The 56,387-nt window shown below is 61.7% G+C and carries 55 protein-coding genes (2 of these 55 running past the window's edge); 34 read left to right on the top strand and 21 right to left on the bottom strand.

Going from position 1 to position 56,387, the window contains the following annotated elements:
* On the top strand, positions 1-680 hold the 3' portion of the coding sequence (rpe, locus tag ACFOGH_RS04205) for a ribulose-phosphate 3-epimerase (RefSeq protein WP_380071816.1). Its footprint begins 10 nt before the window's first position; the window shows 680 of its 690 coding nt (coding positions 11-690); its start codon lies off the left edge, out of view; it ends in the stop codon at positions 678-680.
* Between the two features lie 87 nt (positions 681-767).
* A complete protein-coding gene (locus ACFOGH_RS04200) occupies positions 768-1,559 on the top strand; it encodes a helix-turn-helix transcriptional regulator (RefSeq protein ID WP_380071815.1) in 792 nt (263 codons plus the stop codon).
* Positions 1,560-1,977: 418 nt separating this feature from the next.
* On the opposite strand, the gene tsf is transcribed toward ACFOGH_RS04200, so the two are convergent.
* Together tsf and rpsB are read right to left on the bottom strand one after the other, a co-directional pair.
* Positions 1,978-2,874, bottom strand: coding sequence for a translation elongation factor Ts (gene tsf / locus ACFOGH_RS04195; protein ID WP_380071814.1), 897 nt, complete (start codon positions 2,872-2,874; stop codon positions 1,978-1,980).
* 89 nt (positions 2,875-2,963) lie between these two features.
* Positions 2,964-3,722, bottom strand: coding sequence for a 30S ribosomal protein S2 (gene rpsB, locus ACFOGH_RS04190; RefSeq protein WP_380071813.1), 759 nt, complete (start codon positions 3,720-3,722; stop codon positions 2,964-2,966).
* A gap of 259 nt (positions 3,723-3,981) precedes the next feature.
* Between rpsB and sthA the strand changes: the two genes are divergently transcribed.
* The 4 genes from sthA to ACFOGH_RS04170 all read left to right on the top strand — a co-directional run bounded on the left by sthA (position 3,982) and on the right by ACFOGH_RS04170 (position 8,395).
* Entirely contained in the window at positions 3,982-5,373 is a 1,392-nt protein-coding gene (gene sthA / locus ACFOGH_RS04185; RefSeq protein ID WP_380071812.1) for a Si-specific NAD(P)(+) transhydrogenase, read from the top strand.
* Between the two features lie 469 nt (positions 5,374-5,842).
* Positions 5,843-6,733 (top strand): PfkB family carbohydrate kinase, encoded by an 891-nt coding sequence (locus ACFOGH_RS04180; protein WP_380071811.1) that lies wholly within the window; start codon positions 5,843-5,845, stop codon positions 6,731-6,733.
* Positions 6,730-7,650, top strand: a complete 921-nt coding sequence (locus tag ACFOGH_RS04175) for a pseudouridine-5'-phosphate glycosidase (protein ID WP_380071810.1) — start codon at positions 6,730-6,732, stop codon at positions 7,648-7,650. The genes ACFOGH_RS04180 and ACFOGH_RS04175 overlap by 4 nt, the downstream gene beginning before the upstream one ends.
* Before the next feature lie 55 nt (positions 7,651-7,705).
* Positions 7,706-8,395, top strand: a complete 690-nt coding sequence (locus ACFOGH_RS04170) for a DUF502 domain-containing protein (protein ID WP_380071809.1) — start codon at positions 7,706-7,708, stop codon at positions 8,393-8,395.
* 206 nt (positions 8,396-8,601) lie between these two features.
* Here ACFOGH_RS04170 and ACFOGH_RS04165 read toward each other — a convergent pair whose 3' ends face one another.
* Positions 8,602-9,372 carry a 3-hydroxybutyrate dehydrogenase gene (locus ACFOGH_RS04165; protein WP_380071808.1) on the bottom strand — a complete coding sequence of 257 codons (771 nt, stop codon included), beginning with the start codon at positions 9,370-9,372 and terminating at the stop codon, positions 8,602-8,604.
* A gap of 249 nt (positions 9,373-9,621) precedes the next feature.
* Here ACFOGH_RS04165 and ACFOGH_RS04160 point away from each other — a divergent pair, with 249 nt between their 5' ends.
* On the top strand, positions 9,622-11,448 hold the full coding sequence (locus ACFOGH_RS04160) for an extracellular solute-binding protein (protein ID WP_380071807.1): 1,827 nt from the start codon (positions 9,622-9,624) through the stop codon (positions 11,446-11,448).
* Between the two features lie 4 nt (positions 11,449-11,452).
* Positions 11,453-11,569, top strand: coding sequence for an entericidin EcnA/B family protein (locus ACFOGH_RS04155; protein WP_380071806.1), 117 nt, complete (start codon positions 11,453-11,455; stop codon positions 11,567-11,569).
* Between the two features lie 44 nt (positions 11,570-11,613).
* Here ACFOGH_RS04155 and ACFOGH_RS04150 read toward each other — a convergent pair whose 3' ends face one another.
* From ACFOGH_RS04150 to ACFOGH_RS04140, 3 genes are all read right to left on the bottom strand, one after another.
* Complete coding sequence (locus ACFOGH_RS04150) at positions 11,614-13,026, bottom strand: serine/threonine protein kinase (RefSeq protein ID WP_380071805.1); 1,413 nt, start codon at positions 13,024-13,026, stop codon at positions 11,614-11,616.
* Positions 13,027-13,767: a metallophosphoesterase family protein gene (locus ACFOGH_RS04145; RefSeq protein ID WP_380071804.1), complete on the bottom strand. Its 741-nt coding sequence runs from the start codon at positions 13,765-13,767 to the stop codon at positions 13,027-13,029.
* Positions 13,768-14,089: 322 nt separating this feature from the next.
* Positions 14,090-14,719 (bottom strand): helix-turn-helix domain-containing protein, encoded by a 630-nt coding sequence (locus ACFOGH_RS04140; RefSeq protein ID WP_380071803.1) that lies wholly within the window; start codon positions 14,717-14,719, stop codon positions 14,090-14,092.
* A 154-nt stretch (positions 14,720-14,873) separates the two neighbouring features.
* Here ACFOGH_RS04140 and ACFOGH_RS04135 point away from each other — a divergent pair, with 154 nt between their 5' ends.
* From ACFOGH_RS04135 to ACFOGH_RS04125, 3 genes are read left to right on the top strand one after another with little or no spacing between them, the layout of a single operon-like run.
* Positions 14,874-15,521: a DsbA family oxidoreductase gene (locus ACFOGH_RS04135; RefSeq protein ID WP_380071802.1), complete on the top strand. Its 648-nt coding sequence runs from the start codon at positions 14,874-14,876 to the stop codon at positions 15,519-15,521.
* A complete protein-coding gene (locus tag ACFOGH_RS04130; protein ID WP_380071801.1) occupies positions 15,518-15,988 on the top strand; it encodes a metal-dependent hydrolase in 471 nt (156 codons plus the stop codon). Before ACFOGH_RS04135 ends, ACFOGH_RS04130 begins: the two co-directional genes overlap by 4 nt.
* Position 15,989: 1 nt before the next feature.
* Positions 15,990-17,186, top strand: coding sequence for an MFS transporter (locus tag ACFOGH_RS04125; protein WP_380071800.1), 1,197 nt, complete (start codon positions 15,990-15,992; stop codon positions 17,184-17,186).
* 45 nt (positions 17,187-17,231) lie between these two features.
* Here ACFOGH_RS04125 and mfd read toward each other — a convergent pair whose 3' ends face one another.
* Complete coding sequence (gene mfd / locus ACFOGH_RS04120; RefSeq protein WP_380071799.1) at positions 17,232-20,669, bottom strand: transcription-repair coupling factor; 3,438 nt, start codon at positions 20,667-20,669, stop codon at positions 17,232-17,234.
* A gap of 3 nt (positions 20,670-20,672) precedes the next feature.
* Positions 20,673-21,197: a component of SufBCD complex gene (locus tag ACFOGH_RS04115; RefSeq protein ID WP_380071798.1), complete on the bottom strand. Its 525-nt coding sequence runs from the start codon at positions 21,195-21,197 to the stop codon at positions 20,673-20,675.
* A 127-nt stretch (positions 21,198-21,324) separates the two neighbouring features.
* On the opposite strand from ACFOGH_RS04115, the gene hemB reads away from it, so the two are divergent.
* Positions 21,325-22,335, top strand: a complete 1,011-nt coding sequence (hemB, locus tag ACFOGH_RS04110) for a porphobilinogen synthase (protein ID WP_380071797.1) — start codon at positions 21,325-21,327, stop codon at positions 22,333-22,335.
* An 86-nt stretch (positions 22,336-22,421) separates the two neighbouring features.
* Positions 22,422-22,988, top strand: coding sequence for a lipid-binding SYLF domain-containing protein (locus ACFOGH_RS04105; RefSeq protein ID WP_380071796.1), 567 nt, complete (start codon positions 22,422-22,424; stop codon positions 22,986-22,988).
* 25 nt (positions 22,989-23,013) lie between these two features.
* Here the strand turns inward: ACFOGH_RS04105 and ACFOGH_RS04100 are convergent, their stop codons facing one another.
* Positions 23,014-23,874, bottom strand: a complete 861-nt coding sequence (locus ACFOGH_RS04100; protein WP_380071795.1) for an NAD(P)-dependent oxidoreductase — start codon at positions 23,872-23,874, stop codon at positions 23,014-23,016.
* A gap of 81 nt (positions 23,875-23,955) precedes the next feature.
* On the opposite strand from ACFOGH_RS04100, the gene ACFOGH_RS04095 reads away from it, so the two are divergent.
* Positions 23,956-26,427, top strand: a complete 2,472-nt coding sequence (locus ACFOGH_RS04095; protein ID WP_380071794.1) for a penicillin acylase family protein — start codon at positions 23,956-23,958, stop codon at positions 26,425-26,427.
* Between the two features lie 28 nt (positions 26,428-26,455).
* Here ACFOGH_RS04095 and hflX read toward each other — a convergent pair whose 3' ends face one another.
* The 7 genes from hflX to dusB all read right to left on the bottom strand — a co-directional run bounded on the left by hflX (position 26,456) and on the right by dusB (position 35,361).
* Positions 26,456-27,787, bottom strand: a complete 1,332-nt coding sequence (hflX, locus tag ACFOGH_RS04090; protein ID WP_380073964.1) for a GTPase HflX — start codon at positions 27,785-27,787, stop codon at positions 26,456-26,458.
* Entirely contained in the window at positions 27,787-28,020 is a 234-nt protein-coding gene (gene hfq, locus ACFOGH_RS04085) for an RNA chaperone Hfq (RefSeq protein ID WP_054006118.1), read from the bottom strand. The genes hflX and hfq overlap by 1 nt, the downstream gene beginning before the upstream one ends.
* A 151-nt stretch (positions 28,021-28,171) precedes the next feature.
* Positions 28,172-29,569 (bottom strand): nitrogen assimilation response regulator NtrX, encoded by a 1,398-nt coding sequence (gene ntrX / locus ACFOGH_RS04080; RefSeq protein WP_380071793.1) that lies wholly within the window; start codon positions 29,567-29,569, stop codon positions 28,172-28,174.
* A complete protein-coding gene (locus tag ACFOGH_RS04075) occupies positions 29,566-31,776 on the bottom strand; it encodes a sensor histidine kinase NtrY-like (RefSeq protein WP_380073963.1) in 2,211 nt (736 codons plus the stop codon). The genes ntrX and ACFOGH_RS04075 overlap by 4 nt, the downstream gene beginning before the upstream one ends.
* 146 nt (positions 31,777-31,922) lie before the next feature.
* Positions 31,923-33,290 (bottom strand): response regulator, encoded by a 1,368-nt coding sequence (locus ACFOGH_RS04070; protein ID WP_380071792.1) that lies wholly within the window; start codon positions 33,288-33,290, stop codon positions 31,923-31,925.
* The gene (locus ACFOGH_RS04065) at positions 33,290-34,375 is read right to left on the bottom strand and encodes a two-component system sensor histidine kinase NtrB (RefSeq protein ID WP_380071791.1); all 1,086 of its coding nucleotides are present in this window, start codon (positions 34,373-34,375) and stop codon (positions 33,290-33,292) included. Before ACFOGH_RS04065 ends, ACFOGH_RS04070 begins: the two co-directional genes overlap by 1 nt.
* Positions 34,372-35,361, bottom strand: coding sequence for a tRNA dihydrouridine synthase DusB (gene dusB / locus ACFOGH_RS04060; protein ID WP_380071790.1), 990 nt, complete (start codon positions 35,359-35,361; stop codon positions 34,372-34,374). The genes ACFOGH_RS04065 and dusB overlap by 4 nt, the downstream gene beginning before the upstream one ends.
* Positions 35,362-35,553: 192 nt before the next feature.
* Between dusB and ACFOGH_RS04055 the strand changes: the two genes are divergently transcribed.
* From ACFOGH_RS04055 to ACFOGH_RS04045, 3 genes are read left to right on the top strand one after another with little or no spacing between them, the layout of a single operon-like run.
* Positions 35,554-36,678: a bifunctional 2-C-methyl-D-erythritol 4-phosphate cytidylyltransferase/2-C-methyl-D-erythritol 2,4-cyclodiphosphate synthase gene (locus tag ACFOGH_RS04055; RefSeq protein ID WP_380071789.1), complete on the top strand. Its 1,125-nt coding sequence runs from the start codon at positions 35,554-35,556 to the stop codon at positions 36,676-36,678.
* Complete coding sequence (locus tag ACFOGH_RS04050; RefSeq protein WP_380071788.1) at positions 36,675-37,172, top strand: phosphatidylglycerophosphatase A family protein; 498 nt, start codon at positions 36,675-36,677, stop codon at positions 37,170-37,172. The genes ACFOGH_RS04055 and ACFOGH_RS04050 overlap by 4 nt, the downstream gene beginning before the upstream one ends.
* Before the next feature lie 3 nt (positions 37,173-37,175).
* Positions 37,176-37,637: a CinA family protein gene (locus ACFOGH_RS04045; protein ID WP_380071787.1), complete on the top strand. Its 462-nt coding sequence runs from the start codon at positions 37,176-37,178 to the stop codon at positions 37,635-37,637.
* 76 nt (positions 37,638-37,713) lie between these two features.
* Here the strand turns inward: ACFOGH_RS04045 and ACFOGH_RS04040 are convergent, their stop codons facing one another.
* Positions 37,714-38,172, bottom strand: a complete 459-nt coding sequence (locus ACFOGH_RS04040) for a type II toxin-antitoxin system RatA family toxin (protein ID WP_380071786.1) — start codon at positions 38,170-38,172, stop codon at positions 37,714-37,716.
* 67 nt (positions 38,173-38,239) lie between these two features.
* Here ACFOGH_RS04040 and hpt point away from each other — a divergent pair, with 67 nt between their 5' ends.
* From hpt to ACFOGH_RS04015, 5 genes are all read left to right on the top strand, one after another.
* Positions 38,240-38,779, top strand: coding sequence for a hypoxanthine phosphoribosyltransferase (gene hpt, locus ACFOGH_RS04035; RefSeq protein ID WP_380071785.1), 540 nt, complete (start codon positions 38,240-38,242; stop codon positions 38,777-38,779).
* The gene (locus tag ACFOGH_RS04030; protein ID WP_380071784.1) at positions 38,779-38,952 is read left to right on the top strand and encodes a hypothetical protein; all 174 of its coding nucleotides are present in this window, start codon (positions 38,779-38,781) and stop codon (positions 38,950-38,952) included. The genes hpt and ACFOGH_RS04030 overlap by 1 nt, the downstream gene beginning before the upstream one ends.
* A gap of 115 nt (positions 38,953-39,067) precedes the next feature.
* Entirely contained in the window at positions 39,068-39,958 is an 891-nt protein-coding gene (locus ACFOGH_RS04025) for a c-type cytochrome (protein WP_380073962.1), read from the top strand.
* Positions 39,959-40,576 (top strand): glutathione S-transferase family protein, encoded by a 618-nt coding sequence (locus ACFOGH_RS04020; protein ID WP_380071783.1) that lies wholly within the window; start codon positions 39,959-39,961, stop codon positions 40,574-40,576.
* Positions 40,577-40,756: 180 nt separating this feature from the next.
* Positions 40,757-41,227, top strand: coding sequence for a c-type cytochrome (locus ACFOGH_RS04015; RefSeq protein WP_380071782.1), 471 nt, complete (start codon positions 40,757-40,759; stop codon positions 41,225-41,227).
* Between the two features lie 69 nt (positions 41,228-41,296).
* Here the strand turns inward: ACFOGH_RS04015 and lipA are convergent, their stop codons facing one another.
* Entirely contained in the window at positions 41,297-42,247 is a 951-nt protein-coding gene (lipA, locus tag ACFOGH_RS04010; protein ID WP_380071781.1) for a lipoyl synthase, read from the bottom strand.
* A 112-nt stretch (positions 42,248-42,359) separates the two neighbouring features.
* On the opposite strand from lipA, the gene ACFOGH_RS04005 reads away from it, so the two are divergent.
* The gene (locus tag ACFOGH_RS04005; protein ID WP_380071780.1) at positions 42,360-43,040 is read left to right on the top strand and encodes an aquaporin; all 681 of its coding nucleotides are present in this window, start codon (positions 42,360-42,362) and stop codon (positions 43,038-43,040) included.
* Between the two features lie 130 nt (positions 43,041-43,170).
* A complete protein-coding gene (locus ACFOGH_RS04000) occupies positions 43,171-43,728 on the top strand; it encodes a LysE family transporter (RefSeq protein WP_380071779.1) in 558 nt (185 codons plus the stop codon).
* An 8-nt stretch (positions 43,729-43,736) separates the two neighbouring features.
* On the opposite strand, the gene ACFOGH_RS03995 is transcribed toward ACFOGH_RS04000, so the two are convergent.
* Positions 43,737-44,849 carry a DUF6456 domain-containing protein gene (locus ACFOGH_RS03995; RefSeq protein WP_380071778.1) on the bottom strand — a complete coding sequence of 371 codons (1,113 nt, stop codon included), beginning with the start codon at positions 44,847-44,849 and terminating at the stop codon, positions 43,737-43,739.
* A gap of 221 nt (positions 44,850-45,070) precedes the next feature.
* Between ACFOGH_RS03995 and ACFOGH_RS03990 the strand changes: the two genes are divergently transcribed.
* The gene (locus ACFOGH_RS03990) at positions 45,071-45,358 is read left to right on the top strand and encodes a DUF6477 family protein (protein ID WP_380071777.1); all 288 of its coding nucleotides are present in this window, start codon (positions 45,071-45,073) and stop codon (positions 45,356-45,358) included.
* A gap of 71 nt (positions 45,359-45,429) precedes the next feature.
* Here the strand turns inward: ACFOGH_RS03990 and ACFOGH_RS03985 are convergent, their stop codons facing one another.
* Complete coding sequence (locus tag ACFOGH_RS03985) at positions 45,430-46,980, bottom strand: trimethylamine methyltransferase family protein (protein ID WP_380071776.1); 1,551 nt, start codon at positions 46,978-46,980, stop codon at positions 45,430-45,432.
* A 274-nt stretch (positions 46,981-47,254) separates the two neighbouring features.
* Between ACFOGH_RS03985 and guaA the strand changes: the two genes are divergently transcribed.
* Together guaA and ACFOGH_RS03975 are read left to right on the top strand one after the other, a co-directional pair.
* Complete coding sequence (gene guaA / locus ACFOGH_RS03980; RefSeq protein ID WP_380071775.1) at positions 47,255-48,811, top strand: glutamine-hydrolyzing GMP synthase; 1,557 nt, start codon at positions 47,255-47,257, stop codon at positions 48,809-48,811.
* A gap of 12 nt (positions 48,812-48,823) precedes the next feature.
* On the top strand, positions 48,824-49,102 hold the full coding sequence (locus tag ACFOGH_RS03975; protein WP_380071774.1) for a putative quinol monooxygenase: 279 nt from the start codon (positions 48,824-48,826) through the stop codon (positions 49,100-49,102).
* Between the two features lie 163 nt (positions 49,103-49,265).
* Here ACFOGH_RS03975 and ACFOGH_RS03970 read toward each other — a convergent pair whose 3' ends face one another.
* Entirely contained in the window at positions 49,266-49,865 is a 600-nt protein-coding gene (locus ACFOGH_RS03970; RefSeq protein WP_380071773.1) for a nitroreductase family protein, read from the bottom strand.
* 144 nt (positions 49,866-50,009) lie between these two features.
* Between ACFOGH_RS03970 and ACFOGH_RS03965 the strand changes: the two genes are divergently transcribed.
* The 7 genes from ACFOGH_RS03965 to ppk2 all read left to right on the top strand — a co-directional run.
* Positions 50,010-51,305, top strand: a complete 1,296-nt coding sequence (locus ACFOGH_RS03965; protein WP_380071772.1) for an MFS transporter — start codon at positions 50,010-50,012, stop codon at positions 51,303-51,305.
* Positions 51,302-52,201 carry a DMT family transporter gene (locus tag ACFOGH_RS03960; RefSeq protein ID WP_380071771.1) on the top strand — a complete coding sequence of 300 codons (900 nt, stop codon included), beginning with the start codon at positions 51,302-51,304 and terminating at the stop codon, positions 52,199-52,201. Before ACFOGH_RS03965 ends, ACFOGH_RS03960 begins: the two co-directional genes overlap by 4 nt.
* A 126-nt stretch (positions 52,202-52,327) precedes the next feature.
* Positions 52,328-53,428, top strand: a complete 1,101-nt coding sequence (locus ACFOGH_RS03955; protein ID WP_380071770.1) for an OmpP1/FadL family transporter — start codon at positions 52,328-52,330, stop codon at positions 53,426-53,428.
* 110 nt (positions 53,429-53,538) lie between these two features.
* On the top strand, positions 53,539-54,429 hold the full coding sequence (locus tag ACFOGH_RS03950; protein ID WP_380071768.1) for an ATPase: 891 nt from the start codon (positions 53,539-53,541) through the stop codon (positions 54,427-54,429).
* 25 nt (positions 54,430-54,454) lie between these two features.
* Complete coding sequence (gene metA, locus ACFOGH_RS03945; RefSeq protein ID WP_380071767.1) at positions 54,455-55,372, top strand: homoserine O-acetyltransferase MetA; 918 nt, start codon at positions 54,455-54,457, stop codon at positions 55,370-55,372.
* Complete coding sequence (locus ACFOGH_RS03940) at positions 55,347-56,312, top strand: alpha/beta fold hydrolase (RefSeq protein WP_380071766.1); 966 nt, start codon at positions 55,347-55,349, stop codon at positions 56,310-56,312. Before metA ends, ACFOGH_RS03940 begins: the two co-directional genes overlap by 26 nt.
* Before the next feature lie 29 nt (positions 56,313-56,341).
* A protein-coding gene (ppk2, locus tag ACFOGH_RS03935; RefSeq protein ID WP_380071765.1) for a polyphosphate kinase 2 crosses the window boundary here: on the top strand, positions 56,342-56,387 show its 5' portion. Its footprint extends 827 nt past the window's final position; the window shows 46 of its 873 coding nt (coding positions 1-46); its start codon is at positions 56,342-56,344; the stop codon falls past the right edge of the window.

The following is a 56,387-nucleotide window of genomic DNA, read 5'->3' as shown; positions in this document are numbered from 1 at the left end:
GCCGTCAGATCAAGATTGCGCCGTCTATCCTTGCGGCGGACTTTGCCAACTTTGGTGCGGAATGTCGGGCGATTGAGGCTCAGGGTGCGGATTGGGTGCATGTCGACGTGATGGATGGGCATTTCGTGCCCAACATCACCTTCGGGCCTGCGACCTGTGCGGCAATCCGGCCGCACATCAAGGGCTTTATGGATGTGCATCTGATGATCGCCCCGGTGGACAGCTACATCGAGGCGTTTGCCGAGGCTGGTGCTGATTTGATTTCGGCTCATCTGGAGGCTGGGCCGCATATTCACCGCACCTTGCAAGCCATTCGCGCGACGGGGAAAAAAGCTGGGCTTGCGATCAATCCAGGCACCGGGATCGAGGCTGTGGCGCATTTGCTGGATCTGGTTGATATGGTTTGTGTGATGACTGTTAATCCGGGCTTTGGCGGGCAGAAGTTCATCCATTCACAACTGGATAAGGTGCGGGCGTTGCGCAAGATGATTGGCGATCGGCCGATCCATATCGAGATTGATGGCGGTGTGACGGTGGAAACAGCACCCTTGGTGGTGGCGGCGGGTGCGGATGTGTTGGTGGCGGGGTCGGCGGTGTTCAAGGGTGGCTCGGTGGATAATCCGGGGCCTTATGGCGCGAATATCGCGGCGATCCGGGCTGCGGCAGAGGCTGCGCAGTAGGGCTGCCCTGCCCTGCATTGCGTCTCGACTTCAATCCTTGCGCTGCCTATGATCACATTGGGGATTTTGGACAGGCTAGGATAGATCGTGACAGCAGGTTACACGCTGTTGGTGGATATCGCGCAGGCTGGCAATGCTGATGATGTCTGGCGGCTGGCGACGCGATATTTTGCCTCGCTTGGGTTTGGGCTGGTGAACTATGGCTTCACGCGCTTTCGTTCGACCCGCACGATTGGCGATCCTGATGACGCGCTGTTTCTGACAACCGGCTCGGATGCCTATGCCAAAGGCTATTTCCGCAACGGATTTTACGCCAAAACGCCGGCGTTTCGCTGGGCGCAGAACAATGTCGGGGCTTGCACCTGGACGTGGGTGCGTGAGGCGATGCTCGCGAGCAAGCTGAGTGCCGAGGAGATGGAGACGGTCAAGCACAACGTCGCGGCTGGGATCATCGCGGGGATTTCGATCAGCTTTCCCGAAACCTCGGCACGGGCCAAGGGGGCTTTGGGGTTGATTGCTGATCCGGGCCTGAGCGCCGAGGCGGTGGATCAGATCTTTGCCGACAAGCGGGACGAAATTCTGGCAGTGGCGAATATGCTGCATCTGCGGTTGATCCAGATGCCGTTTTCCAACCGGCGCCGCCCACTGACGACCCGGCAGCGCGAGGCGTTGGAATGGGTGGCCGATGGCAAGACCACGCAGGATGTGGCGCTGTTGATGGGTGTCTCGGCGGCGATGGTGGAAAAGCATCTGCGGCTGGCGCGGGTGACTTTGTCGGTGGACACCACCGCGCAGGCTGTGGCGAAAGCCGCGCTGATGAATCTGATCTTTCAACGCAATCCGATGGATGCAAGTCCGGTTCCTGTCGCCGCAAGGTAAGGATTCCCCGACTAGGCTGACGCTGCGTAAACGGGCAATCTGAAGTTGTTCCGTGAGTGGAGGCCTTGGCCTTTGGGACAGCAGGCGATGTCGGTTTGCATTTTCAGACAGGACATCCCTGCGCAATTTGGGGGGCCGCCCCCTGCCCTAGTCCGGTGTTGCGGCTTATTGCGCCCGCGTCACCCTGAAATGCGCTGATCCTCATCCCCGTGGTGCGGCGCAGGACGGCACAGCCCCCGGAGCTGTGCCGTCTTTTTGTTTTACCAGCAGCTTCCGCGTTTGTGTGGTGCGGTTTTCTTCCCATCTGGGATGCACTTGTGCTTTTCGGCAGATTTCAGGGCATTTTCCACAATATGTAGTGGTGAAATGCAAAAGGGCTGGTGTTGCCACCAGCCCCCTGCCCTGAATTTCAGAAAGATCAGGCCGAAACCATTTTCGCAACTTCGGCTGCGAAATCTTCTTCTTTCTTCTCGATGCCTTCGCCAACGCCCATGCGGACGAAGCCGGTGATGGTGACGCCGGCTTGTTTCGCGGCTTCGGCCACGGTGATATCGGGGTTCATCACGAACATCTGGCCCAACAGGGTGTTCTCGGCGAGGAACTTCTTCATCCGGCCGGGAATGATGTTGTTCTGGATCACCGCATCGGGCTTCGGCTTGGCCGAGGCTGCGTTTTCTTCCAGTGCCTTGCTGGTCTGCACAGCCAATTCACGCTCGACCACAACCGGGTCGAGATCGGCTTCGGACAAAGCCAGCGGGTTGGTGGCGGCGACGTGCATCGCGACTTGCTTGGCGAAGGTGTGATCGCTGCCCGAGATGGCAACCAGCACGCCGATGCGGCCCAGGCCGTCAGCCACAGCGTTGTGGGTGTAGGCGGCGACATGCTCGCCTTCGATCGACGCCATGCGACGCAGGTTCATGTTTTCGCCGATGGTGGCGACAGCTTCGGAGATCACCACATGCACCGGCTGACCAGCGAGATCGGCATTCTTCAGCTCTTCCACGTCTTTGGCGCGGAAAGCGGTTTTGGTGACGTTATGCACCATCGCCTGGAAATCTGCGTTCTTGCCAACGAAGTCGGTTTCCGAGTTGATCTCGACAGCCACGCCATGACCACCCGAGACAGCCACGCCCACGAGGCCTTCGGCGGCCACACGGTCAGCTTTCTTGGCGGCTTTCGCCAGACCCTTGGTGCGCAGCCAATCGACGGCGGCTTCCATGTTGCCATCGGTTTCCACCAAGGCTTTCTTGGCGTCCATCATGCCTGCGCCGGTGCTGTCGCGCAGTTCTTTCACCATTTGTGCGGTGACGGTCATGTCGTCTCTCCTGAAATTCAAGAAATGAGTGCGGCGGGAAACTGGCTTAACCCCATATTCCCGCCGTGTATCAGTCGCGTAACTGCCGATCAGGCGTCAGCGATAGCTTCTTCTTCCGGTGCGGTTTCCAAAGCGCCGAGGTCGATGCCAGCAGCGCCCATCTGGGCCGACATACCGTCCAAAGCGGCCTTTGCGATCAGTTCGCAATAGAGTTGGATCGCACGTGCGGCGTCGTCGTTGCCGGGGATCACGTAATCCACGCCTTTGGGCGAGTTGTTGGTGTCGACGATGCCGACAACCGGGATGCCCAGCTTCTGTGCTTCGAGGATCGCGAGGTCTTCTTTGCCCACGTCCACAACGAAGATCAGATCCGGGGTGCCGCCCATTTCACGGATGCCGCCCAGCGAAGCTTGCAGCTTGGCCTGGTCGCGTTCCATCATCAGACGCTCTTTCTTGGTCAGGCCTTCGCCGCCTGCGCCCAAGAGTTCGTCGATGGTTTTCAGGCGTGCGATCGACTGGGAAACGGTTTTCCAGTTGGTCAGCGTGCCGCCCAGCCAGCGGTGGTTCATGTAGAATTGTGCGCAACGCTCGGCAGCTTCCGCCACCGGCTTTTGAGCCTGGCGCTTGGTGCCGACGAACAGGATGCGGCCGCCCTTGGCGACGGTGTCGCGCACGACTTTCAGCGCCTGATCCAGCAAGGGAACGGTCTGCGTCAGGTCGAGGATGTGGATGCCGTTGCGGTCGCCGTAGATATACGGGCCCATTTTGGGGTTCCAGCGTGCGGTCTGGTGGCCGTAGTGAACGCCTGCTTCCAGCAGCTGGCGCATGGAGAACTCGGGAAGAGCCATGTCTTTTCCTTTTCCGGTTTAATCCTCGGCGAAGCTGTCTTAGACCTGATGGTCCAACCGGCGGAGTTTACGGGATTTCTCCCCGCAAAGCCCAAGCCTCACCTGTGAAGTGAGGCGGCTTTAGCCGAAGCTGTCGGGCGATGCAAGAGAGTTGGGCAGAAATTACGCCTTCATCGCATTTGCACGTTTGGGCGCTAACGGGAAGCTTGCTTATCATGGGAAAGCTGTTTTCCTGACTGGGTTGCCCGAAGGAGTGCGCATGGATTTCGTGGATATGTTGGTGATCGGCTCGGGCCCTGCGGGGCGCAGGGCGGCGGTGCAGTCGGCCAAGCTGGGCAAATCGGTGTTGGTGGTCGACAAGGGGCGGCGGTTGGGCGGGGTTTCGGTGCATACCGGCACGATCCCGTCAAAGACGCTGCGCGAGACGGTGCTGAACCTGTCGGGCTGGCGCGAGCGCGGGTTTTATGGCCGGGGCTACCGGGTCAAGCAGGACATTCAGGCCAGCGATCTGGTGACGCGGCTGCACAAGACGCTGGATCACGAGGTTGAGGTGTTGCAGCACCAGTTCATGCGCAACACGGTGCAAAGCATGTTTGCCACCGCGCGCTTTGTCGGCCCGCATGAGGTGGAATTGACCACCGAGGCCGGTGAGGTCAGCCATATCGGCTTCAAGCACGCGCTGATCGCGGTGGGCACGCGGCCGCATCGGCCTGACAACGTGCCGTTTGACAAGACGCGGGTGTTTGACAGCGATGAGTTTCTGGAGTTGCAAAAGCTGCCGCGCACGCTGACGGTGATTGGGGGCGGCGTGATCGGGGTGGAATATGCCACGATCTTTTCGGCGCTGGATGTGCCGGTGACGCTGATCGAGTCGCGTGACAGCATTCTGGATTTCATCGACCGCGAGATTTGCGACGATTTCATCCATCAGATGCGCGAGCGTGGCATGAACATCCGGCTTGGATCGGCTGTGAAAGATATCGCGGTGGATGACATTGGCGTCACGGTCAGTCTGGCGGATGGGCGGCGGGTGAAGTCGGATGTGCTGCTTTATGCCGCTGGGCGGACGGGGAATGTTGCCAGCCTGAACCTTGAGGCTGTCGGGATTGAGGTCGATGCGCGTGGGCGGTTGCGGGTGGATCCGAAAACCTTCCAAACCTCGAACCCGCATATCTATGCGGCGGGCGATGTGATCGGGTTTCCCTCGCTGGCCTCAACCTCGATGGAGCAAGGCCGGGTTGCGGCCTGTCATGCCTTTGGCATCACCCTGCCGCCTGCGCCCGAGACCTTTCCCTATGGCATCTATGCGGTGCCCGAGATTTCCACGGTGGGCATGTCAGAAGAACAGGTGCGCGCCGAGGGCATTGCCTATGAATGCGGCATCGCGCGGTTTCGCGAAACCTCGCGCGGGCATATCATGGGGGTGGCGGCAGGCTTCCTGAAGCTGATTTTCGACGTGAACACCCGGCGGTTGCTGGGCGCGCATATCGTCGGCGAAGGCGCAACCGAGTTGATCCATATCGGCCAGGCGGTGATCAATCTGAAGGGCACAGTGGATTTCTTTGTCGAGAACACCTTCAACTATCCGACCCTGGCCGAGGCTTATAAAGTGGCAGGATTGGATGCGTGGAACCGGATGGGGCAAGCGTAACGGCCGATCGACATGCAGGCGCTTGCTTGCAACAAGGTCGGGGTGGAGACAGGAAACACATCGCGTTTCCCCGCCCGCGTGGGCGGATTGCCTCTGAAGTCACGTCAGCGAGAAAACAACTGAGGCCAGCGCCCGACCCGGCGGGCGAGAAGCGCCCGCCATCGGCGGGTCGGGCGCTGGCCGGGCCTTTGAGGCCCGGCGGCTTCAGCCGCAGACGCACCGCATGGCGAAGGCGCTGGCCTTCGCCAGATTGTCCCAGGTGAATGTCGCACAGCCCGAAGGCGGGGTGATGCCCTGACCGATTACGTTTGCTCAGCGCAAATTAGCGGCTTTACCTGCGCCGCCCCGGACTTGATCCGGGGCCTCTCCGCTACCCCCGAGGCCCCGGATCAAGTCCGGGGCGGCAAAGGGAATGGATGGCAAGACGACAAGCCTTGAAACTCAGCACTATCCTTGCGATGACACCGACATGACACCAGACATCCTTTGCATCGGTTCCGTGCTGTGGGACATCATCGGCCGCTCGTCCATCGCGATGCGGCTTGGCTCTGACGTGCCGGGGCGGATCACGCGGCTGCCGGGGGGCGTGGCGATGAATATCGCGATGACGCTCGCCCGCTTTGGCCTGACCCCTGCCCTGCTCTCTGCCGTGGGGCAGGATGAGGAAGGCCATGAGTTGGTGGCCGCCTGTCAGCGCATGGGCATGATCACCGATCAGCTTTACCGATCAGAGGATCTGCCGACCGACATCTATATGGCGATCGAGGGCGCAAACGGGTTGATTGCGGCCATTGCCGATGCACATTCGCTGGAAGCCGCAGGCGACAAGATTTTGCGCCCCTTGGCCGATGGCCGGTTGGGCACGGCAGAGCATCCGTGGGCGGGGATGGTGGCGCTGGACGGCAATCTGACAGTTGCACTGTTGTCCGAGATCGCGCATTCGCCGCTGTTCGCGCGCGCCGATCTGCGCGTGGCGCCAGCAAGCCCTGGAAAAGCCGAGCGTTTGTTGCCGCTGCTGCATCACCCGAGTGCAACGCTTTACGTCAATCTGGAAGAAGCCCGCCTGATCGGAAAAGCCAATTACGCCGATGCGCCCGAGGCAGCGGCAGGCTTGCTGGCGCATGGGGCAGCTCGGGTTCTCGTCACCAACGGCGGCCAGCTTTGCGCCGAAGGCACGCAAGGCATGGGCGTGATTTCGGCAGCGCCGCCGCCGGTGATGGTCACGCGGATCACCGGCGCGGGCGATACTTTCATGGCCGCGCATATCGTGGCCGACCGTCGCGGCGATGCGCGCGAAGCTGCCCTTGCGGCGGCTCTTGCCGCGGCCGCAGCTTATGTTTCAGGAGAACAACCGTCATGACACTCGACCTTTTGCAATTCTCGCCCGAGGTTGCGGCCGCCCGCGCCGCAGGCACGGCCATTGTGGCGCTGGAATCGACGATCATCACGCATGGGATGCCGTTTCCGCAAAACGTCGAAGCCGCCCGCGCCGTTGAAGCCGAGATTCGCGCCCAAGGGGCGACACCTGCGACGATTGCGGTGATGGGCGGGCGTATCCTGATCGGCTTGACGGATCAGCAACTGGACGATCTGGGTCAGGCGAAAGCGGTGATGAAGATTTCGCGCGCTGACATTGCCGCCTGTATCGCGCGGGGCGCGGTTGGGGCGACCACGGTGGCGGCGACGATGATCTGTGCGCGGCTGGCGGGGATTGATGTGTTTGCCACCGGCGGCATTGGTGGGGTGCATCGCGGGGCCGAGACCTCGTTTGACATCTCGGCAGACCTGCCGGAATTGGGCGAGACCGCGGTGACGGTGATCGCGGCGGGGGCGAAGGCCATTCTCGATCTGCCGAAAACGCTGGAATATCTGGAAACCAAGGGCGTGCCGGTGATCGCCTATGGTCAGGATGCTTTCCCGGCGTTCTGGTCGCGGGATTCCGGGCTGAAGGCGCCGCTGCGGATGGATACAGCGGCAGAAATTGCGGCGGCGCAACTGATGCGGACGCGGCTCGGGCTGCCGGGTGGGCAGTTGGTGGCCAATCCGATCCCGGTGGAATCGGAAATTCCGCGCGCCGAGATCAATCCGGCCATCGAGCAGGCTTTGGCCGAGGCCGAGGCGCAGGGCATTGCCGCCAAAGAGGTGACGCCCTTCCTGTTGCAGCGGATTTTTGAGCTGACCGAGGGGCGGTCGCTGGTGTCGAACATCGCCCTTGTTTTGAACAACGCCCGACTTGGTGCGGCGATTGCGCGCGAAATTGTCAAGCAACGCGGCTGAGGCCATTGTGATGCCGCGCGGGGCTGCTTAGGTTCCTCGCAACCAAGGAGAGTTCATGGCTGACCCGACCCCGCGCCGATCTTTGTTTGCCGGCTTTCGTGCGTCTTTTCTGACCGGTCTGGTGGTTGTGCTGCCGGTGGGCCTGACGATCTATGTCGTCTGGGGGGTGATCGGCTACATCGACGGTTGGATCCTCCCGCTGATCCCCAGCTATTACCAACCCGAGGCGATCTTGCACCGCACCTTTGGCCCCGAGGTGGATTTTCCGGTGCGCGGCGTGGGCGTGCTGGTGTTTCTGGTGTTCACCGCGTTGGTGGGCTGGCTTGCGCGCGGGTTCATCGGGCGGTCGGTGATGCGGAAAGCCGAGACGGTGGTGGACAGGGTGCCGCTGGTGCGCTCGGTCTATTCGGGGTTGAAACAGATCACCGAGACGTTCTTTGCCAAGTCTGAGAAAAGTTTTGACCGCACCTGCTTGGTGGAATTCCCTAGGCCCGGTTATTGGGCGGTGGGCATGGTGGCGACAACGCCGAAGGGTGAGATTGCGGCAAAGCTGCCGGGGGGCAATCCGATGGTGGCGGTGTTTGTCGGCCTGACGCCGATGACCTCGGGGATGTTGCTGTTCGTGCCCGAGAAGGATGTGATTTTTCTGGACATGAAGGCGGATGAGGCGGTGAAGATGATCGTCTCGGCCGGGTTGGTCTATCCGCAGTCACGGGACGCTGTGGCGGCGATTGCGGCGCGGTAGGCGCAGGTTCTCCGCTCGAATTTACGCGCTTCTTCTTGCCCGGAATCAAGGCGCTTTAGCGCCGCCGGGCCGCGCCCGACCTCCCCCCGGGAGGGCGCGTCTGCAACGCTGCCAGCAGAACTTCGGGGGGAGTACTTGAACCATAAACCGCCTAGAACCAGCCTTGGCGCGCCATCCCGAGGTCGGGCGCGGCCCTGTGTTGCGCCCTACAACGCCGTCCAGCCGCCATCGACCGAGATCGTGGTGCCTGTGACCTGATCTGCCGCGGGCGAGCAGAGATAGACGGTGGTGCCGCCGATTTGTTCCACCGTGGCGAACTGGCGCGAGGGTTGGCGCAAGAGCATGACCTCGCGGATCACGGTTTCGCGGTCCATGCCATGCACCTTCATCTGATCGGGGATTTGCGCCTCGACCAAGGGTGTCAGCACATAGCCGGGGCAGATCGCGTTGCAGGTGATGCCTTGGCCTGCGGTTTCCAGCGCCACGGTTTTGCTCAGTCCCACCACGCCATGTTTGGCGGCGATATAGGCGGATTTGAACGGGCTGGCGGTCAGCCCATGCGCCGAGGCGATGTTGACCACCCTGCCCCAACCTTTCGCGCGCATGGCAGGCAAAGCCGCGGCGGTGGTGTGGAACGCCGAAGTCAGGTTGATCGCGATGATCTGATCCCATTTCTCGGTGGGAAATTCATCAACCGGGGCGACAAACTGAATGCCTGCGTTGTTCACCAGAATATCGCAACCGCCTGCCTTTTCGATCAGGGCGCGGCAATCGGCACCTTTGGACATGTCGGCGGCGATGTAGCGCGCCTGCACGCCATGCCGCTTGCCCAGATCAGCCGCCAAGGCGTGATCTTCGGCGCGGTCGGTGAAGCTGTTCAAGATCACCTCGGCCCCGGCGCGGGAGAGTTCCTCGGCCACGCCCAGCCCGATGCCAGAATTTGACCCGGTGATGATCGCGCGTTTTCCTGCCAGCATGTCGGCCTCCCTGTTTTGCGCAAGGCTACATGCTGCGCTTGCGAAGGAAAGCCCAAAGCCAAAAAAAACGCCCGCACGAAGCGGGCGTTAAGTTATTGAGGCAGGTTTCATACAGGCAAGAAACCTATCGAGCAGTAGGTATCTTATAGCGTTATTGGCGGCGCTCTCCAAGTTAAAAGTTTGAAAAGGTTGGATTGCCCGCATAGGTTGGGCCTCAATAAAAACAGGCTGCGGGGGATTGTTGCCAGAATGAACCGGGATTTTTTCGCTATTTTGCGCAAGCTTGGGCTTGGTTTGGCACTGGCGGGCAGCATTGGTTTCGGGGGGGGATTCGCGCAAGCAGCACCTACCCATGCCATCGCTATGTATGGCGAACCCGCTCTGCCACCGGATTTTGTGTCGCTGCCCTATGCCAACCCGGATGCCCCCAAGGGTGGCCGCTTTGTGGTGGGTGAGAACGGCAGTTACGATTCGATGAACCCGTTCATCGTGAAGGGGCGCGCGCCGACGGGGATCTCGCTCTACACCACCGAGACGCTGATGGGGCGATCTTTGGACGAGCCGTTCTCGCTTTACGGGATTCTGGCCGAATCGGTCGAGACCGACCCTGCCCGCACTTACGTAGAATTTACCCTGCGTGAGGGCGCCCGATTCTCGGACGGCAGCGCGGTGACGGTGGAAGATGTGCTGTGGTCGTTCGAAACCTTGGGAACACAGGGCAATCCGCGCTATGCCCCGGCCTATCAGGCGGTGGCGAAGGCCGAGAAAACCGGTGACAGGAAAGTGAAGTTCACCTTCAACACCCAGAACCGCGAGTTGCCGTTGTTGCTGGCGCTGCGGCCGATTTTGAAAAAGGCGCAGTGGGAAGGCCGGGATTTTAGTGCGACGACAATGGAGCCGCCGATTGGCTCTGGCCCCTATGTGGTCGATAAATTCGAGGCCGGGCGCTATGTGAGCTACAAGAAAAACCCGGATTGGTGGGGCAAGGATTTGCCGTTCTATCGGGGCATGCACAATTTCGATGAGATCCGGGTGGAGTACTTCGGCAACCCGGATGTGCATTTCGAGGCGTTCAAGTCGGGCGACCTCGGCAGTTTCCGCGAGACCAACCCGGTGAAATGGGCGCAGAACTATGGCTTTCCGGGCGTGGTTGCGGGCGATGTGGTGAAGGTGGAAATTCCGCATCAGCGCCCGTCGGGAATCGACGGCTTTGTGTTCAACACCCGTAAGCCAATTTTTGCCGATTGGCGGGTGCGGCAGGCGCTGACTGACGTGTTCAACTTCGAACTGATCAACCAGACCATCAATGGCGGTGCTGTGCCGCGAATCAGCAGCTATTACGGCAATTCGGAACTGGCGGGCGATGTGGCGAACCCGGCGCAGGGCAAGGTGCTGGCGCTGCTGGAGCCTTACAAAGCCGATCTGCCGCCGGGAGCGATTGAGGGCGCGGCCCTGCCCGTCTCGGATGGCAAGCCCGCCAACCGGGCGAATTTGCGCAAGGCCAATGCGCTGTTAGAGGAAGCCGGATGGACGGTGCAGGATGGGGTGTTGAAGAATGCCCAAGGTGCGCCGTTCAGCTTTGAAATCCTGCTTACCAATGGCGCGGATGATTACATTGCGGCGGCGAATATCTATGTGCAGGCGCTGGCGCAGGTGGGTATTCAGGCCAAGCTGACCACGGTGGATGCGGCGCAGTATACCGAGCGCACCAACGTTTATGATTTTGACATGACGCAGCAGGTCGTGGCGCTGAGCCTGTCACCGGGAACGGAACAGTTGCGCTATTTTGGCGGTCCGAATGGGGCAGCGCCTGGGTCGCGCAACTGGGCGGGGATCAATGCGCCGGCGGTGGATGGGTTGATTGCGACCATGCTGGCCTCGACCGATCGGGGCGATTTTGTTGCGGCGGTGCAGGCTTTGGACCGGGTTTTGACCGATGGCCGCTATGTCATCCCGATCTGGTATCAGAATATTGGCCGGATCGCCCATGCCAAGCAGTTGCATTTCCCCGAGAAATTGCCAATTTACGGCGACTGGCCGGGGTTTCAGCCCGAGGTCTGGTGGTATCAGGAGTAGGCCGATGCGCAAGCTGATGATGGTGGTGGTGCTGGTGGCACTGGCGGGTTGTGCCACGGTGGATGGCATGGGGCGCGACGTGTCGGCGGGCGCGCAGCGGGTGGGCGGCTGGTTCAACTAGCGGCGTGGTGCGTGCAAGCACGCACCCTACGGGCGGCTTGTGTCTTACGTGGTCGCGGCGGGCTGATCGCGCAAGCGGATCACCGTGACCGAACAAGCCGCTTCGGCGACGACTTTGGCAGAAACCGAGCCGAGATAGCGCCGCGTGGCGGAATGGCCGCGCGCGCCCATCAGGATATGATCGGCGCGGTTGGCTTCGGCGTGATCAATGATCGCGGCGGCGGGGTCGGAGTTTTCAAGAATGGTGTAGGTCAGCCGATCATCGGACAGATCAATGCCCTCGGCCCAGGTTTTCAGCCCGACCAGACGCGCGACATGCAGGTTGGTGCCGGCATCGTCGGTGGTGGCATCAATGCCGATGCGGGCGGTCTTGATCACGTTGACACAAGCGACGCGGGCATCGGGGCGGTTGACCAGCATCCGCTTGATTTGCAGATGGATGGCTTGCGCCAAAGGCTCGGCCTCGGGTGACAGATCAACGGCGACCAGCAGGATCGGCGCGCGTTCCATCTGAGCGGCAACGGTGGGTGGCGCGGCAAAGGCGCGCAGGTTGCGCATCTTGCGCCAGCGGCGGAACACGGCCAAGCGGCCATCGCGCTGAAGTTTGTGCGCGCGGGGTGTCAGGCGCACCTGCATCGGATGTGCGAGGTCAAACATCATTTGCGCGGCGGATTGGTAGCGGTTGGCAGGATCAACCTCGAGCGCACGCAGAATGATTTCTTGCAGCCATTCCGGGATTTCGGCCCGCAAGGCACGCGGCGGCAGCGGATCGCGCCAGAGCCTTTGTTTGACCTGTGACAGCTTTTCCGGCTGACCAAATGGCATCTTTCCCGTCGCCAATTCATAGATCATCGCGCCCAAGGCGTAGAGGTCCGAGCGCAGATCGCCCCGCTGGCGCAGGAATTGTTCCGGCGCGATGTAGGGGAAGGTGCCCATCGGGATGGTGAATTCTTCGGCCAGAAGATCGGGCAACTGGTCATGGCGCGACAGGCCGTAGTCGATCAGCACCATTTCACCACTGGGGCGTTGCAGGAAGTTGTCGGGCTTCAGATCCAGATGGATCACATGTTGGCGGTGGATGTCGTGCAGCGCCTCGGCCATGCGGGCGGCGAGTTCGATCACCTCGGCCAAGGGGCGCGGGGCGCGTTTGAAATGCTGGAACATCGACGCGCCGGGGATGCGTTCGGTGACGATGTAGGGCATCACCGCGAAATCGCCCTGCCCCATCACCCGCGGCACATGCACGCCCGTCAGCCGCGGCATGATCATCTGTTCCACCTCGAAGCCCACGATGGTCGGGCCATCATAGCCATCGAGGATGGTCGGCACCTTCATCACCATCGGCGTGCGGTAAAGCGCGTGGGTCACATCCCAGATCGTGGCGAACCCACCCTGATGCAATTGTTCGCCCAGCGTGAAGCCGTCAATCTCCAGCCCGGGATGTGGTCTGACAGGCATTCAAATCCCCTTCATCAGGCGCTGTGCCAAAGCCTCGGGCAGGCCAGCCTCGCGCGATTTGCGCGCGGTGGTGGTGGCATCATAGGCGGTGCGGCGAAAGCATAATTCGTTGCGGGCGCGGTCGAGGATGGCATAGCTGGCAAGCGTGCTGCCATCACGCGGCTGACCGACAGAACCGATCACCCCCAGCCAGCGGCGTGATTGAAGGAGTGGCATCGGATGGCCCGTGGGCACCGCGAGGTGACTTACCCGGCCTGTCAGATCGCAGGAGTAAAGCGCCGCGCGGTGGACATGGCCGCAAAAGATCAACCGCGCACCCGAGACCAGAAAGCTGGGGCGGGCGGTGGATTCGCTGGTGACATAAAGCCAATCGCCTGGATCATTGGCCGAGGCATGGGTGAACAGCGTGTCGCCATCTTCGACCGTCAGCGGCAGATCGGAGAGGAACAGTTTTTGCCGCGCGTTCAGGCGGTTGACCGTCCAGTCGATCACGCGGCGGGCGTTGGCGTTCAGGATATTGTCGGGCGTGGTGACGGCGCGGTCGTGATTGCCGCGCAGGGCGATTGCGCCCTTGGCCACCAGAGATTCCACCTGATCCACGCACCAGCCGGGATCGGGACCATAGCCGACGATATCACCCAGAAACACAAGGCGGTCGATCTGGCGCTGGGAAAGATCGGCCAGCACAGCCTCGAACGCCTCGCGGTTGGCGTGGATATCGGTCAACAAGGCCAGACGCATCAACTTCTCCCCTGCGCCACAGTGATATGGTTCAAAGTGCAGGGTCAAGGGAGCGCGCGAGGTTGGCGTCCCGGATTTGAACTGTTGAAGCAGCTGAGGACTAACGCCAAGCCGTCAGCAAACTCTGCGGGGCAGAGTTTGTAGGCTTGTTGCTCAAAAGCCGGCAGGCGTTGAGCAAGGGGTGTTGGCCCAAAACCGACGGCTGGAAATCTGGCTGCGGCTGCCTGGGCTGGCGCGGTAACGCGCCTGCCGGGGGCAGGCAGGCGCGGCCAGATTTGTTTGCGAACAAATCTGGCAAGAAAGACTCGCGTTTTGACGTGCCCTACGCCAGCGATGTAACCCACAGGATCGTCGCGTCTTCCTGGCTGAGGCTAATCACATTATGCCCCATCGAGGCATCGTAATAGGCGCTATCGCCGCGGCGCAGATCGACCGGTTCGTAGAATTCAGTGTAAAGCCGGATCACCCCGGTCAGCACGAACAGAAATTCCTCGCCCTCATGGCGCACCCAGCCGTCAAAATCCTCCATCGCGCGGGCGCGGATGGTGGCGCGGTAGGGCAGCATCTGCTTTTTGGTCAAAGACCCAGCCAGCAGTTCATGCTCGTAAGTGGTGGTGGCATGGGCCGAGCCCTCGCCAGATTTTGTCACCACGATGCGGCCCGAGACCTGCGGTGCCTGCGCGGGCGTGAACAGTTGCGGCACCGAGACGCCCATCCCCTGCGCAAGCTTTTTCAGCGCCTCATAGGTCGGAGACATCTGGCCGTTTTCGATCTTGGACAGGGTGGATCGCGCCAGCCCTGCCTGCACCGAAGCCTGCTCCAGCGTCCAACCCTTGGCCTTGCGCAATTCGCGCACGCGGATGCCCAAGTCCAGCGGCTCGGGTGCGCTTGCACCGGCCTCGGCACCCGTCTCGCGGGCAATGCGGATCATGCGTTTTGGGTCGCTGGACATCGGGCTTCCTTTCGGCTTTGCTTACGGCAAGGCGGGCTTGCGTGCAACCAATGCAAAGCGGCTGTGCAGGGATGCGGATTGCAGCGGCGCGCGGATGGCGGTATCCAACTGAACCATTCGGTTCGAATGGTTCCCTGTTTTCGGAGCCTTTGCGATGATCCGCCTTGATATCTTCTCTGATCCGGTCTGCCCGTGGTGCCTGATCGGCAAAGCCAATCTGGACCGCGCGCTGGAGGCGCATCCCGATCATCCGTTCCAGATCGCCTGGCATCCGTTTCAGTTGAACCCCGATATGCCGGTGGAAGGGGTCGAAAAGCGCCCCTATCTGGTGGCGCGTTTTGGCGGTGAGGCGAAGGTCGATCAGATCCACAACCACCTGCGCGATATGGCGCAAAAGGCCGGTGTTGCGATGGACCCGGACAAGCCCGAGATGCTGCCCAACACGATGAACGCGCATCGGATGATCCATTGGGCAGGGATTGAGGGCAAACAGGCGGCGATGGTCTCGGCGCTGTTCCGGGCCTATTGGCGCGACGGGCGCGACATTGGCGATATTGAGGAATTGACCGATATTGCCGAGGAAATCGGCATGGACCCTGCGGCCGTGGCGCGCCTTTTGGCGACGGATGCCGATCTTGACGATCTGCGCGCCCGCGATGTGGATGCGCGCAAAAAGGGTGTGACGGCGGTGCCAACCTTCCTGATCGCGCAACAATACGTCGTCTCTGGCGCACAACCGCCCGAGGTCTGGGCGCAGGTGATCGAGGAATTGGTGGCGAAGGCAAAGGCCGATCAGGCATGATCCTTGCGCATTTGCCTTCCGGCTATCTGCTTGCACGCGGTGCGGGCCATCGCCGGGGCGTGATGCTGGTGGCTGCGCTGGTGGGGGCGGTGCTGCCGGATTTTGATATGCTCTGGTTCTGGTTCGTCGACCATTCCGAGCATCACCATCGCTTTTGGCCGCATATTCCCGCCGTTTGGGCCGCCGTCGCATTGATCACCCTGCCCTTGGCCCGCAAGCTGCGCCCTGCGTGGTATGCGCCTTTGGCCATGGGCTTTGTCGGCGTGCTGCTGCATCTGATCCTGGATACGTGGGTGGGCAGCGTCATGTGGCTTTGGCCCTATTCTGATACCTTTTTCCAACTCTTCACCGTGCCCGCGACGCAATCGCATTGGGTGCTTTCCTTCCTGCTGCATTGGACGGTCTTGGCGGAAGTCGCCATCATCCTGGCTGCTGCAGTGGTCTATTTTCGTACGGAAAGAAGCTGACATGACGCCGACCAAACCGATCTCGCAGGGCGAGTTCATCGCCCTGACGGCAGCCTTGTTCGCCATGGTGGCGATCTCGATTGATGCGATGCTGCCTGCGCTGCCGGAAATTGCGGCGGCTTTGTCGCCCGATGCGCCGAACCGGGCGCAGTTGGTGATCACCAGCTTCGTGTTCGGTATGGGGCTGGGCACGCTGTTTGTCGGACCTTTGTCGGATGCCTATGGCCGCAAGCCGGTGATCTATGCCGGAGCCGGGCTTTACGCGCTGGCGGCATTGGCGTGCTATTTCGCCAACTCGCTGGAGAGCTTGCTGATCGCGCGGGTGCTGCAAGGCATCTCGGTCTCGGCCGCACGGGTGGTGTCGATGGCGATCATGCGCGACATGTTCAAGGGCCGCGAGATGGCCAAGATCATGTCGTTCGTGATGATGGTGTTCATCATGGTGCCTGCCGTGGCCCCGTTGATGGGGCAAGGTATTATCGCGCTCGCCGGATGGCAGGCGATTTTCCTTGTCTACATCCTGGTGGTGGCGGTGGTGATGCTGTGGTTCGGGCTGCGGCAGGTGGAAACGCTGGCGATAGAACACCGCCGCCCGCTGGATCTGCGCGCGCTATGGGCCTCGACGCGCGAGTTGTTTACCCACCGCGTCGTGGTGGTGTCGATTGCTGCGCAGACGCTGACGATGGCGGCGTTGTTTGGCTGCCTGTCGTCGATGCAGGGAATTTTCGAGCAACGCTTTGACCGCGCCGACAGCTTTCCGCTGTGGTTTGCATTTATCGCGCTGGGGTCGGCTTCGGGTAGTATCATCAACTCGCGCGTGGTGATGCGGCTGGGGATGCGGCTGGTGGCGACGCTGGCCTATGCGTCGGTGCTGGGGCTGACGCTGGTGCTGTTGGCGCTGATGCTGGCCGGATGGCTGCCCGAGGCTTGGGCGTTTCCGGCGCATATCTTGTGGAGCATTGGCCTCTTTTCGATGATGTCGATGACGATGGGCAACCTGAACGCGCTGGCGATGGAGCCTGTGGGCCATATTGCGGGCCTTGCGGCCTCGGTGATGACGGCGGTGGCGACGGTGCTGTCGGTGGTGCTGGCGGTGCCGGTGGGGCTGATGTTTGACGGCACGGCGCTGCCGCTGATGATCGGCGCTGCGGTGTTCATCGCGGGCGCACTGGCGCTGATGCGGGTGATCAAGCGCTGATCGACAGGTTCGATTGGTGAAAACGCGCCCCGGTTGGGGCGCGTTTTATTTTGCCTTCACGATCTTTTCCGCGAGATCGCGGGCGATGTTGAACGCGCCCTTGATGCGATCGGATTCGGATTTCATCTCGCCCATCAGCACAATCTTGTTGCCGCTGATCTTGGCTGCCGGGCCCTGTGCCTTGATGAATTCAACCAAGCCCGCAGGGTTGCCGAATTTGTCATTGTGGAATTGCACGGTCGCCCCCTTGGCCCCGGCATCAATACGGGCAATCCCTGCCCGCTTGCACATCGACTTGATGCGCACGATCAGCATCAGGGTGTTGACCTCTTTCGGGATCGGACCGAAACGGTCGATCAATTCGGCCGCGAACCCTTCCAGTTCCACCTTGGTGGCAAGGCTGGACAGGCGACGATACAGGCCCAAGCGGATGTCCAGATCGGGGATGTAGGATTCCGGGATCATCACCGGCACGCCAAGGTTGATCTGCGGCGACCACTGATCGTCAACGGCGCTCAGGCCCTGCAGTTCGCCGGATTTGATCTTGGCAATCGTGTCTTCAAGCATGGACTGGTAGAGCTCGTAGCCGACTTCCTTGATATGGCCCGACTGTTCCTCGCCGAGCAGGTTGCCCGCGCCGCGCAGGTCAAGGTCATGGCTGGCGAGGTTGAACCCGGCACCGAGGCTGTCGAGTGAGCCCATCAGGCGCAGGCGTTTGATCGCTTGCGGGGTCAGCGGGCTGCGTGGTTTTGTCGTGAGATAACAATAGGCTCGGGTCTTGGATCGCCCCACCCTGCCCCTGATCTGGTACAGTTGTGCAAGACCAAACATATCGGCACGATGCACGATCATGGTGTTGGCGGTGGGAATATCCAGACCGGATTCAACGATGCTGGTGGCGATCAGCACATCATATTTGCCGTCGTAGAATTCGTTCATCCGCTCATCCAGATCGCCTGCGGCAAGCTGGCCGTGGGCCACCACGTAAGACACTTCGGGCACGTGGGTTTTCAGGAAATCCTCGATGTCATGCAGGTCAGAGATGCGCGGCACGACATAGAAACTCTGCCCACCGCGGAAGCGTTCGCGCAGCAGCGCCTCACGGATGGTGATGGTGTCGAACTCGGACACATAGGTGCGGATCGCCAAGCGATCCACCGGCGGCGTGGCGATGATCGACAGATCGCGCACGCCGGTCAGCGACAGTTGCAGCGTCCTCGGGATCGGCGTGGCGGTAAGGGTCAGCACGTGGACTTCCGAGCGCATTTCCTTCAGGCGTTCTTTGTGGCTGACGCCGAAATGCTGTTCTTCGTCGATCACCAGCAGGCCAAGGTTCTTGAAGCGGATGCTTTTCGCCAGCAGTGCATGGGTGCCGACAACGATATCGACCCGGCCCTCGGCCATCTCAGCGCGGGTGATGTTGGCGTCTTTGGCCGAGACGAACCGGCTAAGAGGCTTAATGTTGATCGGGAAGCCCCGGAAGCGTTCGACAAAGCTGCGGTAGTGCTGACGGGCGAGCAAAGTGGTCGGGCAGATCACTGCCACCTGCATTCCGGCAAGGGCCGCGACAAACGCCGCGCGCATGGCGACTTCGGTTTTTCCAAAGCCCACGTCGCCCACCACAAGCCGATCCATCGGTGAGCCTTTTTCCAGATCGGCCACCACATCGGCGATGGCGGCAAGCTGGTCGTCGGTTTCAGTATAGGGGAAGCGGGCAGAAAAGGCCTCCCATATGCTATGCGGCGCTTCCAGAATCGGCGCGTGGCGCAGGGCGCGTTCGGCGGCGATGCGCATCAGCTTGTCGGCAATCTCGCGGATGCGCTGTTTCAGCTTGGCCTTCTTGGCCTGCCAAGCCCCGCCGCCGAGACGGTCAAGCAGGCCATCTTCGTGGCCGTAGCGGCTGAGCAGTTCGATATTCTCGACGGGAAGATAAAGCTTAGCATTTTCAGCATATTCCAAGGCGACGCAAGCATGGGGCGCGCCGAGGGCGGTGATGGTTTCCAGCCCCAGATAGCGGCCGACGCCGTGTTCGACATGCACCACCAGATCGCCGACGCTGAGGGTGTCCACCTCGCGCAGGAAGTTGTCGGCCTTGCGTTTCTTGCGCGGTTTGGCCACCAGACGGTCGCCCAGCACGTCTTGTTCCGAGATCACCGCAAGGCCGGGGGCGGTAAAGCCAGCCTCCAGCGCCCAGATCATCAGGAACAGCCCGCCGCGGCCTTCGGGCAGATCGCGGAAATCCTTGATTTCGCGTGCGTGATGCAGGCCTTGGTCGTCGAGCAGACCCTTCAACCGCTCACGCGCGCCATCTGACCACGAGGCGATCACCACCTGCGCGTCTTTAGACAGAGCTTTAACATGATCGGACAAGGCGCTGAACAGGCTGATATTTTCCTGCTGCCGTTCAGGCGCAAAGCTGCGGCCAATCCGGCCTTGGGCATCCAGCACGCCCGGACCTGGGGCTTGTGGCAGCGGCGACAATTGCACCACGCGATGATCGGCGATGGCGGCTTCCCAAGCGTTGTCGTCGAGGTAGAGCAAACCGGGGGCTGAGGGTTTGTAAACCGAATCCATCCGGCCCTTGGCGGTCATCGCCTCGGCGCGGGCATCATACTGGTCTTCGATGCCTTCCCAACGCGAGACGCGCGCGGGTGTCACCTGATCATCCAAGACCACCGAAGCCTTTGGCAGATAATCGAAAATCGTCTCTAACCCTGCATGGAAGAACGGCAGCCAATGCTCCATCCCCTGATGCTTGCGGCCAGCCGAGACTGCCTCATACAACGGATCGTCCGAGCCGCCTGCGCCAAATTCCACCCGGTAATTCTGCCGGAAGCGCGCAATCGCGGCATCGTCCAGGATCACCTCGGACATTGGGGCAAATTCCACCGCTTTCAGCTTTTCGGTGGTGCGCTGGCTGACCGGATCGAAGCGGCGGGCGCCATCCAGCACGTCGCCGAAGAAATCGAGCCGCACCGGGCCGCCATCGCCGGGGGGGTAAATATCGACAATACCGCCCCGAATGGCGAAATCGCCGGGTTCGGCCACGGTCGAGACCGGCGAAAAGCCCATGCGGGCGAGGAAGCCTTTTAGTTGCGCCTCGTCCACCCGGTCGCCAACGCGGGCGACGAAGGATGCGGTTTGCATCACGCCGCGCGCAGGCAGGCGCTGCATCGCGGCGTTGAGCGTGGTCAGCAGCACGAACGGACCGCTGAAGCCCGAAGCCAGCGTGGCCAGTGTGGACATCCGCCGCGCCAGAATCTCGGGGTTGGGCGAGATGCGGTCGTAGGGCAAGCAATCCCAGGCGGGCAGATCCAGCACCACGGTTTCGGGCGCGAAAGCCGCCAGACCTGCGCGCATCGCCTCCATCCGCTTGTCATCGCGGGCGACATGGATCACCGATGCGCCGCGCGCCAGTTCGCGCGCCAGCAGTTTGGCGTCGTAACCTTCGGGCGCGCCGCCAAGGATGATGCGCTCGGCCACGGCTTAGCCCAGAACGCCGATGTAGAGATTGGCATACATGCCAAACATGGAGGTGACGAAAATCGACACCATGCCAAGGGCTTGCGTGGCGATCCTGTGCCGGATCAACCGGCGGTGCAAAGCCTCGCCCGCGCTTTCGCCCGCCTCGATCAGACCGGCGGTGCGCAGCGACAGCATCGACAGAATGGTCATCGGCACCAGCAGAAACAGCACGGCCTGGGCAAATTCGATGCGATAATAGACGGCCAGCACCAGCAGCGCCGTCAACATGAAGCACAGAAATGCCACCAGCCAGACCCCCGCGGTGCGCGCGATGTAAAGCATCCGGCCGGTGTTGATGCGCACCAGTGTTTCCAGATCGTCTTGCAGTGTGCCGCCCTGCCGACGGGCGCGGCTGATCATGTCGAAGGGCACGCCCAGCACCCAATGGCTGGCCGACGACCACATCACCGCCAGCATGATCCAATACCAAAGGTTTGAAAAAGACCGCATGTCGATCAATTCAAACAGAACTTGATACAAATTCACGCAAAGCCCCTTCTCTGCCATAGGCCCGGTTTGGCCTGCGCCCGAATGTCTGCTTGAGACGCGGCTCTTTCCATGGCAGGCAGAGCAAACAACCGCAAGCCTTTTTGCCACCGTCAGGATGTACCAAATGCGCCCGATCTCTGCCGCTACCCCGCAGTCTCGTTTTCGCCGTTTGCGCGGCAGCCCGGCGTTGCGGGCCTTGGTGCAGGAAAACACCCTGACGGTGGGCGATCTGATCTGGCCAGTGTTTGTGCGGGATGGGGTTGGCGTGTGCGAGCCTGTGGCCTCGATGCCGGGCGTTAACCGTTTGTCAGTGGATCTGGTGGTAGAAGCGGCCAAGGAGGCTGCGGCTTTGGGGATTCCGGTGATTTGCCTGTTCCCCTACACCGATCCTGCCCTGAAAACTGTGGGATGTGAGGAGGCTTGGAACCCTGACAATCTGACCAACCGGGCCATTCGGGCGATCAAGGCGGCCGTGCCGCAGATTGCGGTGATGACGGATGTGGCGCTGGACCCTTACAACGCCGATGGCCATGACGGGCTGGTGCGCGATGGCATCATCCTGAACGATGAAAGCGTGGAAGCATTGGTGCGGCAGGCTTTGGTGCAGGCCGAGGCTGGCGCGGATATTCTGGGGCCATCAGACATGATGGATGGCCGGATTGGCGCGATCCGCGCAGCACTCGAGGCGGCGGGGCACAAGCATGTCACGATCATGTCTTATGCCGCAAAATATGCCAGCGCGTTTTACGGCCCGTTCCGCGATGCCGTGGGCGCGAGCGGTGCTTTGAAGGGGGATAAGAAGACCTATCAGATGAACCCCGCCAACAGTGATGAGGCGTTGCGGCTGATTGAACGCGATCTGCGCGAGGGTGCGGATATGGTGATGGTCAAGCCGGGGATGCCCTATCTGGATATCTGCCGCCGCGCGAAAGACATGTTCGGCGCGCCGACCTTCGCCTATCAGGTGTCGGGTGAATATGCGATGATCATGGCGGCGGCGCAAAACGGCTGGATTGATGGCGACCGCGCGATGGTTGAAAGCCTGATGGCGTTCAAACGTGCGGGTTGTGACGGCATCCTGACCTATTTCGCGCCGCGGGTGGCGAAGCTGCTGGGCGGAGCGGCGCTTGCCTGAACGGCACCGGATGACAAGCGGCGTGATTGGCGCTAATGTTGACGCAACGGGGTCATGAGAACCCCGTATGAGGCATGAGGGCGGATATGACGAATTTCTCCAGACGTGGCTTTCTGGCGCTTGGCGGCGCGGGGCTGGTTTCGGCTTGCCAAAACACCGTTGTGGGCAATGGCGTAGGGTCGAATGGCGGCGCGCAGATTGATGCGCGGGTGCGCGAGACGCAGGACTATCTGTTCAACAATTTTCCGGGCACGCGGCAGCTTGCCAATCGCTCCAGCGGGATTTTGACGATGCCGCTGGTGACAGAGGCCGGGTTTGGCTTTGGTGGCGCTTATGGCCGCGGCGTGTTGCAGATCAAGGGCGCGACGGTGGATTACTATTCGGCCACCAAAGCCTCGATCGGGTTTCAGATCGGCGCGCAGCAGTATGCACATATGCTGTTTTTCACCACCGATGCGGCGCTGCAAGACTTCCGCCGCTCGCCGGGTTGGGCGGCCAGCGCCGATATCCGCTATGCGACGCCCGCCGAGGGCGGCTCGATTGGCAAGGAAACCACCGAGCTGGACCCGGTGATTGCCTTCGTGTTCGGCCAGCAAGGGCTGATGGCGGGGGCAACGCTGGCCGGGGTGAAATACACCCGGATCATCGTGTAAGCACTGGTCAGGGGGCTACGGCCCCCTATTTCAGCCGCCGGATCAGGCTGGAGGTGTCGTTGCGGTTGCCGCCCATGCGCTGCACGTCCTTGTAGAACTGATCGACCAACGCGGTCACAGGCAGGCTTGCGCCGATCTGATCGGCGGTTTGCAGGCAGATTTGCAGATCTTTGCGCATCCAATCCACCGCGAAACCGTGATCGAATTTGCCGTCCAGCATGGTTTTGTGGCGGTTGACCATCTGCCACGAGCCTGCCGCGCCCTGGCTGATCACCTCGACCACAGCCGCGCCATCAAGGCCCGCCTTTTCACCAAAGGCCAAAGCCTCGGACAGGCCCTGCACCAGCCCGGCAATAGCGATCTGGTTCATCATCTTGGCCAGTTGCCCGGCCCCACTGTCGCCCAGACGGCGGCAGATGCGGGCATAGGCGGCGATCACCGGCTCGGCGCGGTCATAATCCTCTTGGCTGCCGCCGCACATCACCGACAGCACGCCGTTTTCGGCACCTGCCTGCCCGCCCGACACGGGGGCATCTACAAAACCCAAGCCCTGATCGGCTGCCAGCGCCGACAATTCGCGCGTCACCGCTGCCGAAACCGTGGTGTGATCGACGAAAATCGCATCCTTCATTCCCGCAAAGGCACCATCCGGGCCAAGACAGACGCTGCGCAGATCGTCGTCATTGCCAACGCAGGCCATCACAAATTCGGCACCTGCCGCAGCCTCACGCGGGGTTGCGGCCGATGTGCCGCCGTGCTGCGCCACCCACGCCTGCGCTTTTGCCGGATTGCGGTTATACACCGTCACCTGATGGCCCTTGGCGGCCAGATGCCCGGCCATCGGATAGCCCATCACCCCAAGGCCCAAAAACGCCAGTTTTGCCATGATCTTCCGCCCCGCATTGCCCCTATTCCGGCTTTGGACTAGGAAGGCAATCAACCGTTGCCGTCAAGGACTCCGCGCCCCATGTTGACCGCCTTTCGCTGGCTTTTGCGCATCTTTACCGGGCTGATTGCCTTGGGTTTGTTGGCGGGGCTGCTGGCCTATTACGTGCTGACCCGCAGCTTGCCCGACTATAACGAGGATTTCACCTTGAAGGGCATCACCGCCCCGGTCGAGATCGTGCGCAACAACAACGATGTGCCGCATATCTTCGGCAAGACCGAGACGGATGTCTATTTCGCGCTGGGGTTCGCCCATGCGCAGGATCGGCTGTGGCAAATGACGATGCTGCGGCGCACTGCGCAAGGGCGGCTGTCCGAGATTTTCGGCGCGCGCACGATCAAGATTGATGAGTTACTGCGCAGGCTGGACATTTACGGGCTGGCGCAGGCCTCGGTCAAAGTGCAGGACGAACGTACGACAGCGGCGCTGGAAGCCTATTCGGCGGGCGTCAACGCCTGGATTTCGCAGGTTAATCTGGGCGCACGCGGGCGTGGCGCGCCCGAGTTTTTCTTCTTTTCCAACGAGATCGCCGCTTGGTCTCCGGCGGATAGCCTTGCGATCCTCAAACTGATGGCGCTGCAACTGTCGGCGCATCTGGACGATGAGGTGCTGCGTGCGCAGATGTCGCTGGTGCTGCCGCCCGAGCGTCTGGCGGATATTCTGCCCGATGATCCGGGCAAGGGTGTCGCCGCCCTGCCCGATTACGCCAGCCTGATGCCGGGAGTTTTTCCGCAGGCCACCACGAAGACCGCCTATGTTGACACCCCCTTGTCGCCGTTTCATTCACGCGATTTTGCGGGCGCGTCAAACGCTTGGGCGGCGATGCCGAACAAGGCGGCGGCGGGGGGCAGTTTGCTGGCGAATGATCCGCATCTGGGGCTGACGGCTCCGTCGATCTGGTATCTGGCGCGGCTGCAGTTGCCCACCGGCGGGGTGATTGGCGGCACGATTCCGGGGATGCCTTTGGTGCTGGTGGGGCGGTCCGAACGGTTGGGTTGGGGTCTGACCTCTAGCTATCTCGACGATCAGGATGTGGTGATCGAAAAGATCAATCCGGCCAATCCGCAGCAATATCTCACCCCCGAGGGGCCGAAGAATTTCACCACCCGGCAGACCATTCTGAACATCAAGGGCGAAGACCCGGTGACGCTGACGCTGCGCTGGTCAGAATCCGGGCCGATCCTGCCGGGGACGCATTACGATCTGGGCTCGGTGACGCCAGCGGGCTCGGTCGCGGCGCTGGAATGGACGGCGCTGTCGGGGGCCGATACCTCGATGACGGCGGCGATGAAGCTGATGTCGGCGGGGTCGGTGGCCGATGCGATTGCGGCGGGCAAGTTGTTTGTTGCACCGTCGCAAAACCTGATGCTGGCCGATGCCAACGGAATCGCGCTGCAAACCATCGGGGCGATGCCCGCGCGCGATCCGTCACACGCCACCAAAGGCCGGATGCCCGCGCCGGGATGGCAGGGCAAGAACCGCTGGACGGGGATGCTGCCCTATGAGGACAATCCCAGTTTCATCAACCCCACCAGTGGCTTGCTGGGCAATACCAACAACAAGACGGTGGATCGACCCTTCCCACTGCATGTCAGCTTTGAATGGGGCGACACGCAGCGCATCCAGCGCTGGCTGGCGCTGATGAAAACCCGCGAGGTGCATACCCGCGACAGTTTCATCGAGGCGCAACTGGATACAGTCTCGCCCACCGCGCGCAACCTTCTGCCGCTGATCGGTGCCGATCTGTGGTTTACCGGAGAGCCTGCCGCCGAAGGCACGCCGGAACGGCTGCGGCAAAAAGCGTTGGATTTGCTGGCAAAATGGAACGGCGAGATGAATGAGCATCTGCCCGAACCGCTGATTGCCGAAGCTTGGCTGCGCGCTCTGCAAGATAGGCTGACCCGCGATGAAATCGGCCCCTTGGCGGATCAGTTCACCCATCCTGAGCCTGTTTTCATCGAGCGGGTCTACCGCAATATCGGCGGAGCCTCGGTCTGGTGCGATGTGGTGCAATCGGCTGCGGTAGAGACCTGCACCGATATTGCACGCATTGCGCTGGATCAGGCTTTGCTTGAATTGTCAGAGACTTACGGGCCGAACATTGAAAGCTGGCGCTGGGGAGATGCGCATCAGGCCACGCATGATCACCCTGTGCTGGGCGATGTGCCGGTGCTGCGCTATTTCGTCAACATCCGGCAATCGACCAGCGGCGGCGATACCACGCTGCTGCGCGGCCGCACCAAGGGGACCGGGCCGAACCCGTATCTGAACGTCCATGCTGGCGGCTATCGCGGCGTTTATGATTTCGCCGACCCGGATTCGTCGGTGTTCATCCAGGCCACCGGGCAATCCGGGCATCCGTTGTCGCGGTTCTACGATGATCTGTCAGAGTTGTGGCGGCGCGGCGAGTATATTCCGATGTCGCTTGACCCTGATTTGGCGCGTGCGGGTGCTGTGGGTGACATGGTGTTAACGCCGGAAAACCCGCAATAGCAATGCCTTGCGGGGCATTGCTGCGATGTTACCTTAACTCGCGGTAGCGGCCCTGCTGCTTGACCGTCCACAGCACTGTGATCTGCCAGCCGTTGTCGTCTTGGGTCTCTGCCACCACGATCCCGGCATCGTGCAGCCACGAGCGTTTTTTGCCATCGGCAAAACTCAAGGTCAGATCGGTTTGAGTCTTTTCTTCCTCAAACGCGGTTGAAACCGCATCCAGCAGGCGCGCCACACCCTCACCCGTCAGCGCCGAGACCGGGAACACTCCGGCACGGTTGGTGGCCTGCACCTGCAGTGCCTCGCGCTGGCTGGGCGGCACCAGATCCAGCTTGTTCCACACCTCAAACATCGGCACGGCCTTGTTGACGCCCAGCGAGGTAAGAATATCGGCGACATCCGCAGCCTGTTCGGCGGTTTCCGGGTGGCTGATGTCGCGCACATGCAGGATCAGATCGGCCTCCAGCACCTCTTCCAACGTCGCACGGAAGGCGGCGACCAGTTGCGTCGGCAGATCAGAGATGAAGCCCACGGTATCAGATGCGATGATCTTGCGGCCCGATGGCAGCACAACGCCCCGCATGGTGGGGTCAAGCGTGGCGAACAGCATATCCTTGGCCAGAACCTCTGCCCCGGTCATGTGATTGAAAAGCGTGGATTTTCCGGCGTTGGTATAGCCCACCAGAGCCACCAGCGGAAACGGCACCTTGCGGCGCGAGGCGCGGTGCAACTCACGCGTTTTCGCCACCCGGTCCAACTGCCGTTTCAGCCGGATCACCTGATCATCAATCGCCCGACGGTCGGATTCGATCTGCGTTTCACCCGGCCCGCCGACAAAACCAAACCCGCCGCGCTGGCGTTCGAGGTGCGTCCAAGCCCGGACCAGCCGCGTTCGCTGATAAGACAGCGCTGCAAGCTCGACCTGCAACACGCCTTCACGGGTGCGCGCGCGGTCAGCAAAAATCTCAAGGATCAGACCTGTGCGGTCTAACAGCTTGACACCCCACTCTTTTTCCAGATTGCGCTGCTGCACCGGTGTCACTGGGCCATCGACCATGACCAGCTCAATCTCCAGCGCCTTGAAGGTGGTTTTCAATTCCTCCACCTTGCCAGAGCCGAACAGCATCCCCGGCTGCACCCGCGGCAGACGCACCACTTCCGAGCCCAGAACATCCATTCCGGGCAGAGCCGCAGCCAGACTAACCGCTTCGGCTAGGCCATGTTCGGGCAAGCGGCGCGACTTCACCGCCTTCAGATCAGGGTGCAACACATAGGCGCGCGTCGGCTTCGCTGCCGTTTCATAGGCATCGATTCCGCCATCCGTGAATGGCCAATCGTCATCTTCTGGCAGATCAGAGATCAGTCTTCACCTTCATAAAGGTTCACCGGACCGCCCGGCATTATCGTGGAAATCGCATGTTTGTAGACCAGTTGCGACTGACCATCGCGGCGCAAAAGCACGCAAAAGTTGTCAAACCAAGTGATCACGCCCTGCAATTTCACCCCGTTGATCAGAAAGATCGTGACCGGAACCTTGGATTTCCGGACGTGATTGAGAAACGCGTCTTGCAAATTCTGTTTGTCAGCGGCCATTTTTTCTTGTCCTTATCGCCATCGTCTCGAAAAGCGCGCCCTATCGCGCTTCCGTTATTCAACTATGTCGCGCAAACTTGCCAGATTCCAGCGTAAAACGTCAATTTATCTGCCGATGTTCCCGATTTGGATTCTTTCTGCAACACTGCGCTTATTCTTCTTCTTCGTCGTCGCCACGCCCACCAGATTTGCCTGTTGTGACAACACCCAGCGACTTGAGCTTGCGGTGCAACGCCGAACGTTCCATGCCGACAAAGCCCGCGGTGCGGCTGATATTGCCGCCAAATCGGTTGATCTGGGTCAGCAGATACTCGCGTTCAAACACCTCACGCGCCTCGCGCAGCGGCAAGGTCGCCATCGCCCCGCCCAACACCATGCGCCCGCCGGTATCGGTAGGCGTCTCTTGCCCCGGCAATTCGCGGGCCTCAATCGGGCCGGTGCCGTCGCCAAGGATCAACACGCGCTCGATCACGTTGCGCAGTTGGCGAATGTTGCCGGGCCATTGCATCGTCTGCAACATCGCCTCGGCTTCTTCGGTCAGCTTGCGCAAGGGCAGGCCCTGCGTGCGGTGGAACATATCGACGAAAGTCGTTGTTAATTCAGGGATATCCTCGCGGCGCTCTGCCAAGGATGGTACCGCAATCGGCACCACATTCAAGCGGTCATACAATTCCTGCCGGAAACGCCCTGCGGCGATTTCGCTGCGCAGATCGCGGCTGGTCGAGGAGATCACCCGCAGATCCACCCGCACCTTGTCGCTGCCGCCTTGCCGCATGAATTGCTGATCGGTCAGCACCCGCAGGATTTTCGATTGCGTGCCCAGCGGCATCTCGGCCACTTCGTCAAAGTAGACAACGCCGCCATGCCCTTGTTCCAAAAGACCTTTTTCCACACCACGGTCGGCGGTTTCGCGGCCGAACAGCACCTCCTCCATCCGGTCGGCATCAATCGTGGCCGAAGATACCGAGATGAAGGGCGCAGAGGCGCGGTTGGAATTGGCGTGGATGAAGCGCGCGGCCATCTCTTTGCCGGCACCCGCAGGACCTGCCAGCATCACCCGACCGTTGGACTTGGTGACTTTTTCCAACTGTGATTTCAAGGTTCTAAACGCCGGACTTGATCCGATCATCTCTGACGAGGTCACATCGCGCCGCCGCAGATCGGCGTTTTCACGCCGCAGCCGCGAGGTTTCCATCGCGCGGCTGACCACCACCATCAACTGATCAATGTTGAACGGCTTTTCGATGAAGTCATAGGCACCCTGCTTGATCGCCGCGACCGCGATTTCAATATTGCCGTGGCCGGAAATGATCACAATCGGGATGTCGGGGTTATCGCGCTTGACGGTTTTCAGGATGTCGATGCCATCCATCCGGCTGTCTTTCAGCCAGATGTCCAGAATCATCAGACTGGGCGCTTCGGCGTTGATCTCGGACATGCAATCGTCAGAATTTGCTGCAAGACGAACGGTATAGCCCTCGTCCTTCAGAATATCACCGATTAGTTCGCGGATGTCTTTTTCGTCGTCAACGATGAGAATATTGCTCATTTTTCCCCCTGGCCAGTTTGGCCCGTGTTGCGCACGCCCCGTTTGCGTGGGGCGCGTGGCAGTTGAATCACCGCCATGGCCCCGGCATGGGCGTTGTTTTCAAAGACGGGCGCATCTTCAAGAGTGAGCGTACCGCCATGTTCTTCAATGATTTTCTTCACAATCGGCAGGCCAAGGCCAGTGCCTTTTTCACGCGTGGTGACATAGGGCTCAAACAGCCGCGCGCGGTCTGGCGGCAGGCCGATGCCATTGTCCATGATGCGGATAGTCGCCTCTGTTTCATCCACCGTCAGGCTGACGCGGATTTCGGGCACAAGATCGGGCGGATTTGATTTTTCCTGCAAAGTTTCAATGGCTTCGCCTGCATTCTTGATCAAATTGGTCAGCGCCTGACCGATCATGGTGCCATCAAGCTCCATCATCAGGGGGCCATCGACCAGCGTGCGGCGGAAGGTGACATTGGGCTGGCCATTCTCCTGCAACATGACAGCCGCGCGCAACAGCGCCACCAGATCGGTCTCGCGGCGATCCGGCTCGGGCATGCGGGCGAATTTGGAAAACTCATCAACAATGCGGCGCAAGTCATTGGTTTGGCGCACAATAACTTCGGTATACTGATCCAGATCCTCGGGTTCCTGCACCTGACCACGGAATTTGCGTTTGATACGCTCGGCGGAAAGCTGGATCGGGGTCAGCGGGTTCTTGATTTCATGCGCGATGCGGCGGGCGACGTCACCCCAAGCCGCCATGCGCTGCGCCGAGACGAGTTCGGTCACATCGTCAAACGCCACCACATAGCCCTCCAACCGCCCGGAATCGCTGCGCCGCACCGACATGCGCACCAGCAGGCTTTCCAGCTTGCCCTTGCGGGTCAGGCGGATTTCTTCCTGCACGGCCGATCCGCCGACCTCACGGAGCCGCTCAAACAGTGCGGCAAATTCCGGCACGGCGGCGGCAAGCGGCACTTCGGCGGCACCATCGGCGAGTTCCAGCAGGCGTTCGGCGGCACGGTTGGCGAAATCTATATCGCCATCGGCATCCAGCCCGATCACCCCGGCGGTGACATTGGACAGGACGGAATCGAACAGGCGGCGGCGCTGTTCGGTGTGTCGATGGCCTTCGATCAAAGCCTCTCGCTGGCCTTTAAGTTGATGCGTCATCTGGTTGAAAACACGCGACAAAGTGGCGATCTCATCATCGCCTTCTTCCTCGATCACCTGCACATCCAGATCGCCCGCGCTGACCCGGCCCACCGCATAGGCCAAACGCCCGACCGGGCGGCTGAGGCGTTCGGCAAACCATAGGCCCAGCCAGACCGCGGCCAGCACCAGGATCAGCGCAAAGCCAAGATACAACAGGCCGAAGTTGAACAGGATCTTGCCGCGCTCTGACTCGAGCTGCTGATAAAGCCGCACCGTTTCCTTGGTTTCATCCAGAAGCGACAGGATACCGCCATCAACCTTGCGCGAGACGTAAAGATAGCGGTCGGCAAAAGCCTCAAGATGCACCAGCGCGCGGAATTCGTCGTTGGCCCAATCCTGAATAACCACCACTTCGCCCGCCTTGGCGCGGGCGAGTTCAGCGGGCGTCGGCGGTTCGAAATCGAACAGATATGACCGCTCGCCACGGGTTTTCAGGGTGCCGCTGCCGTCGATCAGAAAAACCTCTTTCAGACCGCGCTGAATAGCCGCCTGACCTTGGGTCAGGATCGGGCGGACCTGATCGTCTTGCAGAAAGAAGGTCTTTTGCTTGGCAAGGTTCAGGAACGCCCCCAACGCGCTCGCATCGTCTTTCAGCGCGCTGGTCTGTTCATCCTCATAGGCTTGCGCGGCGGTCAGAGAGGCAGAGACCACATTGCTGACCCGGTCGGAAAACCAGCCTTCAAGCCCGATATTCACCGTCAGCACCGCGAATACCGCCACCAGAATCGTCGGCACCAAGGCCACGAAGGCGAACACCCCAGTCAGCCGCAGGTGCAGCGCCGAGCCTGCCGATTGCGAGCGGCGATCCGCGATCATCCGCATCACGCGGGCCAACACCAGCCCTGCGACGAGCAGGATATAGATCATGTCGGCCAGCAGGATCAGCCGCAGGTTCTGCGATGAAGCGCCAAGGTTCAGCGGCCCAAGGGCCAGAAACGTCGCCACCGCCAGCAAGGGGCCAAGCAGCACCAGCCCAAAAGTCAGCCCGTTTTGCACGCGCCGCATCCGGCGCAGGCGCGCCAGTTTAGCCCATGTCAGACTGCGGTAAGCGCCCTGCACTGATCCCCCCAAACCCTGCGGAGTGTCAGCCCCGCCACAGGCCTGTGCCTTTCGCGCCACGTTACGCGCAAAGCACTCTGCCTGTGGCGGTTTTACATCAGCTTGCGCCGCCGTGTCACGCGGATATCGAGGTCTGTGATCTTCTTACGCAAGGTATTGCGGTTGATGCCCAGCAAATCGGCACATTTGGCTTGATTGCCCCCCGTTGCGTCGAGGGCGATTTCGATCAACGGCACCTCCATTTCGCGCAGAATGCGGTCGTAGACACCGGCGGGCGGCAGTTGGCCACCGTGCAAATCGAAATAGCGTTGCAGATGGCGGGCGACCGAAGCCGAGAGTTTCTCGCCATCCATGCCCCCTGCCCGGTTGATCTGCACCGGCTGAGCCGCCCCCAGCGCTTGTTCGATTTCGGCCTTGGAGATTTCCGGTTCTGTTGCTGTCACGAGCAGCCGTTTCAGCAGGTTTTCCAACTGGCGCACGTTGCCGGGCCAGGGATAGGCGCGCACGATCGCCATGGCTTCGGGCGAAAGACGCCGTTGCAGGCCCATATCCCGTTCGCCACGGGCAAGGAAATGTTCGGCCAGCAGCGGGATGTCCTCAACCCGTTCGCGCAGGGGCGGCACTTGCAGGGTAACGCCGCCGAGGCGATAGAACAGATCTTTGCGGAAAGCGCCTGCCTCCATCTTCTGGCCCAGATCGGCCTGAGAGGTTGCCATGATGCGCGGGGCGTGGTCGCCCATCACATCCAGCATCCGCACCAGACGGGCCTGCGCGTCTTCGTCGAAATCCGACACCTCATCCAGCACCAGAGAGCCGCCTTTGGCGCGCGCGAGCAGCGTGGCAATGCCGTCAACGCCAGCCAGATCATTGGATTGCGCGGTGATGAAGGGCTGGCTGCGGCGGTCGGAAAAATCGTGAACGGCACGGGCGATCAGCGATTTGCCGGTGCCGGATTCGCCCGAGATCAGCACCGGCAGATCGGCGTTCATCACGCGGGCGACCAGCCGATACAGCGCCTGCATCGACGGCGTGCGGCCCACCAAGGGCAGATCGTCGCCCATCTCACGCGGGGCGGCCATTGGTTTGGGGGCGTGGCGCTTCAGATCCAGCGCGCGGGCTGAGCGTTTCATCAGATCGGGCAAGTCGAAGGGTTTCGGCAGATAGTCAAACGCCTCGGCTTCGGCGGCCTGAATGGCGGTCATGATGGTGTTCTGCGCCGAAATCACGATCACCGGCAGGCCGGGTCGCAGATTGGCGATGCGCGGCAAAGCCTCGAGCCCGTTGCCATCGGGCATGATCACATCCGAAATCACCAGATCGCCTTTGCCCTCTTCCACCCAGCGCATCAGCGTCATCAGGCTGGATGTGGCATGCACCTTGCAGCCTGCGCGGGTCAGCGCCTGGGTCAGCACCGTGCGGATGGTGCGGTCGTCGTCGGCGACAAGAATCGTGCCGTCCATCAAGAAGACTCCTCGGATAACCCGCGCGGGGCGAGTGGAAGGGAAATGCGGAAAACCGTGCGGCCGGGGGCGGAATCGACCGAAATCCAGCCCTCGTGGTCAGAGATGATCTTGGACACCAGCGCGAGACCAAGCCCGGTGCCGTTCTCGCGCCCCGAAACGAAGGGCTCGAAGATGTCACTGGCGATTTCAGGCGGGATGCCGGGGCCGTCGTCGATGATCTCAACCTGCAAAGGCAGGGTCGAGCCCGAGCCATCCTTGCGGCGACGGCGCAGGCTGTGATCGTAGAACGTGTGCAGACGGATGGTGCCGCCTTTCGGCCCGGCAGCCTCAGAGGCGTTTTTCAGCAGGTTCAGGAACACCTGCATCAACTGGTCATTGTCGGCGAAGGTTGCGGGCAACGACGGATCATAATCTTCAATGATGTTCATATGCGCGCCGTAACCCACGAGGGCCGAGCGGCGGGCGCGGTCCAGCGCATCATGGATGTTCACCGCGCGGCGCGCAGGCGGGCGCAGGTTGCCGAATTGCTCGACCTGCTCCAGCAGTTTGACGATGCGACGGGTTTCCTCGACGATCAGATCGGTCAGTTCAAGGTCTTCGGGGCCAAGCCCCATCGCCAGCAGTTGTGCCGCGCCCGAGATGCCGGCCAGCGGGTTCTTGATCTCATGCGCCAGCATTTCGGCCATGCCGATGGCGGATTTAGCGGCGGATGTCACTTGCATGGATCGGCCCAGCCGTTCAGCAATCTCGCGCGGGGAAATCAGCAGCAGCACGCAGCCGGCGCTGTCTTGCAGCGGGGCCATTTGCAGCGCGCATTGCACCGGGGCGCGCTCGCCAGTCGTCACATCAGCCTCGGCGATGAACAAAGGCGATTCGTGGGCATGGACGCGGGCAAGCGCATCCTCCATCGGGGCGTCAATCGACAGCCGGTCCAGCAAAGGCTGGCCGATCAAGCTGCGGGCAGAGGCGTTCAGGAAGGTTTCGGCCGGAGGGTTCACATCCAGAATCGTCCGCGTCGGGCTGACCAGGATCGCGGGCAGCGGCAGCGAGGCCCAGAGGGCGGCACCGTTGAAAGCGGTCATGCGGCCACCTGCACGGCTGCAAAGCTGTCGCGGATCAAGGCGCGCACAGTGGCGGGGGCGGTTGCGGTCAGGATCGCGTCGCGGTTGGCGGTGATGTCTGCGACCTCAAGATACCAACCCAGATGCTTGCGTGCGACGCGCAGGCCCAAGGACTCGCCGTAGAACTCCAGCATGTGATCGTAATGCGCGATCACCAGATCGGCGCGCGCCGCGCCTTCGGGCACCTGCGGCGCGGGCGTGCCGTAAAGCGCATGGGCGATTTCCGCCAGCCGCCACGGCGCGCCTTCGGCACCGCGCCCGATCATCACGCCATCGGCGCCGGATTGTGCCAAGGCCTGACGCGCGCTTGCGACATCGACGATATCGCCGTTGGCGATCACCGGCACCGCGACGGCGGCTTTCACCGCTGCAATCGCCGCCCAATCGGCGCGGCCTTTGTAGAACTGGCAACGGGTGCGGCCATGAATGGTGATCATCTGCACCCCCGCCCCTTCGGCAGATTTGGCGATTTTCGGTGCATTCAGGCTTTGATCATCCCAACCCAGCCGAGTTTTCAGCGTCACGGGCACCGACACCGCCCCCACCACAGCCTCGATCAGCGCCAGCGCCAGTTCGGGTTCTTTCATCAAGGCCGAACCGCAAGCGCCATTGCCGCCCGCCGCTGTCACCCGTTTGGCGGGGCAGCCCATGTTGATATCAATCACCCGCGCGCCCTGTGCTTCGACATAGCGCGCGGCCTCGGCCATCCAATAGGGATCGCGGCCCGCGAGTTGCACCGAGGTCGCCGCCTCGGCAAAGCCCAGTTCCGCCCGCGCCCGCGCCAAAGGCTGCGCCTTCATCACTTCTTCGGATGCGATCATCTCAGACACCACAAGGCCCGCGCCAAAGCCCGCCACCATCCGCCGAAACGGCAGATCGGTGATGCCCGCCATCGGTGCCAGAATCACCGGGGGATGCAGAGAGATGGCGCCTAAAGACAGGGACATTGCGGCTCCTTTGCCGGAAACATGCGCTTGGGTGGGGGCTTCGCCAAGGGCTAGCGCTGCGGTTTATGCCCTATTTCTAAGCATTGCACAAATAATAGGCGACTCTGCTGCATTTCGTGGCCGGATGCGCATGATCTTAGCCTGATTGTCACGCCTTGGCCCGTCGCATAGATAGAGCGAAAAGGAAACCGAATGACGACAGCCGCGATCATCACCGCTGCCGGGCGCGGCTTGCGCGCAGGCGGCGATGTGCCCAAGCAATGGCAGATGCTGGCCGGGCGTCCGGTTGTGGCGCATGCGGTGGCGGCATTTGACGGCATGCGCCGTGTGCTCGTGATGCATCCCGATGATCGCGCGCGCGCCGAGGCCATAGGGCTGGATGTGCAGATCGTCGAAGGTGGTGCCACGCGCACGCAATCTGTGCGCAACGCTTTGGAGGCTTTGGCGGGCCAAGGCATCAGCCGCGTGCTGATCCATGATGGCGCACGGCCCCTGGTGCCACAGAAGGTGATTGCTGCGGTGATCGCAGCGCTCGATCAGGCGCAGGGGGCGGCCCCGGCACTGGCGGTGACGGATGCTTTGTGGCGCGGCGCGGCAGGCTTGGTCGCTGGCACTGTGCCGCGTGACGGGCTGTTTCGCGCGCAAACCCCGCAGGGCTTTCGGTTCGACGCCATATTGGCGGCGCACCGCGCCCATCCCGCCGAAGCCGCCGATGATGTGGCAATAGCGCGCGCGCATGGGCTGGATGTGGTGATCGTCGCGGGCGATGAGGATAATCTGAAACTGACCTTTCCGGGCGATTTCGCATCGGCAGAGGCGATCTTGAGGGGGCGGCAGATGGATCTGCGGGTGGGCAACGGCTTTGACGTGCATGCGTTTTGCGATGGCGATGGCGTCTGGCTTTGTGGGGTGAAAGTGCCGCATGGCAAGGGCTTGCTCGGCCATTCCGACGCCGATGTGGGGATGCACGCGCTGACCGATGCGATCTATGGCGCGCTGGCCGAGGGTGACATTGGCCGCCACTTCCCGCCATCTGATCCGCAATGGAAAGGGGCTGAAAGCAAGATCTTCCTCGCCCATGCCATGCGGCTGGCGCGGGCAAAAGGCTTTGCGCTGGCCAATTGCGATGTGACGCTGATCTGCGAGCGCCCCAAGGTCGGCCCCCATGCCGAGGCGATGCGGCAGGCTTTGGCCGCGATCATGGAGGTGGCGGTAGAGAAGGTGTCGGTAAAGGCCACCACCTCGGAACGTCTTGGCTTCACCGGCCGCGAGGAAGGCATCGCCGCGATGGCGACTTGCGCCTTGGTGCGGGCATGACGCGGGCTTTGGCGATCTGGTTTGGCGCAGGCCTGCTGCGACCCGCGCCGGGCACATGGGGGTCGCTGGTTGCGGTGATCATGGCGCTGCTGATCGACCGCTACGCGGGCTTTCCGGTGCTGCTGGTGGCGACGTTGGCCGTCACCGCCTTGGGCTTCTGGGCGGTTTCGGTCGAGTTGCGCGACACGCCCACCGCCGACCCGTCGGAATTCGTGATCGACGAAGTGGCTGGCCAATGGATCGCCTTGCTGTTTTCCTCCGCCGCCTTCTGGTGGCGCGGGCATGAGGGCTTTCTGCCCTACCCCGCCCCGATTGCCGCCTTTCTGTTCTTCCGGCTGTTTGACATCTGGAAGCCCTGGCTGGTCGGCCGCGCCGACCGGCGGCACGATCCGGCCGGGGTTATGCTTGACGATTTGTGGGCGGGGTTGTTTGCTGGGATTGCCACCATCGTGGCGGCTGCGGCCTATCACATTCCGATGATCTTGCTGAGGTGACATATGTCTGAGTTGCTGCGGCTGGCGCGCTATTGGGGCTACCGTATCGCTTGCGCCGAAAGCTGCACCGGCGGCATGATCGCTGCGGCGCTGACCGATGCGGCGGGCTCGTCCAACGTGTTCGACCGGGGTTTCGTCACCTATTCCAACCAGGCCAAGATCGACATGCTGGGCGTGCCCGCGGCACTGCTGGCCGAGTTCGGCGCGGTGTCCGAGCCTGTGGCAGCGGCAATGGCCGAAGGTGCTTTGGCACATTCGCAGGCTGATCTGGCGGTATCGACCACCGGCATCGCGGGGCCAGGCGGATCAGAGTTCAAACCCGAGGGGCGGGTATGTTTTGCTCTGGCGCAGCGTGGCAAGCCCGTGCGGGTGGAAACGGTGGAGTTCGGGCCTTTGGGCCGCGACAAGGTGCGGTTGGCGGCGCGGGATCATGCCTTGGCGATGCTTCTGGGCGCGTTGGCCTAGGGGCATCTGCGGGAGTGGGGCCAGCCCCACACCCCGGAGTATTTGAGCCAAGATGAAGCAAATTTTTAGATAAATTTTAGGGGATTTGCGCTGGGTAGAGTTTCGCCGCGCGTGCCTCGAAGGCGCGCACCACGCGGGTCATGGCTTCGTTGAACACAAGACCGATCAGGCCGGCGAGGATCGGGTTGCGGAATTCGAAATCAACCTCGAACGCCACATCGCAGCCTGTGGGCGTGTCGCGAAAGCTCCAAATCGATTTCAGATGTTTGAACGGGCCGTCGATGTATTCGGTAAGGATCTTGTTTTGCGCAGGCAGCAGGGTGACGCGGCTGCCGAATTTCTCGCGGAACACCTTGAAGCTGATCACCAGATCGGCCTCCATCACTTCACCGCCCTCTGCGATCGGGCTGCGCGAGCGGATACGGGCCGCCGCGGTCCAAGGCAGGAACTCGGGGTAGCGCGCGACATCGGCCACAAGGTCGTACATCTGTACGGCTTTGTAGGGCAGCGATTTTGTCTCGGCGTGATGCGGCATGGGGAACCTATCGCGTGACTTGTGTTGCGGTATTGGTTAGAAAACAGCCGGAAATCAAGAGGCCCTCATGCAAGCGCGACCCTATGTCATCGACCAAATGATTTCGGCCAAGGCCATCGCCGCGCGGGTCGAGGCTTTGGCGCGCGAGATCACCGCGCATTACGCCGGATGCGACAAGCTGATCGTGGTCGGGCTGTTGCGCGGGTCTTTCGTGTTCATCGCTGACCTTGTGCGCGAGATTGATTTGCCGGTGCAGGTGGATTTCCTCGAAGCCTCGTCTTATGGCGATGCGATGCATTCCAGCCGTGAGGTCCGCATCCTGAAAGACCTGCGTGGCGAGATCGCCGGGCAGGATGTGCTGGTGGTCGAGGATATTGTTGATACCGGATTTACCCTGCATCACGTGAAAAACCTGCTGCTGTCGCGCAGCCCGCATCGGCTAGAAGTTTGCGCGCTGCTCGATAAGCCCACCCGGCGCGAGGTGGATATCAAGGCGACCTGGACCGGGTTTGAGATTCCCGATGAGTTTGTTGTGGGCTACGGCATTGATTTTGCACAGCGCAACCGCAACCTGCCTTACATCGGCAAAGTGCGGTTTACAGATTGATGAATCCGATCTGGCTGATCCGCATGGCGCGCTGGGCGCGCAATCCGCCGCCAATGTCGCGGGTCAAGCTGGTGGTCGGCGTGGTGATCTTGTGCTTTGTTTTGTTCGGGATCGAGCATTTCTGGGGCTGGCCCGACTGGTTGACGGTGAATGGCAAGCCGCGGTTGCGCTAAGATCGGCGCGGATGCTTCAGGGTTAAAATGCGTTCTTCCCAAACTGGTATTCTGGTGTAACGTGTCGGCGAAATTGGCCAGACCATGGGGTCTGCTATGCATGAAGGTTTTCGCCATGTCGCGTTTGCTGTCTGCCGTTCTGGCCATTGTCCTCTTGGGATTTGGCGGCTTTCTGCTGCTCTCGGCGCCGCACTCGGTTGATAGTGCCCGCTATGACGGACTGACAGGCGATGCCGCGAAAGGCGAGCTGGTGTTCTGGGCGGCGGGCTGTGCCTCGTGTCACGCGGCGGCGGATGCCAAGGGGGCAGATGCGCTCGTGCTGGCGGGCGGGCAAGAGTTTCCTTCGGCCTTTGGCACCTTCATCGCGCCGAACATCTCGCCCGATCCGGTGCAGGGCATCGGCGGCTGGACCTTGATGGATTTTGCCAATGCGATCACCCAAGGTGTTGGCAAGGACGGCGAGCATCTCTATCCCGCCCTGCCCTATAACGCCTATAACAAGATGGAGCCGCAGGATGTGGCCGATCTGAAGGCATTCATGGATGGCCTGCCCGCCTCTGCTGAACCCAGCAAACCGCATCAGATCAGCTTTCCGTTCAACATCCGCCGGTCTCTGGGCATCTGGAAACTGCTGTTCATGCGCGACGATTGGGTGATTGCAGGCGATCTGACGCCCGAGCAGATCCGCGGCCGCTACATCGCCGAAGCGCTGGCGCATTGCGGTGAATGCCACACGCCGCGCAACGCCTTGGGTGGCTTGCAGCGCGATAAATGGTTGTCGGGTGCCCCGAACCCCGATGGCAAGGGTCGCACACCGAACATCACGCCAGCAAAACTGACGTGGTCTGCGGCCGATGTGGTGGAATATCTAACCTCGGGCTTTACCCCGGAATTTGACTCGGTTGGGGGACATATGGCGCATGTGGTCGAGAACATGGCCAAACTGCCGGAGTCAGACCGGCAGGCGGTGGCCGCCTATCTGCAACTTGTGCCGCCGGTGAACTGAGTGATCCTGATCGGCCAATACGACAGCCCGTTCGTGCGCAGGGTGGGCATCGCCATGACACTTTATGGCATGGATTTCCAGCATCAGCCGTGGTCAGCCTTTGGTGATGCAGACCGTTTGCGGGGTTACAATCCGCTGACGCGGGTGCCGACGCTGGTGCTGGATGATGGCTTTGTGCTGATCGACAGCCATCTGATGCTGGATTATCTTGATGCGGCGGTGGCCGAGCCGATGTTTCCGCGCACCGAACCTGCGCGGCATCGGGTGATGAAAGTTGCCGCCCTCGCCTGTGGTCTGGCTGATAAGGCGGTCAGCCTGTTTTACGAACGTGCGCTGCATCAGACCACTTCGGCGATGTTCGAGGCACGCTGCCGCGCCCAGATCAATGCGGTTCTGGCGGCACTAGAGGCTGATCTGGCCACCCATCCCGGCCCCTATTGGTTTGGCGCGCTCACCCATGCCGATATTGCCGTCGCCTGCGCATGGCGCTTCGTGACCGAGGCGCATCCGGGCTTGATCGACGCCCCTGCACTTCCACATCTGCACGCGTTGACCGCGCGACTTGAGGCGACGGCAGCGTTTCAAGCCTGCTATCAAAGCTTTCTTCCCCCGGCCTAAGCGGCTGTATCAGCGGATCGCAGCCGTAAACTCTTTGTGTATTACAAGGATTTAGCACCAGCGCCTATCCCAGCCCCCCTTGCTTTGCATGCGGCCCTGCGCAAGCCTGCCGCTACCCGGCAGCGTCAAGAACGGGCCAGCCTGCGCGCCACGTTGCGCGCTTTGCAAGCGGAGAAGTTGATGAAGAAACGTCTTATAGCCTTTACCACCATGGCGGCGCTGACGGCGTTTGGCGTCTATGCGCAGGATGCCGAAGATCCGTTTGCCGATGCGGTGGAAACCCGGCACGGCCTGATGCTGCAAATGGCCAGCGATCTGGGCACTTTGGGCGGCATGGCTAAGGGAGAGGCCGCCTATGACAAGACGGCAGCTACCAAAGCGGCGGCCAATGTCGCGGCGATTGCCTCGGTGATCTCGATGGCGCAATTCCCGGCTGGGTCCGAGAATGGCAAATCCGCTGACAGCTATGCGCTGGCCGATGTTTGGGCCAAGCAGGATGATTTTCTGGCCAAGGTTGCCGATCTGAACAACGCCGCCGCCGCGATGCAGACCGCCGCTGCCACCGATGCCGATGCAATCAAGGCCAGCATGGCGCAACTGGGCGGCGCATGCTCTGCCTGCCACAAGGCTTACCGTCAGCCCGAAAGCTGATCGGTCCCGCGATTTACAAAAACGGCGGCCCGCAAGAGCCGCCGTTTTGCATTTTCCAATGCTGAGCCGCTAAGCCCGCCCCAGCTTTTGCAAGCGCGCGCTACGCAGCCGGGCGAAATCATCGCCCGCGTGATAGCTTGACCGCGTCAGCGGCGTGGCCGAGACCATCAGAAAGCCTTTGCCGAACGCAGTCTGCTCATAGCTTTTGAACTCATCCGGTGTGACGAAGCGATCCACCCGGTGATGTTTCGGCGTCGGTTGCAGATACTGACCAATCGTCAGAAAATCGACATCTGCCGCGCGCATGTCATCCATCACCTGATGCACGCCTTGGCGATCTTCGCCCAAGCCCACCATGATGCCCGATTTGGTGAACAAGGTCGGGTCGAGTTCCTTGACCTTCTGCAACACCCGCAACGAATGGAAATACCGCGCACCGGGACGCACGGTGGGGTAAAGGCCGGGGACGGTTTCAAGATTGTGGTTGAACACATCCGGCCGCGCTTCGACCACCTTTTCCAGCGCCGACGGTGGGCATTTCAGAAAATCCGGCGTCAGAATCTCGATCGTGGTGGCTGGCGAGCGGTGGCGGATCGCGCGGATAGTCTGGGCGAAATGCTCCGCCCCGCCATCTTCCAAATCGTCACGGTCCACGCTCGTGATCACCACATGGTTCAACCCCAACTCAGCCACCGCATGCGCCACCCGTCCCGGCTCGAACGCATCAAGATTTTGCGGCTTACCGGTCGCGATATTGCAGAACGAACAGCCGCGCGTGCAGATCTCGCCCATGATCATCATGGTTGCGTGGCCTTGGCTCCAGCACTCGCCAACATTCGGACAGCCGGCCTCTTCACAAACCGTCACCAGCTTTTTCTCGCGCAAGATATCGCGGGTTTTCTTGTAACCTTCCGAGGTTGGCGCGCGCACCCGGATCCAGTCGGGCTTTTTCGGCTGGGCATTGTCAGGCTTATGCGCCTTTTCCGGGTGGCGTTGGTCCGGCAGCTTGAGGTCACGCAACGGTTTTTCCCCCTGAAACGGTGCTTCATCTCAAATAGTCTGTGCGGCAGGGCTTGGCAACGGCGTTCCGGGCATAGGCCCATGCAGGTGTAACAAGGGTAAGGGTAAAAAAATGACAAAGAAACTGGTGGCCGAGGCGTTGGGGACGGCGATTCTCGTGCTGTTCGGCTGCGGGGCTGCGGTGATTGGCGGCGCAGAGATCGGCTTTACCGGCATCGCGCTGGCCTTTGGTCTCGCGATTGTCGCGGCGGCTTACAGCTTGGGCGCGATTTCGGGCGCGCATCTGAACCCGGCGGTCAGCCTTGGGATGGTAACAGCGGGCCGGATGACTGTGGCCGAGTTTGCGGGCTATGCGGTGGCGCAAGTTGCAGGTGCGATCATCGGTGCCTTGGTGCTGTATCTGATCGTTTCGGGCAAACCCGGATTTGTGATGGGCGAATGGGCGCTTGGCTCGAACGGCTACGGTCCGGGCTATCTGGGCGAATATAGCCTAGCTGCTGCCTTGGTGTTCGAGGCTGTGATGACCTTCCTGTTCGTGACAGTGATTCTGGGTGCCACCGGCGCGGGCTCTGCCGCGGGTTTCGCTGGTCTGGCGATTGGTCTGACGCTGACAGCGATCCATCTGGTTGGCATCCATGTCACCGGCGTTTCGGTGAACCCGGCGCGCTCGATCGGCCCGGCGCTCTTTGCGGGCGGTGCAGCCCTGTCGCAGCTTTGGGTGTTCATTGTGGCACCTTTGGCTGGGGGCGCGCTGGCGGGATTGGTTTATAAGGCGGGGCTGACCCGCGCCTGATCGGCTTCCCCGAGCAGAGATCAAGACCCCGAACGGGCGGCGGGAAACCGTCGCCCGTTTTGCTGACGCGTCAATCTGGCCGGTTGATCTGGATCATGGCAGCACTACCTTGCCGGGGTAAGGACACGCCATGTCGATGATGAACCTAAGCCTTGCGCTGCTGGCGCTGCTGATCACCCCCGGCCCGAGCAACGCGCTGCTGGCGCTGGCAGGGGCGCAAACCGGCCTGCGCGACGGGCTGCGGCTGATCTTTGTGGTGACGCTATGCTATCTGGCGGTGGTTGCGCCGCTGGCCCTTTATGGCGCGCAGCTGCTGCATGGTCTGCCGGTCCTGCGCCCCATCGTCACCGGATTGGCCGCGCTGTGGGTCGCGCGGCTGGCGTTGCGATTGTGGAGCCTGCCTGCGGCCGGCACCCGCGCCACCGCCAGCGTCGGCCCCCGCCAGATCGCCGTCACCACGCTACTGAACCCCAAAGCGCTGATCTTCGGTCTGGTGCTGATCCCCGCCACCCCCAAGGTTTGGGCAGCCTTGGCCCTGTTTGCGCTGCTTGTGCCGCTGGCCAGCCTGATCTGGCTGGCCTTGGGCGCGGGGCTTTTGTCGCGCGCCGGGCCATGGCTGAACCGCGGCGCGGCGGTGTGGTTGGCGCTTTTGTCACTGGGTCTGGCCGCCAAAGCCTTGGCCGGTTGATCAGCCGATCAACCGATCAGCGGCCCCGACCGGCCATAGGTTTCATCATAATGGCGCAGCAGGCGTTGCAACGCGATGCGCAGCACCACTTTGCCAGACCGCGCCGCCCAGCCCAGACGCTGCTCGGCGGCCTCGATCCCTTCCAGAAAACAGCACACCCGCAGCGCGACATCGCCCAACCCCGGCCCCAGATCGCGCAATGCCGCTGCCACCCTGTCACGCGCCGCGCGTGGGCCCTCGGGAATGCCCGCCTCGGCCCGCGCCGCCCCGCGATCTGTGCCGGTCAGAAACCGCTCCCAGTTCTGCGTCACCCGCGGCCCGATCTGCGCGAGTTCAAAATCCTCGCGCAGCCGTTCCGCCGCGCCCACCAGATCGGGTTCCAGATACAGCTTGCCATCCTTGTCGCGCCTGCGCCCCAACACCGCGACCGGGCTTTCCGCCAGATTATAACGGATGCGCCGTGGCCCGCCGTCATCGGCCACTGCAGCCCCCTCCCAAGCACCGCCCGGCCCGTCAAACCCGGCCTGCGCCTCGGCAAAGCCGCCCGCGCGCGCCTCGGCATCGATCATTCGCTTCAGCGCCGCACGGCCTGCGCTGCTGATCTCATAGGTCGCCACGCGCCCCGGCTTGCGGCAGGAAATCCAGTCCTTCAGCGCAAAAGCCTGCGCGATCACCCGCTCGACCACCGCCGTGCGCGCCGAATGGCCATCGGGAAACTCGCGCATCACCACCGCCTTTTCCATATCCGGCGCAAAGGCCAGCACAGCGCCGGGCTCTACCAGACGGCGAAGAATACGCTTGCCCTCTGCGGTGATTGTCGCCTCATCTGCAACAATGGTTTGCGGGTGCACAGCTGCGGTCATGGTGTCGTCATCCTTGTTGATCGAAGGGAAGCGTGGCTCTGCACCGCTGGCCAGCGCCGACAGCGCCTCGTCCAAAAGCGGGTCGTCACGTCGTGTTTCATAGCGCCGCACCGCCCGCATCACAGTCGAGGCATGGCGGCCATCACGACGCGCAAGTGCCCGATATGATTGGCCATCTTCTGTATGATCCAGATAGAGCCGCACCGCATCAGGCAGCCATCCCGGCAGGCCGTGCAGCAGAGAGAGATTGCTTTGCATCGTGTGTTGCCGCGCGTCAGCGCCTTCCTGATCGATCCTTGCCGAAACGTTAACAAGCGTGGAAGGCATTGATTACCCAATCGTTAATTTCTGAGCCTTCGTCGATAATTGTTTATAAATCTTAAACAATCTCGGAAGCTCCCGCGCGCTGCAAACTGGCTTTGCGCAACGCCCAGTTGTGCCGTGCTATGCAGGCTCCACCACTCATGGAGACTTGCCAAATGATCGATTTCCGCGCCCTGCTTGAAACCCTGCGCCGCCCCCGCATGTTGATCCGCGCTGCCCGTTGCGGTGTGCTGGATTACCGCCGCGAGCGTGATCTGAAGCGTCTGGTTGACAGCACACCGACGCCGGAACGCGCGGTGACGCGGCTTCTGGCCGAGGAGGAACGTCTGGAAGATATCCGCCTCAGCGGCGAGGCCAGCTATTCGGTCGCGCGCCACATCGAAGTGCTGATCGCCCTGATTGCCGAGGTGCGTCTGCTGCCGCGCAGCCCGACCGCGATCTAAGCATGAAAAAGGCCCGCATTGCTGCGGGCCTTCTGCACCAGAACGGGTCACTTATTAACCCGTTCAGTATATCACATGAACGCGTCAGGCATCGACGCCTTTTTGCGCGCCACATAATCGTCGATGCTTTCGCGCACGCCCTCGTCAATCGCAGGGGCCACATAGTCCGACAGCATTTTCTTCGCACGTTCCGCCGCCAGCGTCTGCGTATCGCGCGCGCCTTCTTCGGCCCAGGTCTCGAACGGCTTATAGTCCAGCAGATCCGAGCGCCAGAATGCGGTCTTGAAGTTGGCTTGGGTATGCTCGCATCCCAGATAGTGGCCACCAGGGCCCACTTCGCGGATCGCATCCATCGCCTGCCCGTTGGTGTCCATCATCACACCCTGCGCCAGATGGTGCAGCGTGCCCAACTGATCGGCGTCCATCACGAACTTCTCGACCGACGACACCAGCCCGCCTTCCAGCCAACCGCACGAGTGCAGCATAAAGTTCACACCCGCCAGCAGTGCCATGTTCAGGCTGTTCGCGGTCTCATAAGCCGCCTGCGCATCCGGCAGTTTTGATCCGCAGAACGACCCGCCCGAACGATAGGGCAGCCCCAGACGCCGCACCAACTGCCCCGCGCCATAGGTGATATGTGCGGCTTCCGGCGTGCCAAAAGTCGGCGCGCCCGAGTTCATGTCGATCGAGGTCACAAACGCCCCCGCGATCACCGGCGAGCCGGGGCGCACCAACTGGCTATACGACACCCCCGCCAGAATCTCTGCCAACACCTGCGTCAGCGTGCCCGCCACCGTCACCGGCGCCATAGCGCCGCCTACGATAAAGGGCGAGACGATGCTGGCCTGATTGTTGGCGGCATATACCTCCAACGCGCCCATCATGATGCCGTCGAATGTCATCGGCGAGTTGATGTTGATCAGGCTGGTCATCACCGTGTTCTGATCGACAAAATCGGCCCCGAACAACAGCTTCGACATCTCGATCGAATCCGCCGCCCGGCTGGGTTCGGTCACCGACCCCATATAGGGCTTGTCCGAAAGCACCATATGGGCGCGCAGCATGTCCAGATGGCGCTTGTTCACCGGAATATCGGTCGGCTCACACACCGTGCCGCCCGAATGGTGCAGCCATTTCGACATATAGCCCAGCTTCACGAATTTCTCGAAATCGGCCAGCGTTGCATAGCGCCGCCCGCCTTCCAGATCGCGCACAAAGGGCGGGCCGTACACCGGGGCAAGCACCAGATTGCGCCCGCCAACTTCGACATTGCGCTCGGGGTTGCGGGCATATTGCGTGTAGGTCTTGGGTGCGGTCGAGCACAGCTTGCGGGCCAACCCGCGCGGAATATGCACCCGCTCGCCGCGCACGTCGGCACCGGCTTCACGCCAGCGCACCAGCGCCGCTTCGTTTTCCACGAAATTGACGCCGATCTCCTCCAACACGGTTTCCGCGTTGTATTCGATGATCTGCAGCGCTTCTTCGTTCAGGATTTCAAAATTCGGGATGTTGCGCTGAATGAATTTCGCGGTCTCGAACGACACCGCCGTCCGCTCTGCCCGACGGCTTGCGCCGCCACCGCCCCGTGCCCGCCGACCACCAGCTTCTGCAACATCGCTCATCGAAGGTCTCCATTCTCAGCCGCCCATGCGGCACTGTTTTGCTGCCCTTATGCCGCGAACCTCGCCGCCTGCGCCCCCCGAATACGCCGCATAAACGCCAAAACCGACATGTTCCCATTCCGATAGCGACTTGCAGCGCATCCTCTCTGCACAAATATCCTCAAGGGGTGAGGCCGCAGGCCGAGGGGGCTGAAAGGCCCCTTTCCAGCGGCATCCCCCCAAAAATCCCGCCAAACGATCTTGCTTCTGTCGCCTCCAAAGGCTACGCGAGGCCATGACACAGCATCAGCGCCTCCTCATCATCGACTTCGGCTCTCAGGTCACGCAACTGATTGCGCGCCGCCTGCGCGAGTTGAACGTCTATTGCGAAATCCACCCTTATAATAAGGTCGATGACGCGTTCCTGCAAAGCTTCGCCCCTAAGGCCGTGATCCTGTCAGGCGGCCCGGATTCGGTGACACGCGCAGGCTCCCCCCGCGCGCCCGAAGCGCTCTGGTCGTTCGGCGTCCCGGTCCTCGGCATCTGCTACGGCCAACAGACGATGATGCAGCAACTTGGCGGTCTGGTCGAACACGGCCACGGCACCGCCGAATTCGGCCGCGCTTTCGTCACCCCCACCACCGATACCCTGTCGATCCTCGACGGCTGGTTTGCGGATGGCCGCGAACAGGTCTGGATGAGCCACGGCGACCATGTGTCGAAAATCGCCCCCGGCTTTCAGGTCTACGGCACCTCGCCCAACGCCCCCTTCGCCGTCACCGCCGACCCGACCCGGCATTTCTACGCCGTGCAGTTCCACCCCGAGGTGCATCACACCCCAAAGGGCGCGAAACTCTACGAAAACTTCGTGCGCCTCGCAGGCTTTACCGGCGATTGGACGATGGACGCCTACCGCGAGCAAGCCATCGCCGCGATCCGGCAGCAGGTTGGCGACAAAAAGGTGATCTGCGCGCTCTCGGGCGGCGTCGATAGCTCTGTCACCGCCATTCTGATTCACGAGGCCATTGGCGATCAACTCACCTGCGTTTTTGTCGATCACGGTCTGCTGCGTCTGGGCGAAGCCGAACAGGTCGTCGCGATGTTCCGCGACAACTACAACCTGAACCTGATCCACGCCGACGAATCCGACCTGTTCTTGGGCAAGCTGGAAGGCGTCTCTGACCCCGAGCGTAAGCGCAAGATCATCGGCGGTCTGTTCATCGACGTGTTCCAGAAATACGCCAATGGCATTGAGGGCGCAGAATTCCTCGCCCAAGGCACGCTCTACCCCGATGTCATCGAGTCTGTCTCGTTCTCGGGCGGCCCCTCCGTCACCATCAAATCGCACCACAACGTCGGCGGTCTGCCGGAAAAGATGGGCCTGAAACTGGTGGAACCGCTGCGCGAACTCTTCAAGGACGAAGTCCGCGCCTTGGGCCGCGAACTCGGCCTGCCCGCCAGCTTCATCGGTCGCCACCCCTTCCCCGGCCCCGGCCTCGCCATCCGCTGCCCCGGCGAGATCACCACCGAAAAGCTCGACATCCTGCGCCAAGCCGATGCCGTTTATATCGACCAGATCCGTAAACACGGCCTTTATGACGAAATCTGGCAAGCCTTCGCCGCCATCCTGCCGATGAAAACCGTGGGCGTGATGGGCGACGGGCGCACCTATGACTACGCCGTTGGCCTGCGCGCGGTGACAAGCGTCGATGGCATGACCGCCGACACCTATCCGTTCACGCACGATTTCCTCGGCGAAACCATGACCCGCATCATCAACGAGGTCAAAGGCGTCAACCGGGTGTTCTACGACATCACCTCAAAGCCGCCCGGCACGATCGAACTCGAATGATCAGACTGCACCATGATTAGACTGCGGGGCCACCTCATCTGCGCCACAGCGGAAGAATCAGCCGCTGTGGCGGCCCATGTCGCAGAACACACCCGGCTCAGCCGCGCCGAACCGGGTTGCCTGTCGTTTGAAGTCACCCCCACCGATGATCCGCTGGTCTGGGAAGTGATGGAAAGCTTCCGCACGCAGGAAGATTTCAACGCGCATCAAACCCGCACCCGCGCCAGCGCCTGGTTCGAAGCCACCCGCAGCATCCTGCGCGATTTCCGCGTCGAAGCCATCGGCGACTAACGCGCCGCAGCGTTTCATCTGTCGATAAATATCCCGGGGGGCGGCGCAAGCCGGGGGGCTGGCCCCCCTCCACCGCATCCACCACCGCAGCGGCACATGGCCATCCCCCGGCAGCGCCGTCGCAAGGGGCTCGATGCCCCGCGCGACGGCTCCTGCTTATCGGTCAGACGAACTTGCCATGCGCCACAATCTGCGCCAGCGGCAGACGGTCATTCGGCGCTTCACGGGCCTGCAACGCTTCTGGCAACTTTTCGATGTCGCCATGCTCGCCTACCGCCACCACACAATGCAGCGCATAGCCGTCCGGCAACTTCAGGTTTTTCGCTAGCACGTCCGCCTCAAACCCGCCCATCGCATGAGCGACCAGACCCGCATGATGCGCCTGCAATGCCAGATAGCCCCAGGCCGTGCCCGCATCAAAGCTGTGCGCCGCATTCGGCACCTGCTTGCCGTCCTTCTCCACCGTCTCGCGTGACGCCACAACGATCAGCGCCGCCGCTTTCTCCGCCCACGCGCGGTTGAACGGCACCAAAGCCTCGGCAATCTTGCCAAACGCCGCATCGCCGCGCAGACCGTAGGCAAAGCGCCACGGCTGGTGATTGCTCGAAGATGGCGCCCAACGTGCCGCTTCAAAAAGCGGCAGCAACTCGGCCTCAGTCAGCGTTTTCTCGGTAAACCCGCGCGGCGAGAACCGAGCGGTGAACTGCGCATGGATCGGATGTTCGGCCTTGCGGGTGTTCTTGATGGCGGTGTGAGCGGTCATAACAGGTCCATGTTCAGGTGATACCATCCCAGACATAACGCCGCAGCCGCTTGCAGCAAGGGCACAGAGCGCATAGCTGCTGTGCCAAAATGCACGCAACGCGGCCTCTGGCAAAGTCGTGCCGATGGCGGTAAGCCTGCGCTTATGCCCGGGCTTTCGCAAAACTTCCTGTTCCGCCACCGCGATTTCGGCCTGTTCTGGGGCGGGATGGCTTTGGTCAACATCGCAGCCCAGATCGAGGCCGTCACCATCGGCTGGCAGATCTACGCATTGGGGCGCGCCACGCTTTCCATCGAAGAAAGCGCCTTTCTGGTCGGCATGGTCGGCCTGTGCCAATTCCTGCCGCTGTTCGTGCTGACGCTGTGGGCAGGCTCGCTGGCTGACCGCTATTCCCGCCGCCGCATCGTGATGTTGGCGTTGCTCGCCGAAACTGTCGGCGTATTGGGTCTGGTGGCGCTCGCCTTGCACCCCGAGCCGGGCTTCACCGCCATTTTCGCCATCGCCGCCCTGTTCGGCGCTGCGCGCGCCTTCCTGTCTCCCGCCGCTTCGGCCTTGGTGCCAATGCTGGTGCCAAAAGCCGACATGCCGCAGGCGATTTCACTGAAAAGCCTAAGCTGGCAGGGCGCGGTGATCGTCGGCCCATGGCTGGGCGGTATGCTTTGCGCCATCTCGACCGCCACCGCCTACACCACCACCGCCGTGCTGTACGTCCTCGGCATCGCGGTGATCCTGCTGATGCGCGCCAACACCACGCCCGAGCGGCAACCGGGCAGCCCATGGGCGCAGATCAAAGAGGGCCTCGCCTACACCTTCCACAACAAGATCGTGTTCGGAGCGATCTCGCTTGATCTGTTCGCCGTGCTGCTGGGCGGTGCCACCGCCCTGCTGCCCGCATTCGCCAGCGACATCCTGCATGTCGGACCCGAGGGATTTGGCATCCTGCGTTCTGGCCCGGCGATTGGCGCTGTGCTGATGGCACTGGCCTTGGCGCGCTGGCCGCTGAAACGTCGCGCCGGGGTGCGGATGTTCTGGGCCGTCGCTGCCTTCGGTCTGGCGACGGTGGTGTTTGGCCTGTCGAAAAACATGTATCTGTCGGTCGCGGCCCTCGCGGTGCTAGGGGCCGCCGACATGATCTCGGTCTATGTGCGGCAAACCTTGGTGCAGATCGTCACACCCGATCACATGCGCGGGCGGGTGTCATCCGTGTCGGGCCTGTTCATCTCGGGCTCGAACGAGTTGGGAGAGTTCGAATCCGGCGTCGTGTCACGTTTCCTTGGTCCGGTGGGCGCTGCCGTCTTCGGCGGCATCGGCACCATGATTGTCACCGGCACTTGGGCGTGGATGTTCCCCGCCCTGCGCAAAGCTGACCGGTTGGATGGCACCACGCCAGACACCGAAACCATCCATCCCCATTCGATAACCTCGCAGGTCAGCCAATGATCGCGCCCCGGTCCCCAGCGCTGCGGGCAGCCCTCTGGATGATCGGCTCGATTCTCGCATTCTCGGCTATGGCGATTGCCGCCAAACAGATCGGCAGCCGCCACGACAGTTTTGAGATCATGACCGTGCGTTCCGCCGTGGGCTTCTTTCTGGTCCTGGCGCTGGCCACCGCGACGGGCCGCCTGCATGAGATCAACGCCCGCAATCTGGGCGGTCACGCCTTGCGCAACGTCATCCATTTCACCGGGCAAAACCTGTGGTTCTGGGCGCTGACGATGATCCCGCTCGCCCAGCTTTTCGCCATCGAATTCACCTCGCCGCTGTGGGTGGTCCTGCTTGCCGCCCTGCTGCTGGGCGAGCGGTTGACCCGCACCCGCATCCTTGCAGCGGCCCTTGGCTTTATCGGCGTGCTGATCGTCGCCCACCCCGATCTCGCGCATCTGAACCTCGGCGTGTTGGCGGCGGCAGGCTCCGCCCTGTGCTTTGCCACCACCAATGTGGTGACGAAAAAGCTGACCGCCGGCCTGTCGATCCTGTGCATCCTGTTCTGGCTGACTCTGATGCAGTTTTTCTTCGGTCTCGGCGTCGCGCTTTATGACGGCGTGTTCCACCTGCCCACCGCCGCCACCCTGCCTTGGCTCTGCGTGATCGGCCTTGCCGGTGTCACCGCGCATTACTGCATCACCGCCGCGCTGAAAATGGCCCCGGCATCCTACGTCATGCCGCTGGATTTCCTGCGACTGCCGCTGATCGCCGTTGTCGGCGCGATGGTTTACGCCGAGCCGCTGGACCCTTACGTCATCGTCGGCGCTGCGGTGATCTTTGCCGGAATCTGGCTGAACATCCGTGCCGAGATCCGACCCAAAGGCCACACCCCCCCAATCACGGCCCCGTGACGCCGCGTCATTGATTGACCGATATGCAACCTTCCGCTTAGCGTGACATATCACCGCACTTGACGCATTAACCCACGGGAAAGTTGGGACATGCCAAGGTGCCGCATCGGTTACGGGGAGTAGACCATGAAGCATATCATCACAGGGCTGGGCGCATTGGCACTCACCACCACGCTGGCGCAAGCGGGCGGCGTTGACCGTTCGGGGCAAAGCGTCGCCTCGATCTTCGAGAACGGCGATTATGTCGAACTCAGCTTTGGCCGCGTCTCGCCGGATGTTTCGGGCACCGCAGTCGCAACCCTGGGTGGTTTTTCTTCTGGCGATATGGCCGTCGGTTACAATCAGATCGGCATGGCTGTCAAAACCAAGCTGAATGATCACTGGGATCTGGGCGTGATCTTCGATCAACCCTTCGGCGCAAAGGTCAGCTATCCGACTGGCACCAACTACTTCGCCCAAGGCTCCACGGCCGAGCTGAACTCCACCGCCCTCACCACGGTGCTGAAATACAAGACCGACAACAACATCAGCATCTACGGCGGTCTGCGGTATGAGCTGATGGATGCCAAAGCCTCGGTGCCGTTCGTTGCGGGCTACAAGGTGGATTCCGATCAATCCAGCGGCCTCGGCTATCTTGTCGGTGTGGCGTATGAAAAGCCCGAAATCGCCCTGCGCGTGGCGCTGACCTACAATTCGAAAATCACCCATGATTTCAAAACCGTCGAATCCAGCCTGCTGACCGGCGGGTTGGATGTGGCAGGCACCACCTCGGTGGATTCGCCGCAAAGCGTGAACCTGGAATTCCAGTCGGGCGTCGCCAAAGACACGCTGGTGTTCGGCTCGATCCGCTGGGTGGACTGGACCTCTTTCGTCATCGACCCCGCAGGATATCCGGCACCGTCGCCGCTGGTGTCCTACGACTCAGATACCGTGACCTACACCTTGGGCGTCGGGCGCAAGTTCAACGAAAACTGGTCCGGCTCGGTCTCGATCGGCTTTGAGGATCAGGTCGGCGGCTTTGCCTCCAACCTCGGCCCGCATGACGGCAAGACCAGCATCACCATCGGTGCCGCCTACACCATGGCCAACAACCTGAAAATCTCGGGCGGCGTGTCCTACGTGCGCATCGGCGATGCGAAAACCTCGCTGAATGATAGTACGACAGCGGCGAATTTCTCGGACAACTCGGCCGTGGGCGTCGGGATGCGGATTTCCTACGCCTTCTGATCTGCCACTTTCCTGACGCGGCCCCGCGCACCAACGCGGGGCCGTTTCTCATTTGCGCAGGTCCGTGTCAGCCTGTAACAAAGCCCCAGCCAAGCAAGCCGGAGGGCGCGATGATCTACACTTCAGGACAAGACTATCGTGCGGCCCCGCGCAAACGCGTGCTGCTGTTTGGCATGTCGGGCTTGGGCAAGACCTATCTGGCCAACATGCTGCGCGATTCCGTGCAAGATGGCGCAGGGCAAGGCGGCTGGTTTCACTACTCGGTCGATTACCGCATCGGCACCCGCTATATGAACGAATTCATCGCCGACAACTTCAAGCGCGAGGCGATGAAAGTCCCGCTGCTGCGCGAATTGCTGATGACGGATTCGGTCTATATCGCGTCCAACATCACCTTCAACAACCTAGCCCCCTTGTCGACCTATCTCGGCAAACCCGGCGATCCTGCGCGCGGCGGCATCCCGTTTGCCGAATATCAGCGCCGCCAAGCCGAACATGCGCAGGCCGAAATCTCGGCCATGTTGGACGTGCCGCGCTTTGTCGAGCGTGCCGAGAATATCTACGGTTATCAGAACTTTATCTGCGACACCTCAGGTTCGATCTGTGAAGTGGTAGAGGCTGACGACCCCGCCGATCCGGTGATGCGCGCACTGGCAGACAACCAGCTGCTGGTCTGGATCAAAGGCTCGGATGCCCACAAGGCCGAACTCGCCCGCCGGTTTGATCGCGCGCCAAAGCCGATGTATTACCGGCCCGATTTCCTTGAAACGCTCTGGGCCGAATACCTTGCCCGTGAAGGCAAATCGGCAACCGAGGTCGATCCCGACGCCTTCCTGCGCTTTGGCTACGCCCGCCTGCTGGACCATCGCCAGCCGCGCTATGCCGCGATGGCGCGCTGGGGCATCACCGTGACAGCCGAGGAAGTGGCGCAGGTCAAAACCCCCGCCGATTTCGATGACATGATCGCGACAGCCCTTGATCGCCGGCAAACCCATGCCTAACTCTCGCTAAAATCAGGATAAACCCATGCCGATCACCCTGCCAGCCACCCTGCCCGCCTTTGACGTTCTGCGGAACGAAGGCGTCATGGTGATGTCGCCCGAACGGGCGCAGGCGCAGGAAATCCGCCCCTTGCGCATCGGCCTCTTGAACCTGATGCCCAAAAAGATTCAGACCGAGAACCAGTTTGCCCGCCTGATCGGCGCGACCCCTTTGCAGATTGATTTCCAATTGATCCGCATGTCGGAACATCAGGCGAAAAACACCGCCGCCGATCACATGGAAACCTTCTACCGCCCGTTCCAAGATGTGAAGGCCGAGAAGTTTGACGGCCTGATCATCACCGGCGCCCCCATCGAACACCTGCCGTTCGAAGAAGTCACCTATTGGGATGAACTCTGCGAGGTGATGGACTGGACGCAGACCAACGTGTTCTCGACCTTCGGCGTCTGCTGGGGCGGGATGGCGATGATCAACCATTTCCACGGCGTGAAAAAGCATATGCTCGATCACAAGGCGTTCGGCTGCTTCCGCCACCAGAACCTTGCCCCCACCTCGCCGTTCCTGCGCGGGTTTTCGGATGATTTCGTGATCCCCGTCAGCCGCTGGACCGAGATGAAACAGCCCGAGATTGATGCCGCCCCCGGCCTGCGCACCCTCTTGGGCAGCGATCAGGTCGGCCCCTGTCTGGTCGAAGATCCAGCGCACCGCGCGCTCTATATCTTCAACCATTTCGAATACGACAGCGACACGCTGAAACAGGAATATGACCGTGATGTCGCCGCAGGCACCCCGATCAACGTGCCGGATAATTACTACCCGAACGACAATCCTGCCCTACCTCCGCTGAACCGCTGGCGCAGCCACGCGCATTTGCTTTACGGCAACTGGATCAACGAGATTTATCAGGGCACGCCTTATGATATGGCAGAAATTGGCCGCTAAGCTGTTGATAAGCGCAGCGCTTCTGGGCGGCGTTGCGGGCCTGACCCAGTGGCGCGCGCAAAGTCGCGAGGCCGCGATCATGGCCGAATTTCCGCCCGAGGGTCAGTTTCTGACGGTAAATGGCGCACAGGTGCATGTCTATGTCACAGGCGCTGGCCCCGATCTGATCCTGATCCACGGCGCGTCAGGCAATGCCCGCGACATGACCTTCGCCTTGGCGGCCGATCTGGAAAAATCCTACCGCGTCATAGCCTTTGACCGCCCCGGCCTGGGCTGGTCAGACCCGATCCCGGATCAATCCATCCGCGGCCAAGCCCTGCATCTGTCGGCAGCCGCAGCCCAGCTTGGCGTCGAAAACCCGATCATTGTCGGCCAAAGCTATGGCGGCTCTGTCACCTTGGCTTGGGCACTGTTCGCCCCCGTCAAACCCCGCGCGCTGGTGCTGATCTCTGCCCCCAGCTTGCCTTGGCCCGGCCCGCTGGATATCTTCTACCGCCTCACCGCCAACCCTATCGGCTCGGCGCTGATCCCGCCGCTGGCCACCGCCTTCACCCCCGACAGCTATCTGCAAACCACCATCGCCGCCATTTTCGCGCCCGACCCCGTGCCAGAGGGCTATGCCCGCGCCATCGCCGCCGAACTGACCCTGCGCCGAAGCGCCCTCCGCGCCAATTTTGCGCAAGTGAACAGCCTGCGCCCCGAGATCGTCGCGCAAGAACCGCTTTATCCGCAACTGACCCTGCCCATTGAGATGATCCACGGCAGTGCCGACACCATCGTGCCGCTGCACATCCACTCCGAACCCTTCGCGGCCCGGATGCCTAATGCGCATCTCACCATCATTCCGGGTGCAGGCCACATGCCGCACTACAGCCACCGCGCCGAAACCCTTGCCGCCATCGAACGCGCCGCATTGCGCGCGCCCCTGCAATCGCCATAGTGGGGCCAAACCCAAAGCTGGAGGAAACCATGGATCTGCCCTTTGACGGCGCAATCAGCCGCTATTTCAAGGAAG

The organism is Cypionkella sinensis (genome assembly GCF_042646385.1).
In the GTDB taxonomy this organism is placed as follows: domain Bacteria; phylum Pseudomonadota; class Alphaproteobacteria; order Rhodobacterales; family Rhodobacteraceae; genus Cypionkella; species Cypionkella sinensis.
Note: the sequence above shows the minus strand (reverse complement) of the source record. Positions and strands in the feature narration are given on the sequence as shown.

Coding starts and splice junctions, on each gene's coding strand:
- ACFOGH_RS04045 (WP_380071787.1), top strand. CDS start 37,176: ATGTCTGAGTTGCTGCGGCTGGCGCGCTATTGGGGCTACCGTATCGCT.
- ACFOGH_RS03990 (WP_380071777.1), top strand. CDS start 45,071: ATGATCGATTTCCGCGCCCTGCTTGAAACCCTGCGCCGCCCCCGCATG.
- ACFOGH_RS04150 (WP_380071805.1), bottom strand. CDS start 13,026: ATGCCTGTCAGACCACATCCCGGGCTGGAGATTGACGGCTTCACGCTG.
- ntrX (WP_380071793.1), bottom strand. CDS start 29,569: ATGAGCAATATTCTCATCGTTGACGACGAAAAAGACATCCGCGAACTA.
- ACFOGH_RS04070 (WP_380071792.1), bottom strand. CDS start 33,290: ATGGACGGCACGATTCTTGTCGCCGACGACGACCGCACCATCCGCACG.
- ACFOGH_RS03965 (WP_380071772.1), top strand. CDS start 50,010: ATGCCCGGGCTTTCGCAAAACTTCCTGTTCCGCCACCGCGATTTCGGC.
- ACFOGH_RS03960 (WP_380071771.1), top strand. CDS start 51,302: ATGATCGCGCCCCGGTCCCCAGCGCTGCGGGCAGCCCTCTGGATGATC.
- ACFOGH_RS03950 (WP_380071768.1), top strand. CDS start 53,539: ATGATCTACACTTCAGGACAAGACTATCGTGCGGCCCCGCGCAAACGC.
- ACFOGH_RS04065 (WP_380071791.1), bottom strand. CDS start 34,375: ATGACCGCTTTCAACGGTGCCGCCCTCTGGGCCTCGCTGCCGCTGCCC.
- ACFOGH_RS04145 (WP_380071804.1), bottom strand. CDS start 13,767: ATGCGTCTGGCCTTGTTGACCGATATCCACGCCAACCGCGAGGCGTTC.
- ACFOGH_RS04095 (WP_380071794.1), top strand. CDS start 23,956: ATGTTGACCGCCTTTCGCTGGCTTTTGCGCATCTTTACCGGGCTGATT.
- ACFOGH_RS04000 (WP_380071779.1), top strand. CDS start 43,171: ATGTCGATGATGAACCTAAGCCTTGCGCTGCTGGCGCTGCTGATCACC.
- ACFOGH_RS04125 (WP_380071800.1), top strand. CDS start 15,990: ATGACGCCGACCAAACCGATCTCGCAGGGCGAGTTCATCGCCCTGACG.
- ACFOGH_RS03940 (WP_380071766.1), top strand. CDS start 55,347: ATGATATGGCAGAAATTGGCCGCTAAGCTGTTGATAAGCGCAGCGCTT.
- ACFOGH_RS04100 (WP_380071795.1), bottom strand. CDS start 23,874: ATGGCAAAACTGGCGTTTTTGGGCCTTGGGGTGATGGGCTATCCGATG.
- ACFOGH_RS04025 (WP_380073962.1), top strand. CDS start 39,068: ATGTCGCGTTTGCTGTCTGCCGTTCTGGCCATTGTCCTCTTGGGATTT.
- ACFOGH_RS04015 (WP_380071782.1), top strand. CDS start 40,757: ATGAAGAAACGTCTTATAGCCTTTACCACCATGGCGGCGCTGACGGCG.
- ACFOGH_RS04040 (WP_380071786.1), bottom strand. CDS start 38,172: ATGCCGCATCACGCCGAGACAAAATCGCTGCCCTACAAAGCCGTACAG.
- ACFOGH_RS04160 (WP_380071807.1), top strand. CDS start 9,622: ATGAACCGGGATTTTTTCGCTATTTTGCGCAAGCTTGGGCTTGGTTTG.
- ACFOGH_RS04005 (WP_380071780.1), top strand. CDS start 42,360: ATGACAAAGAAACTGGTGGCCGAGGCGTTGGGGACGGCGATTCTCGTG.
- guaA (WP_380071775.1), top strand. CDS start 47,255: ATGACACAGCATCAGCGCCTCCTCATCATCGACTTCGGCTCTCAGGTC.
- ACFOGH_RS04050 (WP_380071788.1), top strand. CDS start 36,675: ATGACGCGGGCTTTGGCGATCTGGTTTGGCGCAGGCCTGCTGCGACCC.
- ACFOGH_RS03985 (WP_380071776.1), bottom strand. CDS start 46,980: ATGAGCGATGTTGCAGAAGCTGGTGGTCGGCGGGCACGGGGCGGTGGC.
- ACFOGH_RS03995 (WP_380071778.1), bottom strand. CDS start 44,849: ATGCAAAGCAATCTCTCTCTGCTGCACGGCCTGCCGGGATGGCTGCCT.
- ACFOGH_RS03955 (WP_380071770.1), top strand. CDS start 52,328: ATGAAGCATATCATCACAGGGCTGGGCGCATTGGCACTCACCACCACG.
- ACFOGH_RS04130 (WP_380071801.1), top strand. CDS start 15,518: ATGATCCTTGCGCATTTGCCTTCCGGCTATCTGCTTGCACGCGGTGCG.
- dusB (WP_380071790.1), bottom strand. CDS start 35,361: ATGTCCCTGTCTTTAGGCGCCATCTCTCTGCATCCCCCGGTGATTCTG.
- ACFOGH_RS04105 (WP_380071796.1), top strand. CDS start 22,422: ATGACGAATTTCTCCAGACGTGGCTTTCTGGCGCTTGGCGGCGCGGGG.
- ACFOGH_RS04055 (WP_380071789.1), top strand. CDS start 35,554: ATGACGACAGCCGCGATCATCACCGCTGCCGGGCGCGGCTTGCGCGCA.
- hpt (WP_380071785.1), top strand. CDS start 38,240: ATGCAAGCGCGACCCTATGTCATCGACCAAATGATTTCGGCCAAGGCC.
- metA (WP_380071767.1), top strand. CDS start 54,455: ATGCCGATCACCCTGCCAGCCACCCTGCCCGCCTTTGACGTTCTGCGG.
- hemB (WP_380071797.1), top strand. CDS start 21,325: ATGCGCCCGATCTCTGCCGCTACCCCGCAGTCTCGTTTTCGCCGTTTG.
- ACFOGH_RS04170 (WP_380071809.1), top strand. CDS start 7,706: ATGGCTGACCCGACCCCGCGCCGATCTTTGTTTGCCGGCTTTCGTGCG.
- rpsB (WP_380071813.1), bottom strand. CDS start 3,722: ATGGCTCTTCCCGAGTTCTCCATGCGCCAGCTGCTGGAAGCAGGCGTT.
- hfq (WP_054006118.1), bottom strand. CDS start 28,020: ATGGCCGCTGACAAACAGAATTTGCAAGACGCGTTTCTCAATCACGTC.
- ACFOGH_RS04075 (WP_380073963.1), bottom strand. CDS start 31,776: ATGCGGCGCGTGCAAAACGGGCTGACTTTTGGGCTGGTGCTGCTTGGC.
- ACFOGH_RS04180 (WP_380071811.1), top strand. CDS start 5,843: ATGACACCAGACATCCTTTGCATCGGTTCCGTGCTGTGGGACATCATC.
- ACFOGH_RS04140 (WP_380071803.1), bottom strand. CDS start 14,719: ATGTCCAGCGACCCAAAACGCATGATCCGCATTGCCCGCGAGACGGGT.
- ACFOGH_RS03970 (WP_380071773.1), bottom strand. CDS start 49,865: ATGACCGCTCACACCGCCATCAAGAACACCCGCAAGGCCGAACATCCG.
- ACFOGH_RS04030 (WP_380071784.1), top strand. CDS start 38,779: ATGAATCCGATCTGGCTGATCCGCATGGCGCGCTGGGCGCGCAATCCG.
- ACFOGH_RS04135 (WP_380071802.1), top strand. CDS start 14,874: ATGATCCGCCTTGATATCTTCTCTGATCCGGTCTGCCCGTGGTGCCTG.
- ACFOGH_RS04175 (WP_380071810.1), top strand. CDS start 6,730: ATGACACTCGACCTTTTGCAATTCTCGCCCGAGGTTGCGGCCGCCCGC.
- ACFOGH_RS04155 (WP_380071806.1), top strand. CDS start 11,453: ATGCGCAAGCTGATGATGGTGGTGGTGCTGGTGGCACTGGCGGGTTGT.
- ACFOGH_RS03975 (WP_380071774.1), top strand. CDS start 48,824: ATGATTAGACTGCGGGGCCACCTCATCTGCGCCACAGCGGAAGAATCA.
- tsf (WP_380071814.1), bottom strand. CDS start 2,874: ATGACCGTCACCGCACAAATGGTGAAAGAACTGCGCGACAGCACCGGC.
- ACFOGH_RS04165 (WP_380071808.1), bottom strand. CDS start 9,372: ATGCTGGCAGGAAAACGCGCGATCATCACCGGGTCAAATTCTGGCATC.
- sthA (WP_380071812.1), top strand. CDS start 3,982: ATGGATTTCGTGGATATGTTGGTGATCGGCTCGGGCCCTGCGGGGCGC.